The sequence below is a fragment of the Stutzerimonas zhaodongensis genome (genome assembly GCF_003696365.1).
GTDB classification, from domain to species: domain Bacteria; phylum Pseudomonadota; class Gammaproteobacteria; order Pseudomonadales; family Pseudomonadaceae; genus Stutzerimonas; species Stutzerimonas zhaodongensis.
This window is the reverse complement of sequence record NZ_RFFM01000001.1, coordinates 402,236-459,906: the sequence shown is the minus strand read 5'-3', so window position 1 is coordinate 459,906 and position 57,671 is coordinate 402,236. Positions and strand designations below refer to the sequence as shown.

The following is a 57,671-nucleotide window of genomic DNA, read 5'->3' as shown; positions in this document are numbered from 1 at the left end:
ACGATGCAGTGCGCTCGTCCTCGAGAGTCAGGTCAACCCGTCGCGCAAGTACCATGCGGGCAGCCTGGATGAAATTGACTGCATATTCCGTAACCAGTCTTGCATCATTGCTCAGCTCTTCGGCATAAGCGTAACCACGGCTAAGCGCAATGGAATATCCGATCAGGCTCTCTGCGTCGCGATAATGGATGTCACTGTCGCGCCGCTGCACCCAGCGCATGCGATTGACCAGAAAGGGGCGGGAGCTACGCACATAGTCCGCTCGTTTCATTGTCGGCCAACCGTTGAGCATGTCGTATGTGCCGTTACGCAGTCCTAGCAATGCGCGCTCCCAAGGCACCTGAACGTACTCGACACGGTAGCCAGCCCGGCCAAGTGCAGTGCGGATTATGTCAGCAGAGAGTCCGTCCTCGGGTAACTGATGGTCCGTGTATGGAGGCCATACATTACCCGCCAGCCGCAACACCTCGGCCATGGTCGAGTTGCTTGTCAGCAGCATGATCAATATTAGCAGACGTCCGACCCCGTTCACCCTCTCCCCTCTTGTACTTCGATAGCGAAGCGCCATGTCAGTCAGCAAAGCACAAACCGAGCCGATTGGTAGCCGCGGCTCGTCGGATCCCCCAAGCCCGGGCTGCAGCCCGCCGGCGGCAGGAGTACCATCGCGCATTTTCTGGGCGAGGTAGGCTGCAGTGCAGACGGACGTGGTGGTAATCGGCGCAGGAGCTGCGGGCCTGATGTGCGCTTTCACGGCAGCAGCGCGCGGTAGAAAGGTTCTGCTCATCGACCACGCCAACAAGGCCGGTAAGAAGATCCTGATGTCGGGCGGCGGCCGCTGCAACTTCACCAACATGTACACCGAGCCGGCCAACTTCCTCTCCGGCAACCCGCATTTCTGCAAATCGGCGCTGGCGCGCTATACGCAATGGGACTTCATCGAGATGGTCGGCCGCCACGGCGTGCCTTATCACGAGAAAAAACTGGGCCAGCTGTTCTGTGACAACAAGGCCAGCGACATTCTGGGCATGCTCCTCGATGAGTGTGAGCAGGCGGGGGTCGACCTGCGATTGGACACCAGTGTGCAATCGATCGAAAAAGGCGAGCTCGGCTATCTGCTGCAGAGCAGTGCCGGCGAGCTCGCTTGCCAATCCTTGGTGATCGCCACGGGTGGCCTGTCGATCCCCACACTCGGCGCCAGCGGCTTTGGCTATCAGGTAGCGCGACAGTTCGGCCATAGCGTACTGCCGACGCGAGCGGGACTTGTGCCTTTTACCATCACCGAGCCACTGCTCAAGAGTATGTGCGAATCATTGTCTGGCACTTCGGTCGAGGATTGTCTGGTCAGCTGTAACGGGCAGAGTTTTCGGGAAAACATACTCTTCACCCATCGCGGACTATCCGGGCCGGCAATCCTGCAGGTGTCTTCGTACTGGCAACCAGGCGACACTATCGAGATCAACCTGCTCCCACATCTAGATCTCGTCGAGTGGCTCGATGAGCAACGCGGGGAGCGTCCCAATACCGAGCTGAAAACGCTGCTTGGCGAGCTGTTCACTCGCAAGATGGCAACCCTGCTGGCCGAACACTGGTTCGTCTCAAAGCCACTCAAGCAATACAGCGCAGCTGAACTGGCAGAGATAGCAGAAAAACTCAGCAACTGGCGCGTGATGCCTGCCGGCACCGAAGGCTACCGCACTGCGGAGGTCACGATAGGGGGCGTGGATACGCGCGAGGTTTCTTCAAAGACTATGGAGTCGCTGAAGGCACCGGGCCTGTATTTCGTAGGAGAAGTGTTGGATGTCACAGGTCATCTTGGAGGTTTCAACTTCCAGTGGGCCTGGGCATCCGGCTACGCAGCGGCACAATACGTGTAAATATCAGCACCGCGCGCGACGCGCAGGACCCTTGCTATTACTCGTTTGACAGGTTCGACGGCGGGGAAGCCTCGCGAGGCCCTGCAGGATCGGTCGCGGTGTTCTGATATTCCTGTTGGTTCTCGCTGACATTGTCCATCGAGGACGGCTCGTCATCCGGCGAGCAGCCTGCGAGAAACAGCGAAAGTGGCAACGCGGCAGCAATAGTGATGTATTTCGATTTCATAATTATCTCCTCGGCAAGGTGCCTCGCGAAATTGCGCAGGCACCTGCTGGATTCGCTAACGCTTACTGAGAAGTGCCAGTGCCAGTCCCAGTTGGGTTAGGCGCCGTACCGGCACCCGATTCGGTACCCAGTCCGCTGCCGTTATCGGCCGGTGCGGTGTCCATGCTGCCGCTGGTGCCGGTGTCCATGCCAGTGCCGGTTCCGGTGCCAGGGGTAGTTTCTACACCGCCACCCGTACCGGTGCCGGAGGTGCCAGGTGCAGTACCAGTGCCGCTATCTGCCGGTGGCGTGCCTGTCGCTGGTGCGGCTGGCTGTTCGGTGGTTGGCTGTGGTGGCGGCGCCTCGCGGGCCGGCTCTTCGTCCGGACCGCAGCCTACGAGCAACAGGCCAAGTATCGGGGCAGACAAATAAGCTAAACGCATGGATAACCTCCTTGGGAGTTGTGCCGGCGTTTCGCCAGCAAGCCCTTGATTGTCAAAGGCGTTGAGGAATTGACCGTCATGAACACCGAGAGTGCCGCAGCCGGCCCTAGGGTCTGCCTGGTGGCCTTTAAATTGCGCACCGTCGTGAATGCAAACTTTCAGGTATCAGTGAGCGCATGCTCTGAATGGTAGGAATATCCAACGGCCTTAAGCCGAAGCAATTCAGGGGCACATAAGCGCAACGGTCAGAAGCGGCCGGCGGCCATAGCGAGCGTCGGGGCATTCCGCCCCGGCTCGGAAGAATCATGCAGCCTGGCTGGCCATGAACTCTTTCTTCAGACGGTTTCTCAGCTCGCTCATCTGCTGACCCATCTCTTCAAGACGCGCCTTGTCGAACAATTCCCGAGCCTTGGGAAACATCTCTTCCTCTTCTTCCTCGATGTGGTGTTCCAACAGCTCCATGCACACCTTGGCGCGTCCGGCAAATTCGACGCTGGAAGGGTCGGTTGCCTTGAGGTCGGGCAGGACCAGAGAATCGACGGTGCGATGCTCTTCCTTTGCCTCGTAATACATTTCCAACTCTTCCTTGCCACCCGCTTCCTTATAGGCGGGGTAGAGGATCTGCTCTTCGAGCTGAGTGTGGATGGTGACTTCCATTTCCAGCTTCTGCAGCAGCTCGGTGCGGGTTTTGACTGCGCGCTCGGTGCTCTCGGTCAGGCGCGTCAGAATGTCTTTCACTTTCTCGTGGTCTTCGATCAGCAGGTCGATGGCGTTCATGTGGTTTCCTCATTCATCAGGCTTGCGAAGCACCCAGGCTCTATGGCCCGATCTGATCGCCCTGCGCAGGATTGCGCAGTGTGTACAGTCAACCGACCAGCGCGAAGGCTGGCCGGTTGCTCTGCTCAGGCATATTCATAAGTAGGCAATGCAGTGCGGCTCTGGCTCTGCAGTCGTGCGATGGCAGGCGACATACCGGCCTCCAGCGCGAGGTCACGGCGAATCGAGCTCACAACCCATTCCAGCTGAATGTTGGTCTGCGTCTGGCCCTTCGAAAGCGCGCGCTTGACGATGTCTCGTCCGTCATTGCGCAGGGTCAGGAGAAGCCCGCCGTCCGGACGTGGAGTTGTGGTGACTTCGAATTCGGGAAATGCGGCAGTAAGAATTTTTTCAGCGGCGATCATTGTTGTTTACTCCAGTTATGGTCCAGCACCCATAGCAGGAGCAGCGTTCGTGCCAACCGGAGTCAATAAATAAAACGCTAATTTTCAGTGACTTACGTCACATAATAGCGTTTTGTATGCATGCAAAACGCATGAACGTTACGTTTACGGCATGCATTCTGCGCTGCCCAATGAACAATGCGAAGGTGACGATGTCCTCGATTCAACCCCTGCGCCAGACGCTTGCGAGCCATGGTTGCTGCTCGCGAGGCAATCCAGCAGGGCGGTAGTAATGCTCGAGTTCGACAAAACCTACGGACTCCAGCAGGCCGCGCCAGGTAGGCCAGTCATACCAGGTACCGTAACGGGTGCCGCTCCACCCTTCGCGGTTGTCACCTCGTGGATTGGAGCAGAACAGCACACCATCAGGGCGTAGCGCTGCGTGGAGTTTTGACAACACCGAAGCGATTTCGCGACTGGGCAGATGGAATAACACGGCATTGGCGAAAATGCCGTCGAACGCTCCTTCTGGCAGCTCCAGCTGCAGGAAATCCTGATGCAACACTTCGCAGCCGGTATCAGCGCGCGCCATCTGCACGAAGGGTTCGGCACCATCTAGCCCCACGGCAATATGCCCACGCGCGGTGAAGGTTTTCAGGTCTCGGCCTGGGCCGCAGCCGAGGTCGAGTATGCGATGAGGCGGCTCGCCCCGGATGTGGCGCAGCAGCGCATCGATGTTCTGGCTTACATCATGATCTCGGGTCCCCTCGCGGAATGCCTCGGCATTGGCGCGATAGTCATCCAGAGTAAGCGCTGTGATAGCGCGAGCGTTTTCGTCTGTCATGCCAGGCTCCGAAAGGTGAATTCAATGGAGGCTAGCGACTCCAGGCCGGATCGCCTAGAGACGGTTATGCCTTAACGGTTGAAAATGCTTGACGAAAGGCTGGACTTTCATGAACTTGCAGACAGTCCGTGCGCTCCAAACTGCTGCCTTTAAAGCCGGCTTGAGTACCGGACTCACCCCTACGCTATCGAAACTCCGAGATCGCTCCGATGAGCCAAGCACCAACCAAAGTAGTTCTGCTCGTTGAGGACGAACCCCATATTCTGACGCTGTTATCCGACTATCTGGCAGGAGAAGGCTACAAGGTTCTGGAGGCAGTCGACTCGGCCCGAGCCTTCGAAATCCTGGCGACCAAACCCCAGCTGGATCTGCTGGTTACCGATTACAGACTACCCGGCGGCGTGTCTGGCGTAATGATCGCCGAGCCGGCGCTCAAGTTGCGGCCGGAGCTGAAAGTCATCTTCATCAGTGGCTACCCGATCGAGATCCAGGAGTCCGGCAGCCCAATTGCCCGCTCCGCGCCCATTCTTGCCAAGCCCTTCTCCCTCGACACCCTGCGCAGCCAGATTCAGCAACTGCTTACCTGAATAGCCCTGCTCGTTACTGCCCACTTGTTTGCCCGGCTATAACGCAACGAGCCCGCACTAGGCGGGCTCGTTTCAACAGCGATGACTCAGTTGATCTTAGGATCCAACTCACCGCGCGCGTAGCGCTCGAACATCGCGTCCAGGGAGATCGGTTTGATCTTCGACGCGTTGCCGGCGGTGCCGAAGGCCTCGTAACGAGCGATACAGATGTCACGCATCGCAGTCACGGTCTTGGCCAGGTATTTGCGCGGGTCGAATTCGGCTGGGTTCTTCGCCATGAATTCGCGGATCGCACCGGTGGATGCCAGACGCAGGTCGGTGTCGATGTTGACCTTGCGTACGCCGTACTTGATGCCTTCGACGATCTCCTCGACCGGCACGCCGTAGGTTTCCTTGATGTCACCGCCGTACTCGTTGATGATTTTCAGCCACTCCTGCGGGACGGAGGAGGAGCCGTGCATCACCAGGTGGGTATCGGGAATACGCTTGTGGATTTCCTTGATGCGCTGGATCGACAAGGTGTCACCGGTTGGCGGCTTGGTGAACTTGTAGGCGCCGTGGCTGGTGCCGATGGCTATCGCCAGGGCGTCGACCTTGGTCTTGGCGACGAAGTCAGCGGCTTCTTCCGGATCGGTCAGCAGCTGGCTGTGATCCAGGGTGCCTTCTGCACCAACGCCGTCTTCTTCACCGGCCATACCGGTTTCCAGCGAGCCCAGGCAACCCAGCTCGCCCTCTACCGAGACACCACAGGCGTGGGCGAAGGCAACGGTCTGCTGGGTGACGCGGACGTTGTATTCGTAATCGGAAGGCGTCTTGCCGTCTTCACGCAGCGAGCCATCCATCATGACCGAGCTGAAGCCCAGCTGGATGGAGCGCTGGCAGATATCCGGGCTGGTGCCGTGATCCTGGTGCATGACCACCGGGATATGGGGGAATTCTTCCACCGCCGCGAGGATCAGGTGGCGCAGGAACGGTGCACCTGCGTATTTACGAGCACCGGCCGAAGCCTGGACGATCACCGGGGAGTCGGTCTTGTCGGCCGCTTCCATGATGGCTCGCATCTGCTCGAGGTTGTTCACGTTAAAAGCCGGCACGCCGTAGCCGAATTCGGCGGCGTGGTCGAGCATCTGGCGCATGCTGATGAGTGCCATGTTTTCCTTTCTCCCGGTTAGGGTCGATTAATCGTGTAAAGCCTGCCGCAGGGGCCGGCGCTGTTCAAGCACCACGCGGTATGGCGCGGCATTGTAGTGGTGGCTGGGGTAAAAGCCATCAACTGTGGCGAAAACACCTGAATCTCCCTGGCGCAGCACTTCAAATAGTGATCAGGGAAGCGCTGCAACCATGGGCCAGCAACTTGTCATCGGCGATCCGATAGACCAGAGCCTCGTTGCCTTTGTTGTGGAAGCCCACTACGCCATCGCTATAGAAAGCACCTCGCGTGGCTGGTTCCTTGCGCAGGGTATACACCTGCTCGCTATTACCGACTTTCAGGTCCACCGTCTGGTGGCTGTCATCGGCGTAGCGCCACGCAATGTTCTGCTGACTTTGGCATTTCCAGCGCACGAAGGGCGCATCAGGGCCGGATTGCCAGTGACCGCAGCCGCCGAGCAGCAGTGCGGCTAATGGGATGAACAGGCCTTTCATCGCTTCTCCTTGCTTGATGCGCTTCGACTCAGGGGCAATCCTGAACGTCCGCGGCTGTACCGGCTGTGGGATCCCCGGTGCTTTGCATCTGTATGCGCTGGTCGTTCTGTGCGGTGGGGCTTTCAACCGGTGGCGGATCGAACACTTCGCAGGCCGAATCCGGCACGCCCCCGGCGCAACCGGCCAGGCCGAGACAGCAAATCGCTATAGCCGCATATCGCATGGTGAGTCTCCATTCCTTGTCTGGACAGAACAGAGACAGCACCAAGCTCCAGGGGTTGCCTTTGCCGTTGCGCTTGTTGAGCCGAGCGCATTGAAAGCGCTCGGCTCTGCGGCTTATTGCGCGCGTTGTTCCAGAACCTCTACAGCAGGGAGCACCTTGCCCTCGACAAACTCGAGGAAAGCGCCGCCGCCTGTGGAGATGTAGGAGATCTTCTCGCCCACGCCGTACTTATCGATCGCAGCAAGGGTGTCGCCGCCACCGGCGATGGAGAACGCAGGGCTTTCAGCGATGGCCTGGGCAAGAACCTTGGTGCCGTTGCCGAACTGATCGAACTCGAACACGCCCACCGGACCGTTCCAGAGGATGGTCTTCGACGACTTCAGCAACTCGGCGAAATTGGCAGCAGTCTGCGGGCCGATATCCAGGATCATGTCGTCCTCGGCGACATCGGCCACAGCCTTGACCGTCGCTTCGGCGTCCTCGGCGAACGCTTTGGCCACGACCACATCGACCGGCAGGGGCACGCTGACCTTCGCAGCGATGGCCTTGGCGGTATCGACCAGGTCGGCTTCATACAGCGACTTGCCTACCGGGAAACCAGCAGCAGCGAGGAAGGTATTGGCGATGCCGCCGCCGACGATCAGCTGGTTGCAGACCTGGCTCAGGCTGTTGAGAACGTCCAGCTTGGTCGACACCTTGGAACCGGCCACGATGGCAGCCATGGGTTGGGCCGGGCTTTTCAGTGCCTTGCCCAGCGCATCCAGTTCTTCTGCGAGCAGCGGACCGGCACAAGCGACCTTGGCGAACTTGGCAACGCCATGGGTCGAACCCTGAGCTCGATGGGCGGTGCCGAAAGCGTCCATGACGAAGACGTCGCACAGCGCGGCGTACTTCTGCGCCAGCTCGTCAGTGTTCTTCTTTTCGCCCTTGTTGAAGCGAACGTTTTCCAGCAGCACCAGCTCGCCGGGCTGTACCTCGACGCCTTCGAGATAATCCTTGATCAGCGGGACGTCGCGGTTCAGCGCCTTGCTCAGGTAATCGGCGACCGGCTTGAGGCTGTCTTCCTCGCTGTAGATGCCCTCTTCCGGGCGACCCAGGTGCGAGCAGACCAGCACGGCTGCGCCTTTCTCCAGCGCCAGCTTGATGGTCGGCAGAGAAGCCAGGATGCGTGCATCGCTTTTCACCGCGCCATCCTTCACCGGCACGTTGAGATCCTCACGGATCAGCACGCGCTTACCCTGGAGGTCGAGGTCGGTCATCTTCAAAACGGTCATGTGATCTTCCTTAAGTTCAAGAACGGCGATGTTGTCGAGCAGCGGCCCTAAGCCTGTCGGCTAAGCGCGATGGGCCACGCGCAAAAAATGATCAGCCACGTCAAGCATACGGTTGGCGAAACCCCATTCATTGTCGAACCAGGCCAGCAGGTTCACCAGTCGAGGGCCGGACGCTCGCGTCAGGCTGCCATCGACGATCGCCGAATGCGGGTCGTGGTTGAAATCACAACTGGCATGGGGCAACTCGGTGTACGCAAGCAGGCCTTCCAACGGGCCGGATTGCGCAGCTTCGCGCAGGATCCGGTTGATCGTCTGGGCATCGGTATCGCGGGACATCTGCAAGGTAATATCCAGGCAGGACACGTTCACCGTCGGCACCCGCACCGCTTTGGCCTGAATCCGCCCCGAGAGTTCCGGCAGCAGGCGCTCGATGCCTTTCGCAAGCCCGGTGGACACCGGGATCACTGACTGGAACGCCGAGCGCGTGCGGCGCAGATCATCGTGGTGGTAGGCGTCGATGACTGGCTGATCATTCATTGCCGAGTGGATGGTGGTGATCGAGACGTAATCGAGGCCGATCGCGTCGTTGAGCAGTTTGAGCAGCGGCACGCCGCAGTTGGTCGTGCAGGAAGCGTTGGAGACCAACCGCTCGGCACCGCTCAAACGCTCGTGGTTGATACCCATGACCACCGTTGCATCGACATCGGCGGCGCCGCTCATGGGCTGAGATAACAGCACTCGCGGCGCACCGGCATCGATGAATCGCTGAGCTTCACTGCGGGTGTTGTAGGCACCGGAGCATTCCAGCACCAGATCCACACCCAGATCTCGCCAACCGACCGCCTCCGGCGTCGAGTGGCGCAGCACCTTCACGCAGTGACTGTTTATGTGCAGGCAATCGCCCTCCACTTTCACCTCTCCGGGGAAGCGGCCGTGCGTGGAGTCGAAGCGCGTGAGGTATTCGAGACTCGCCATATCGGCAAGATCATTGAGGGCGACAATTTCGAAATCGAATGCAGCGTTGCGCTCGTAGAAGGCACGCAGCACGCAGCGCCCGATACGGCCGTAGCCATTGAGCGCGATGCGGTAGGGACGATTGGGCATATAGCTTCCGCTGTCTCGTAGGCGCGAGGGAGGCACTTGGCTCTTGCTCGCGAATGCGCCGTGAACGCTTCGCGAGCAAGCTCGCCTCTACCGATTGAGGACCAACCGCGGCAGCTGGAATCAGTCTTCCAGCAGCTCTTCGGCAACCGCGAGGATGTTGTCGACGGTGAAGCCGAATTCCTCGAACAGCTGACCAGCCGGGGCCGACTCGCCGTAGGTGGTCATGCCGATGATGCGGCCGTCGAGGCCGACGTACTTGTACCAGTAGTCCGCGTGCGCCGCCTCGATGGCGATACGCGCGCCGACTTCGACCGGCAGCACGTGCTGCTTCCAGGAGGCATCCTGGGCGTCGAAAACACTGGTGCATGGCATCGATACAACGCGGACCTTACGGCCCTGCTCGGTCAGCTTGTCGTACGCCTGAACGGCCAGGCCGACTTCCGAACCGGTGGAGATCAGGATCAGCTCCGGCTCGCCTTCGCAGTTCTTGAGGATGTAACCACCCTTGGAAATGGACGACTCGGTTTCGTTGTCGCGGATGTGATAAGGCAGGTTCTGGCGCGAGAAAATCAGCGCGCTAGGCCCGTCCTTGCGCTCGACCGCGTGCTTCCAGGCCACCGCGGATTCGACGGTGTCGGCCGGACGCCAGGTGTCCAGGTTCGGCGTGGTACGCAGACTGGTCAGCTGCTCGATCGGCTGGTGAGTCGGGCCGTCTTCGCCGAGGCCGATGGAATCATGGGTGAACACGTAGAGCACACGCTGCTTCATCAACGCCGACATCCGCACGGCGTTGCGGGCGTATTCCATGAACATCAGGAAGGTCGCGCCGTAAGGGATCAGGCCGCCGTGCAGGGCAACTCCATTCATGATCGCGGCCATGCCGAACTCGCGCACGCCGTAGTACATGTAGTTGCCTGAAGCATCTTCGGCGACCACCGGCTTGCAGCCCTTCCACAGGGTCAGGTTGGAACCGGCGAGGTCCGCCGAACCACCGAGCAACTCAGGCAGCAGCGGCCCGAAAGCATTCAGGCAGTTCTGGCTAGCCTTGCGGCTGGCGATGGTTTCGCCCTTGGTGGCGACTTCGCGGATGAACTCGCTGGCTTTCTCTGCGAAGTCAGCCGGCAGTTCGCCCGCCATGCGACGCTTGAACTCGGACGCCAGCGCCGGGAACTCGGCCTCATAGGCGGCGAAACGCTTGTTCCACTCGTTTTCGGCGTCAGCACCCTTCTGCTTGGCGTCCCACTCGGCATAGATGTCTGCTGGAATTTCGAACGGGCCGTGACTCCAACCCAGCGCTTCGCGGGTCAGGGCGATCTCAGCATCACCCAGCGCGGCGCCGTGTGACTCTTCCTTGCCCTGCTTATTCGGCGAACCAAAGCCGATGACGGTCTTGCAGCAGATCAGCGTCGGACGGTCACTCTTGCGCGCGGTCTCAAGCGCAATCTGGATTTCCTCGGCGTCGTGGCCGTTGACGTTGCGGATCACCTGCCAGCCGTAGGATTCGAAACGGCGCGGGGTGTCGTCGGTGAACCAGCCATGGACTTCGCCATCGATGGAAATGCCGTTGTCGTCATAGAAGCCGATCAGCTTGTTGAGGCCAAGAGTGCCTGCCAGCGAGCAGACTTCATGGGAAATGCCTTCCATCAGGCAACCGTCGCCCATGAATACATAGGTGTGGTGATCGACGATGTTGTGCCCGTCGCGGTTGAACTGCGCGGCCATTACCTTTTCCGCCAAGGCGAAACCGACCGCATTGGCCAGGCCCTGACCCAGCGGGCCGGTGGTGGTCTCGACACCTGCGGTGTAGCCGAACTCGGGATGACCCGGTGTCTTGCTATGCAGCTGACGGAAGTTCTTCAGGTCCTCGATGGACAGGTCGTAACCGGTCAGGTGCAGCAAGGAATAGATCAGCATCGAGCCATGACCGTTGGACAACACGAACCGATCGCGGTCGGCCCACAGCGGATTGGTCGGGCTGTGCTTCAAATGGTCACGCCAGAGAACCTCGGCGATGTCCGCCATGCCCATGGGGGCACCCGGGTGGCCGCTGTTGGCTTTCTGCACGGCATCCATGCTGAGGGCGCGGATGGCATTGGCTCGCTCACGACGGCTGGGCATCGCTGAATCTCCTGCGGGATAGCTTCTGAAACGAAGGGGGCGGAAAAAGGCGGTCATTTTCCCCTACAGGGACTGGCGGGGCAATGACTGAATAAAGGCCGTTTCGCTAGCGCGCCCTAGTCGAGCAACGCGACACCGCGACTGTCGATGTCAGGCAGATGCTGCAGGAGGTAATCCTTCATGCGCGTGAGCGTCATAGGTGTTTCACCGGTGGCAGGCCAGACCAGGTAATAGCTGTCACCGGAGCGAACTGCCTGGCTGAACGGCAACATCAGCGAACCCTTCTGCAATTCCGCATCCACCAGCGCCAGATCACCGATGGAAATTCCATGCCCCTGCGCCGCCGCCGATATCCCGAGTTCCAGCGTGTCGAAGAGCTTGCCCTGCTGCCAGGCGACGGCATCCACCAGGCCAACCCGCTGCAGCCAGCGGCGCCAGTCACGACAATCGCGCGACGGGTGAATCAGCTCCGCCTCGCAGAGGCGCGCGGCCGTCCAGGGCGGCCCGCCCTGATAGTCGGGCACACACACCGGCACCAGCCATTCATCGAACAGCTTGACCCGATGCCAGTCCGCTGGAAATCCGGCGTTCCCAAGCAGGATGGCGCAGTCGAAGGGCTCGTTGTGGAAATCCACCGCATCCAGATCCATCCAGGCACTGGTGAGCTGGACCCGGTCCTGCGGGTGGCTGAGATGGAAGTCATCCAAAGCGCCGAGTAGCCAACGCATGGTCAGTGTCGACGGCGCTTTCAGCCGCAGGGCGTCGCGCTGGCGGTTTACTGCAATGCAGGCATTTTCGATGGTACGGAAGCCAACCTTGAGCTCCTGCGCGAGCATCCGGCCGGTGTCGGTCAGCGCCAGCCGTGAGCCGCGCCGCTCGAACAGCGGGCAGCCGAGGTGCTCCTCAAGCGTCTTCACGTGCCGGCTGACCGCGCTCTGGGTAATGCACAGGCTTTCGGCGGCCTGGGTAAAAGAACCAAAGCGCGCCGCTACCTCGAAGGCCCTCAGCGCGTAGAGCGGTGGCATCCGCAACGTCATGCGAAGCGGCTCCGGCATGAGTAAAACTCATCGGAGCTGACCATTTTTTCCATTTTGCAACCCTCCAGGCCCCACCAATACTCGCCGGCAATCGGGCCAGTACTGCGATGGCAACGACTCAAGACAAGAGGCATCTGCCTTGTATAACGCTAGGGAAGGATGACATGCCCACTCGCCAATTTGACCAACTTTTATCTGCCAGCATCCGCCACGGGGGCCTTACTCAAGCGCAGATGGCGCAACTTCTCGAGTTCAAGCTGTTCGGCAATCCCAAGGGTTTTCTATTGCTGGAGGAGTTGGCGATCGGTGATGTCCCGCCGACGCCCGCGTCCCGAGCCGATCTGAGCAAGCCGGATGATACCAGCGAGCGCCTGCTGCTCCAGGCCACGGCCCTGCTCGGCGAGCCCATTGGTTACGTGCAGGAATCGGGCGGCTGCATCGTCAACAACTTTTTCCCTCAACAGACCCAATCGCGCGCAGCGACCTCGGACAGCTTCGACACAGAACTGGACCTGCACACCGAAAACGCCTTCCATGCGGTCCAGCCGGACTATCTGCTCTTGCTCTGCCTGCGCCAGGACCCTGCCGCCGAAGCCATCACCTACATCGCCTCGGCCGAACGCATCCTTGAGCGCATGACATATCAGGATCAGCTGTTCTTTCTCAATGAGCCCTACAACTTCCTGTCGGACTACGGCGCCAGCGAGAAGAACCAGCGCATCGACATCAACAAGCACCAGACGGTGCTTTACGGCGACCCGGATGCGCCCTTCATCCGCTTCGACCCACAGTTCATGGTCGCCTACAGCGACCGTGCGCAGCATGCTCTGGAACGGCTTCGTGGCATCGCCTGGGACGTGGTTGAGCCGGTGCGGATGCGAAAGGGCGACCTGCTGGTCATCGACAACCGCCGCACGGCCCATGCGCGCAGCCCCTTCACTGCCAACTTCGACGGCTGTGATCGCTGGATGCAGCGCACCTTCGCCACCAGCAACCTGCGTTTCTACACCGAGCGGCTGGGCAAACAGTCGCGCATCTTCGAACTGGTCACCGAACTATGAACGCCACTTACCTAGCCTTTGCGGCGGCGGTCGCCCTTCTGATCGCATCCCCTGGTCCTGTCGTTGCGCTGGTCATTGCCGATGCCAGGCGCAGCTGGCCCGCCTGGACCATTCTTGGCGGCGTGCTCTCAGCCCAGCTGTTGATGATTGCCGCCCTGGTGGTGATCTACCTCGCCCTGGACCTGCAACCGGTGATTCTGGAATGGGGCCAGGTCATCGGCGGGCTTTACCTGATCTGGCTCGGCGCAGATGGCCTCTGCGGCGGCGATGACGAAGAAAAGGACATATCACGCCCTCAGTCCCACTACTTCTGGCGGGCCATGGCAGTGGGCCTGTCCAATCCCAAGGACATCCTGTTCTTTCTGGCCTTCCTGCCCGGATTCATTCTGCCGGCCCAACCCTTCGCACCCCAGGCGGTGACCCTGATCGCCATCTGGGCATTTGTCGACATATCCATTCTGGTGACCTACAGCCTGGTTTCTCGGCGACTGGCGAGTCATGACACGCTGCAACGCGCGCTGACGTTGCTACCAAGCTTCTTCTTGCTCGGGCTGGGATTGGTCTCATGCGGGATGGGCATCAACAGCCTGATCAAATAACGAGGCGCATGGCAATATCAAAACTTTTTGATATTGCCATTGCTGGACGAAAAACGACCGACTAGACTGCGCGGCCTATGAGCCTGCGTATTCCCCAGATCTCCTTCGATGACAGCGATCAGCTCGCCGCCCTGTGCAAGGCCGGCGGCGACTCGCTGCGCCTAAACGTGCTGCGTGCGCTGGCAAGCGACTCATTCGGCGTGCTCGAACTGGCGCAGATCTTCGCCACCGGGCAATCCGGGATCAGCCATCATCTCAAGGTGCTGACTCAAGCCGGACTGCTGGCGACCCGCCGGGAAGGCAACGCGATCTTCTACCGCCGCGCCCTGCCCCAACTCGATAGCCTTGGAGGCAAGCTGCATGCTGCGCTGCTGGAGGAGGTCGACCAGCTGACGCTGCCTGCCGATGTTCATGCGCGCATCGGTGCCGTGCATGCCCAACGCAGCGCAGCCAGCGAAGATTTCTTCGCAAAAATGGCAGGCAGTTTCCAGGCACGGCAGGACATGATCGCCGGGCTTCCTCAGTACCGCGACAGCGTGGTCGCGCTGCTCGATGCGCTGAACCTTTCAGCGGATTGCACAGCACTCGAAGTCGGCCCGGGGGACGGCAGCTTTCTGCCGGAGTTGGCCCATCGATTCGCTCGCGTAGTCGCGGTGGACAACAGTCCTGCGATGCTCGAGCTGGCTCGCTCACGTTGCGAGCGCGATACGCTGGACAACGTCGAGTTGAAACTTGCCGACGCATTACAGGACGAATGTCCGTCGGCCGATTGCGTCGTGCTGAACATGGTTTTGCATCACTTGGCGGCGCCAGGTGAAGCACTCAAGCAACTGGCACGGCTGGTGAACGTGAGCGGAAGCCTGCTGATCACCGAGCTGTGCAGCCATAACCAGAGTTGGGCCAGGGAGGCCTGCGGCGATCTGTGGTTAGGCTTTGAACAGGACGATCTGGCCCGTTGGGCCGATGCCGCGGGGCTCACGCCCGGCGAGAGCCTCTACATTGGCTTGAAGAACGGTTTTCAGATCCAGGCCCGGTACTTTTCCCGGCCCGCCCCTGACAGCCGACTCACCCACCGGTAATTTAGGAACCGATAGATGAGCGAATACTCGATTTTCACCTCCGAGTCCGTGTCCGAAGGGCACCCGGACAAGATCGCCGACCAGATCTCCGATGCGGTGCTGGACGCCATCATCGCCGAGGACAAGCACGCGCGTGTTGCGTGTGAAACCCTGGTCAAGACCGGCGTCGCGATCGTCGCCGGGGAAGTCACTACAAGCGCCTGGGTCGACCTCGAGCAACTGGTGCGCGACGTCATTATCGACATCGGCTACAACAGCTCGGAAGTCGGCTTCGACGGCGCCACCTGCGGCATCATCAACATCATCGGTAAGCAGTCGGTGGACATCGCCCAGGGCGTGGACCGCAGCAAGCCGGAGGACCAGGGCGCTGGCGACCAAGGCCTGATGTTCGGCTACGCCAGCAACGAAACCGACGTACTGATGCCCGCCCCGATCCGCTTCTCCCACGCGCTGGTCGAGCGCCAGGCCGAAGCGCGCAAGAACGGCTTGCTGCCATGGCTGCGTCCGGATGCCAAGAGCCAGGTCACCTGCCGCTACGAAGGCGGCAAGGTCGTCGGTATCGACGCCATCGTCCTCTCCACCCAGCACAACCCGGAGGTCAAGCATTCCGACCTCAAGGAAGCGGTGATGGAGTTGATCGTCAAGCACGTGATCCCGGCCGAACTGCTGCACAAGGACACCCAGTTCCACATCAACCCGACCGGCCAGTTCATCATTGGCGGGCCGGTGGGCGACTGCGGCCTGACCGGGCGCAAGATCATCGTCGACACCTACGGCGGCATGGCCCGTCACGGCGGCGGCGCCTTCTCCGGCAAGGACCCATCCAAGGTCGACCGTTCAGCTGCCTACGCCGGCCGTTACGTGGCGAAAAACATCGTTGCTGCCGGCCTGGCCGAACGCTGCGAAATCCAGGTCTCCTACGCCATCGGCGTGGCCCAGCCGACCTCGATCTCGATCAACACCTTCGGCACCGGCAAGCTCAGCGACGAGAAGATCGTTGCCCTGGTGCGCGAGCATTTCGATCTGCGCCCCTACGCAATCACCACCATGCTCGACCTGCTGCACCCGATGTACAAAGCCACCGCGGCCTATGGCCACTTCGGCCGCGAACCCTATGAAATGACGGTCGGTGGCGACACCTTCACTGCGTTCACTTGGGAAAAGACCGACAAGGCCAACGCCTTGCGCGCTGCCGCTGGTCTGTAAACCCAGACCGCTGCCAGAAAAAAGCCCCGCCAGCGAGAGCTGCGCGGGGCTTTTTACTGCTCTGGGAAACGTTTCCGACTCCCTTTCGCTAATCAATCGATGCCGTTACGCTTCCGCGCCGACACATCGCCCGTAAAACATCGTACGCATTAAAAGGATTTAGACATGCGCAAGCTCTTAGTTATCGCGGCTCTGGCTTATTTCGGTTACGGCTATGTCACTGGCACATGGAGCCTGCCTTGGGGCTCCAGCTCCAGCCCGGTTGTCAGCAATCAAAACCCAACCAGCCAGTCCACCGCTATCAGATCTGCGCCAGTCCAGACATTCAGTTGCGATGGCCGCCAGCACTGCAGCCAGATGCGCTCTTATGAAGAAGCCAGGTTCTTCATTCGCAACTGCCCCAATACGAAGATGGACGGAGATGGTGACGGCATTCCATGCGAAAAGCAGTTTGGCCGCTAGGCATCAGGCCTCTACTCGTCTCAATTCTTCAACCGATAGCCCGTCTTGAATATCCACCAGATGAGCCCGAGGCACAGGGCGAGGAAGCCCAGCGTCATGGCCAGGCTGATGCCGACATTGACGTCCGACACGCCGTAGAAGCTCCAGCGAAAGCCGCTGATGAGGTACACCACCGGATTGAACAACGTGACCTTTTGCCAGACTGGCGGAAGCATCTCGATGGAATAGAAGCTGCCACCGAGAAAGGCCAAAGGCATGACGATCAGCGACGGCACGATCTGCAGCTTTTCCCAGCCATCGGCCCAGATACCGATGATGAAACCGAACAGGCAGAACGTCACCGCGGTGAGCACAAGGAACAGCGCCATGACCCACGGGTGCGCAATCTCGTAATCAACGAACAACCGAGCGGTGAGCAGGATGACCAGGCCGAGAATGATCGATTTGGTCGCCGCGGCGCCGACATAGCCGATGACGATCTCGAGATACGACACCGGTGCCGAGAGCACCTCGTAGATGGTCCCCGAATAGCGCGGCATGTAGATGCCGAACGAAGCGTTGGAAATGCTCTCGGTAAGCAGTGCCATCATGATCAGACCCGGAATGATGAAGGCGCCGTAGGGAATGCCGTGCATGGCCTCCATGCGCGACCCAATGGCGGAGCCGAACACTACGAAATACAGAGAAGTGGAAATGACTGGCGTGGCGATACTCTGCAGCAGCGTGCGCCAGGTGCGCGCCAGCTCGAACAGGTAGATGGCGCGGATTGCGTGGAAATTCATGTGCGGCTGCCCTTTACCAAGCTGACGAAGATTTCTTCAAGCGAACTCTGGCTCGACTGCAGATCCTTGAAATCGATCTTGTGTACCGCCAGACGCCTGAGCAATTCAGCAATGCCGGTGTCCTCGTGCTGCGCATCGAATGTGAACACCAGCTGGTTGCCGGAATCGACCAGCTCGAGCGGATAACCCGCCAGATCCGCCGGGATTTCGGCCAGTGGACGTTGCAGATGCAGGGTCAGCTGCTTCTTGCCAAGCTTCTGCATCAATGCCTGCTTGTCCTCGACCAGGATGATCTCGCCCTTGCTGATTACACCGATGCGATCGGCCATCTCCTCGGCCTCTTCGATGTAATGGGTGGTGAGGATGATGGTCACGCCGCGCTCGCGCAGGCCACGGACCATTTCCCACATATCGCGGCGCAACTCGACATCGACCCCTGCGGTGGGCTCGTCGAGAAACAAGATGCTCGGCTCGTGAGACAGTGCCTTGGCGATCATCACCCGGCGCTTCATGCCGCCGGATAGCTCGATGATGCGCGCGCCTTTTTTGTCCCAAAGCGAGAGATCACGCAGCAGCTTTTCCAGATAGGCATCGTCCGGCGCCTTGCCGAACAGGCCGCGAGAAAAGCGCACCGTCGCCCAGACACTCTCGAAACCTTCGTTGAACAGTTCCTGCGGCACCAGGCCGATCTTCGAGCGGGCTTCGCGGTAGTCGTTGACGATGTCGTACCCGTCCACCAGCACCCGCCCACCGCCCGGATTGACGATGCCGCAGATAATGCTGATCAGGGTGGTCTTGCCGGCGCCGTTGGGTCCGAGCAGAGCGAAGATTTCGCCCTTGTTGATCTGCAGATCGATCTGGGTGAGCGCTGGATGCCCGGACGCGTAGGTCTTGCTCAGCTGCTCGATGGAAATCACGGGTTGCACTGGTGGAGACTCCGCAAAACATTGGCTGACGATTGTACGACGCAGTTGGTTAGCTCACTAATCAATGCCATTGATAACGATCATGTCTCGGGCCGCATCGCTTGCACATGCCGCGGGCCACGCCATTGAAACTCTCGATTCTGGCCGCTGCGCACGCACATGGTTCACTTGGGCGAGACGCTCGGTGCAATGCATTGCGAGGAGCCGGCTAGGCGGTCCGCTGCTTCCCGATGGCACGCAGAAACATTTGCAGCAGCCGGAACCGCTCAACATGCGCTAGCGCACGGCCGCCAGTGCCATCGCGCGGCAGAATGCAGCGACCCTAACGAGCAAGGATGCTCCCCATGCAACGCACCATCGCGTTATTGCTGTGCCTCGCCCCAGGCTTGTGCCTAGCCGAATGTCCGGACTGGACCCCTGACCGCGCCCGAGCGGAAAGCCACGCACTGCGTCACCAGTTGGACGAATGGAACGATGCCTACCATCGCCGTGGCATCGCCCTTGTAGACGATGAAGTCTATGACCAGGCCAGCCAACAACTGCAGTATTGGCAGCGCTGTTTCCCAGCTAGCAGCGCCGCGACGCCCGATCCCCTGTCAAACGCTGGCGGCCACCTCTCACACCCGATCGTGCAGACGGGCTTGGCAAAACTCGCCAATCGCCAGGCTGTCGACGCATGGATAGCGCCACGCTCGGACCTCTGGATTCAGCCGAAGGTAGATGGCGTCGCTGTCACGCTGCAGTACCGGGGTGGTGATCTGGTAAACGCAGTGAGCCGCGGTGATGGGCTCAGCGGTCAGGACTGGACGCAGCGTGCAACCGAGCTGCCAGCGATCCCGCACCGGATCAGCGAACCCGGCGACGTGGTACTGCAAGGCGAGCTGTACTGGCGGCTCGACAAGCACGTTCAGGCGAGCGCTGGAGGCCTCGGTGCCCGTGGCCGCGTTGCGGGGGCGATGGCTCGGGGTTCGCTTGATCAGCGAGAGGCTACGCAGATCGGCCTGTTCGTATGGGACTGGCCAAACGGCCCAATGCGCATGCAGGACCGACTCGAAGGGCTGACGGCCATGGGATTTGCAGACAGTGTCGAGCTGACTCGACCTGTTACGACAACCAAGCAAGCTGAGCAGTGGCGAGAGCACTGGTATCGCCAACCGCTCCCTTTTGCCACCGACGGAGTGGTGCTGCGTCAAAGCCACCGGCCGCCAGCCTCGCGCTGGCAAGCCGAGCCACCGAGCTGGGCAGCAGCGTGGAAATATCCCCTGCGCACGGCCCTGGCAACGGTGCGTAGCGTCGAATTCAATATCGGTCGCAGCGGCCGGATAACACCGGTGCTGCAGTTGGACCCGGTGCACGTCGATGACCGACGCATCGCCCGCGTCAGCCTTGGCTCCTTGCAACGCTGGCGTGCCGATGATGTACGCCCCGGCGACCAGATCACCATTGCCCTCGCCGGCCTCACCATCCCTCGCTTCGAACGCGTCGTTTGGCGCGCGCAGCAGCGGCCCACCATCGAAGCACCCAACCCAGCCGACTACCATTCGCTAAGTTGCTGGCACCCTGCAACTGCGTGCGAACAGCAGTTTCTGGCACGCCTGACCTGGCTGAGCGGCAAGCAGGGGCTCGACTTACCCCACCTGGGTGCCGGAACCTGGAGGCGCCTCGTCGAGGCCGGCGAGCTGAGCGATCTGCTAGGTTGGCTGGATATGGATGCAGAGCGCCTGCAGCGCATTCCGGGGTTTGGCCCACGCAAAGCGGAAAATCTGATCGCCGCCTTTCAGCTGGCACGTGAGCGTCGTTTCGATGCCTGGCTGCGCGCGATCGGGGTGCCTGCCAGCCGCTCGTTGAACCCTGATGAAGATTGGCGGGCACTGGCGACGCGTAGTACGGAGCAGTGGCTCGCCGAGCCGGGAATAGGGCCCGGCCGGGCGCGGCAGCTACAGGCGTTCTTTGCCGATCCGGATGTGCGTTCACTGAAGCAAAAGCTGCACGCAGAGGGGGTCGCCGGTTTCTGAGGGCACTTAGCGCGCTCTGCTCAGTCTCAGAGGGAGAACAATAAGAATGGAGCGTGCATGACCCTCAGGCGATACACCTTCGCTGCGCTGATTACGGCCGGCTGCATCATGCAGTCGGTAGGCGCGGAGCAGGACCAGAAAAATGTCTGCGCCGATTCACGTCAGGTGATCGGCGAACAGATCAAAGAAGCGCGGCTACAGGGAGACAAGGCCCGCCGAAGCACGCTTGAAGAGCGCTTGCAGCAACTCAACAAGCAATGCCGTGGCGTGGTTCCCGTACAGCCCAATCATCTGGCGATCGAGAAAGCCACTCGGGTCGCCGATGAACGTGAAGCGCAGCTGCGCGAAGCGCTGGGTACTGGCGATCAGGAGAGGATCGAATTGAGCAAAAGGCGCCTGGATCATGCCCGGCAGTTGCTCGACGCCGCCAAGCGCTGACAACCCTCAGTAAGCGCGAAACGCCTTGTGGCAAGTCTCGCAGGCATCCTCGACACGCTGGAATGCTGGCGACACACCCTGCACTGTCGTTGCACTCTCGGCAGTCGCTGTCACCAGCTCCGCCGTGCGCGCTTCAAGCTCCCGTGCCAGCTCGTTGAAACGCGCCTGTTTTTCCCATACATCATTGCGGGCATCACTTTGAGCTTCCTTGACTTCCGGATAGTGCTGCCAGGGTTGGCGCGACAGCTCATCAAGCGTGACCGCGCCCCGGGCGAATTCCTGGGGATTGAACTCCAGGCGCCCACGGAGCATGCCGCCGAGATCCTCCTTGACGTCGAGCATCTGCTGGTAGATGGCCTTGCGTTTACCCAGCGGTGAATTGGGATCGATCCGATCACAGCCCGCCACGGCAATTACGGCAATCAGCGAAACACACAACGACAGCAGCTTCATTGACCAAGCACTCGTGAACACAACGGACAGCGATTATCCCTGCGTCCGCTCAATTCACCTAACGCCGACGGGTCACTGCGACCATTCACCACCCGCGCTTTCGCAATCAATCTTTGCCTGGCCACGATTGGTGGACTCGTAGTTGTACGTCACGATTCTCGCGGTTTCCGGCACGGTGGTCGGTGCAGGTGTGTCATTTGCCTGGCTGCCTGTGGCGCGTTCGTTGGCTAGCGTTTCAGGAGTCATCTCAGCCGTGCAGACGCCGAAGTGGCCGGACGGGCAACTGTCACGGATTTCGCGCCGCGAGTTCTTGATGGCCTCGTTGTCCTGGCACACCCAGTCGATCGAATCGTCTTCGGCACCATGAAATTCAAAGCATTTTTCCGTCACTACGGGTGGCGGGACGGCGCCGGACGTTTCAGCGGTCACATAGCAGGAATTGGCCGCCGCCGGCAGAGACACCACGGCGCAAGCCGCAAGCAGAACAGAACGTAAGGAGAGGTTCATGTTGTCAGCTCCAGAGGGTCATTGGCCCGACGGGGTTCACCGAACCTTAATATTCGACCCCCCTGCCGCCGGCTGAGTTCGTCGGCGCGCGCTCTTTGCGACGACGAGATCAAGGCAGGCACCAATCGTGACATGAGCAGGTCAACTCTGACTCTTATCCAAATCGTCTAGCTGGGGCCTGCATGCTGGAAATATCGGCACTATTCATCACCCTGACCGCGCTGCTTGCTTATGTGAATTACCGGTTCATAGGGCTGCCGCCCACCATCGGCGTGATGGCCACCGCCCTGGTGTTTTCTCTGTTTTTGCACGCGCTGGCAATGCTGGGATTCCCACAGCTCGAACAATTGATCGAGTCTCTGATCGGCCGGATCGATTTCAATCACCTGTTGATGGACGGCATGCTCTCTTTCCTTCTGTTTGCCGGAGCACTGCACATCAATCTCGCCGACCTGCGGGCGAGGCGCTGGGCCATCGGCCTGTTGGCCACCGCAGGGGTGTTGTTTTCCACGGCCGTTATAGGGTTCGGCAGCTGGTGGATCCTCGAACTGTTCGGGCTGCAGCCGCCGCTGATCTACTGTCTGCTATTCGGCGCCCTGATCTCACCCACCGACCCCATTGCGGTGCTGGGCATCATGCGTTCCGCCGGAGCACCGAAAGCCCTGGAAACCACCATTGTCGGCGAATCGCTGTTCAATGACGGGGTCGCGGTGGTCGTGTTCACCGTACTGCTGGGGGTGCTGGCAAGAGGCGAAGTCCCGGGTGCCGGCGAAGCGGTCTGGCTGTTCTTCGAGGAAGCCGGGGGCGGAATTCTGCTCGGCGCGTTGCTCGGTGCACTGACCTTCGCACTGCTCAAGAGCATCGATCAGTACCAGGTGGAGGTGCTGCTGACCCTTGCCCTGGTGCTCGGCGGCTATACCCTGGCGACCCATCTGCACGTATCCGGGCCGATCGCCATGGTGGTGGCCGGGCTGATCATCGGTAACCAGGGGCGCAAGCATGCAATGTCGGCCCATACCCGTGAGAACCTGGACAATTTCTGGGAACTGCTTGATGAAATCCTCAACGCAGTGCTGTTCGTTCTGATCGGGATGGAGCTGGTGCTGCTGCCCTTCAGTGCGAAGTACCTGCTGATCGCCCTGTGCATCACGCTGCTGATCCTGGGCACGCGCCTGGCCGCGGTCGGCCCGCCAGCACTATTGCTGCGCAAGATGGGTCGCGCGCTGCCCAACGGCACCGTTCGCATCCTCACTTGGGGTGGGTTGCGAGGCGGAATCTCGGTGGCGCTGGTACTCGCCCTGCCCGCCAGTGAGGAGCGTAATCTGCTGCTCAACATCACCTATCTGGTGGTTCTGTTCTCGATCCTGGTGCAGGGATTGAGCATTGGTCGTCTGGTCCGCAATATCTGCACGCGTGACAGCGGCAATAGTCGCTGACAGCTGGAAATGCGTCGGGCTTGGGATTGCTCGCGGTCACAGCTATAATCGCCGAGCTTCACACCGCCGACACTGCTCGGCCGTGCCCGCCACCTGTCCGAGGGGCGCTGCAGCAGGTATGGACCTGTTTGGATCTCGTAAGCCACGCGACTTATCCGTCGCGAGATAGCGGATCCGGATCAGACCTCACCTGTCAGGCTCGGATGGGGCGTTAACCATACGCATCAACGGCGCCCATTCGCACAAAACGAATGGAGAACTCTTTAATGAGCGCTGTCATGACGCCTGCCGGTTTCAACGATTTCAAAGTCGCCGATATTTCTCTGGCCGCCTGGGGCCGCCGCGAGATCATCATCGCCGAATCCGAAATGCCTGCCCTGATGGGCCTTCGCCACAAGTACGCCGGCGAGCAGCCGCTCAAGGGCGCGAAAATCCTCGGCTGCATTCACATGACCATCCAGACCGCCGTGCTGATCGAGACGCTGACCGCCCTCGGCGCCGAAGTACGCTGGTCCAGCTGCAACATCTTCTCCACCCAGGATCAGGCCGCCGCTGCCATTGCAGCTGCCGGCATCCCGGTTTTCGCCTGGAAGGGTGAGACCGAGGAAGAATACGAGTGGTGCATCGAGCAGACCATCCTCAAGGATGGCCAGCCGTGGGACGCCAACATGATCCTGGATGATGGCGGCGACCTGACCCAGATCCTGCACGACAAGTACCCGCAGGTGCTCGAGCGCGTGCATGGTGTCACGGAGGAAACTACCACTGGCGTGCATCGCCTGCAGGACATGCTCAAGAAAGGCACCCTGAAGATCCCGGCGATCAACGTCAACGACTCGGTCACCAAGAGCAAGAACGACAACAAGTACGGCTGCCGTCACAGCCTCAACGACGCCATCAAGCGCGCCACCGACCACCTTCTCTCCGGCAAGCAGGCGCTGGTGATTGGCTACGGTGACGTAGGCAAGGGCTCGGCGCAGTCATTGCGTCAGGAAGGCATGATCGTCAAGGTCTCGGAAGTAGACCCGATCTGCGCCATGCAAGCTTGCATGGACGGTTTCGAGCTGGTCTCCCCGTACAAGGACGGCCTCAACGACGGCACCGATGCCAGCATTGACACCGCGCTGCTGGGCAAGATCGACCTGATCGTCACCACCACCGGCAACGCCAATGTCTGTGACGCCGGCATGCTCAAGGCCCTCAAAAAGCGGGCACTGGTGTGCAACATCGGCCACTTCGACAACGAAATCGACACCGCTTTCATGCGCAAGAACTGGGCATGGGAAGAGGTCAAGCCGCAGGTGCACAAGATCCACCGCACCGGTCCAGGCAACTTCGATGCGCACAATGACGACTACCTGATCCTGCTGGCCGAAGGCCGCCTGGTGAATCTGGGTAACGCCACCGGCCACCCGAGCCGGATCATGGACGGCTCTTTCGCCAACCAGGTACTGGCACAGATCCACCTGTTCAATGAGAAATTCGCTGACCTGCCGGTTACCGAAAAGACCAAGAACGTCACCGTCATGGTGCTGCCGAAGAAACTCGACGAAGAAGTCGCAGCCGAGATGGTCAAGGGTTTCGGTGGGGTTATCACTCGCCTGACGCCGACTCAGGCCGAGTACATCGGCGTGGAAGTAGAAGGTCCGTTCAAGCCGGATAGCTACCGCTACTAATCGAGGCCACAGCCGTACCAGGCTTCGGACGAGCCCGCTCGTTGTGGCCCGGTGCGGCTGATCGCTGAAAGGAATTGTCATGTCACAACCACGTAGCCACAGCTTCAGCTTCGAGTTCTTCCCCACCAAGACGGACGCAGGGCACGAAAAACTGATGGCAACGGCCAGACGCCTGGCCGAGTACAACCCGGACTTTTTCTCCTGCACCTATGGCGCAGGCGGCTCAACTCGCGACCGAACGCTGAACACCGTGCTGCAACTCGACGGCGATGTGAAGGTGTCGACCGCGCCGCATCTGTCCTGCGTAGGTGACGGCAAGCAAGAACTGCGCGAATTGCTGAACCTGTACAAGGACGCTGGGATCAAGCGCATCGTCGCACTGCGCGGCGACCTGCCGTCGGGCATGGGCATGGCCAGCGGCGAACTGCGTTACGCCAATGAATTGGTGGAATTCATTCGCAGCGAAACCGGCGACCACTTCCACATTGAAATCGCGGCCTATCCGGAAATGCATCCGCAGGCGCGCAATTTCGAGGATGACCTGGCCAACTTCGTGCGCAAGGCCAAGGCAGGTGCAGACAGCGCCATCACCCAATACTTCTTCAACGCCGACTGCTACTTCTACTTCGTCGAGCGTGTACGCAGGATGGGCGTTGAAACACCGATCGTTCCAGGCATCATGCCGATCACCAACTACAGCAAGCTGGCGCGCTTCTCCGACGCGTGCGGCGCCGAGATCCCGCGTTGGGTTCGCAAGCAGCTGGAGTCCTACGGGGACGACATGGAGAGCATTCAGGCCTTCGGCAATCAAGTCATCACCGAAATGTGCGAGAAATTGCTCGCTGGCGGCGCGCCCGGGCTGCATTTCTATACCCTGAACCAGGCTGAGCCCAGCTTGGCCATCTGGGACAACCTCAAGCTGGTCCGCTGACCATCACCGCTCCCTGCAGAAAACAGGGAGCTGGTCAATGAACCTGCGAACTGCCACACTGTCCTAGCAATGCGGTGTTAACAGGCTCTGTTATACTCCGCGCTTCCGCCAGGCTTACGCCCGGATGCCAGCATTTAAATGCGGCAGGACCGGACGGGATCGCACGCCAGTCGCGATTCGAGCCAGGCATGACCATCCCAGGGCCGCGCCCTAAACAAGACAGGATTACTCATGTCCTTTGCTTCCCTCGGTCTCTCCGAGGCTTTGGCCGGTGCCGTCGAGGCCGCCGGTTACACCCAGCCTACACCAGTGCAACAGCGGGCCATTCCCGCCGTGTTGCAAGGACGCGACCTGATGGTCGCTGCACAGACGGGCACCGGCAAAACCGGTGGTTTCGCACTTCCCGTACTGGAAATTCTGTTCCCCGGCGGTCATCCGGACCGCGAGAACCGCCACGGCCCGCGTCAACCTCGCGTGCTGGTGCTGACGCCAACGCGCGAACTCGCCGCCCAGGTCCATGACAGCTTCAAGCTGTATGCCCGCGACCTGCCGCTGAAAAGCGCAGTCATCTTTGGTGGCGTAGGCATGAACCCTCAGGTCCAGGCCATCGCCAAAGGGCTAGACGTACTTGTCGCCTGCCCCGGCCGGCTGCTCGATTTGGCCAATCAGAAGGCCGTCGATCTGTCTCATGTAGAGATTCTGGTTCTCGACGAAGCCGACCGCATGCTTGACATGGGCTTCATCCACGACGTGAAGAAGGTGCTGGCCAAGCTGCCGAGCAAGCGCCAGAACCTGCTCTTCTCGGCCACTTTCTCCCAGGACATCACCGATCTCGCCAGCAAACTGCTGCACGAGCCGGAAAAAATCCAGGTCACGCCACCGAACACCACGGTAGAGCGAATCGAGCAGCGCGTTTTCCGCCTGCCCGCCTCGCACAAGCGAGCACTGCTTGCGCATCTGATCACCAAAGGTGCCTGGGAACAGGTTCTGGTGTTCACCCGCACCAAGCATGGCGCCAACCGCCTCGCCGAATATCTCGACAAGCACGGGCTACCGGCCGTCGCGATTCACGGCAACAAGAGCCAGAACGCTCGCACCAAGGCGCTGGCTGACTTCAAGGCGAACCAGGTGCGCATCCTGGTCGCTACCGATATCGCCGCCCGCGGGCTAGATATCGATCAGCTGCCACATGTGGTCAACTTCGAGCTGCCAAACGTCGAAGAAGACTACGTTCACCGGATCGGTCGGACCGGCCGAGCCGGCCGCAGCGGCGAAGCGATCTCCCTGGTAGCACCGGACGAGGAGAAGCTGCTCAAGGGCATCGAGCGGATGACCAAGCAAAAGATTCCGGATGGCGATCTGATGGGCTTCGACTCCAGCACCATTGAGGCGGAGAAGCCTGAAGTGCGCGAACCCCGGCAGCCACGCCAACCGCGCCCGCCACGTAACGGCGAGCGTAAGCCGCGCCCCGAGCGCGCAGCGAAAACCACCGAGGCCAGCGGCGAGCCCAAAGAACGTGATCGCAACCGTCGTGGGCGCAACAAGCCACGCGGCTCTAGCGCGAGCCAAAGTTCGCCTGCACAGGGTGCAACTGCCGCTCCGGTGAGTCGCCCCCCGCGCCTGCCTAACGATCGCGACCCGGAAGTGTTCCTCGACGACGAGCTGGACAATTTCGGCAACAAGGTGGACTACGTTAGCCCCTACCAGAACAAGCAGGGCCGTGGGCGTCGTCCAGGCGCACCGGCTCAGCCTGGTGCCCAACCGCGCGCTGCAGCCGGCCCACGTGGCGGTTCAGCGCCGGCTGGCGGCGCAGCTGCAACGGGTAAGGGCAAACGTCAGGGTCCGGCCCGCGGTGGCCAGCCACGGCGCAAGAATGAAGGCCGACGTACCGATAATGACGGCCTTGGCCGTCAGGAAGCGGCCATCAAGCCTAAAGAAAAGCAGCCGCTGATCATTCACAAGGAGTCGAAGCTTGATCGATTACCAAGTGTTGATCAGCTTGAACAGCTGCCAACCCGGCCGCGCGGCGAGAAGCCAGCTTTGCTGACCCGCAACCGCTGAGTTGAGCCAAACAAAAACGCCGCCCTTAGGGCGGCGTTTTTGTTCGAGCAGGATTTAAGCGGCAGTCAAAGGCGTGGTTCCATGCCTGCCGGGGCCGATATCAGCCCCCAGTGGCAACCGGTTCGGACTGGGCATCCCATCCGCCACCCAGAGCCTTGAACAGCTCGACCTCGCTGGTCATCTGCGCCAGCCGGTCGCCGATGAACTGCTGCTGCACTTCGAATAGCTGCCGTTGTGCGTCCAGCAGGGTCAGATAGCTGTCAACGCCCGTGCGGTAGCGCCGCTCGGCAAGCCGATAGTAATCCTCACTGGTTTCCAGCAGGTCACGCTGAGCCTGAACCTGGCGGACGTAGGTGGCCTGAGCGGCCAGCCCATCTGCCACTTCCCGGAAGGCCGTCTGGATAGCCCGCTCGTACTGCGCTACCTGGATATTGCGGCTGATCTCGGCATAGTCGAGGTTGGCGCGCAACTGACCGGCATTGAAGATCGGCACGCTGATGCTTGGCGCGAAGTTCCAGTAGCTGGAGCCCCCATCGAACAGGCCGGACAGTTCGCTGCTTGCCGTACCCACGGCACCCGTCAAGCTGATACGCGGGAAGAACGCCGCACGTGCTGCGCCGATGTTCGCGTTGGCCGCACGCAGCTGATATTCGGCCTGAATGATATCAGGACGCTTGTACAGCAGATCCGATGGCAAGCCGACCGGAACAGTGGCTAACAGATCACGTTCGAGCCGGCCGTCAGCGGGTACTTCGACCGGAACGTTCTGCCCGAGCAGCATCCCTAGGTCGTTTCGATCCTGAGCCACCTGGCGAGTGTATCGCTCGATACCTACCCGGGCGGTATCGACCGCACTTCGGGCCTGGCTCAGCTCGAGTGCCGAGGCCACACCTACATCGAAACTGTGCTGAGTAAGCGAAAGGCTCTCTTCGTAGGTTTTCAGCGTGTCACGACTGACCTGCAGCAGCGCCTGATCGGCCTGCAGGGTTAACCAGGCATTGGCAACGCTGGCGATCAAACTGATCTGCGTGCTTCGCTGCGCCGCCTCGGTGGCGAAGTACTGTTGCAGGGCTTGTTCACGAAGACTGCCCAGACGTCCGAACAGATCCAGCTCCCAGGACACCCCGAGCGTCGCGCTGTACTGGCCGCTGATGGCGCTGCCACCGGTCTGGTTGAGATCGCCGGGAGTTCGGGTGCGATTGCCGGAGCCATCAGCGCTTACCGCAGGAAGAACGTCGGCGCGCTGTACGCGATAGAGGGCCCGATAAGCGTCGACGTTAAGCGCGGCGATGCGCAGGTCGCGGTTGTTGTCCAGCGCGACACTTATCAACTGACGCAGGGTGGGATCACGGAAAAAGGCTTGCCAGTCCAGCGCCATCTGCTGCCCTTGCGCAGCGCTGGCCGAACCCACATAGGCTTCACCCTCTGGCCAGCTGGCGGCTGTAGGCGTCTCGGGCCTCTGATATTGGGGCATCAACGAGCACCCGCTCAGCGCGGCCAGCAGCGCGACGCTCAGCAATGATCTTTTCATTGTGTATCTCCCTTTGGTGCATCGACGGCAGCTTTCTTGCGCTCACCCAGCGAAGACACCAGAACATAGAACAGCGGGACCCAGAAGATAACCAGCAGCGTCGCGGTCATCATCCCGCCGATCACGCCAGTACCGATTGCATGGGAACTGCCCGCACCCGCGCCACTGGCAAGCGCCAGCGGAACAACCCCGAGGGTGAACGCCAGCGAAGTCATGACGATCGGCCGCAAGCGCATACGGCATGCCTGCACCGCTGCATCGAATCGGCTCATGCCCTGCTCGTGAAGCTCCTTGGCGAATTCGACGATGAGGATCGCGTTCTTGGCAGTCAGCCCAATGGTCGTCAGCAGCCCGACCTGGAAGAACACATCATTGGACAAACCGCGGCCCATGGTCGCCAGCAAAGCACCGATGACCCCTAGTGGCACCACCAGCATCACGGCGAACGGAATCGACCAGCTCTCGTAGAGCGCTGCTAGACACAGGAACACCACCAACAGCGACAGGGCATAAAGCGCCGGCGCCTGATCGCCGGACAAGCGCTCCTCGTAGGACAAGCCCGTCCACGAAATTCCAACACCCTGCGGCAGCTTCTGAGCAATCTCCTCCACTGCCGCCATGGCGTCGCCAGAGCTATAGCCTGGCGCGGCCTGACCGAGAATTTCCATCGCCGACACACCGTTGTAGCGCGACAGCTTCGGCGAGCCGTAAACCCACTCACCGCTGGCAAAGGCACTGAATGGCACCATCTCGCCTGCATCGTTGCGCACGAACCATTTGTCGAGGTCTTCCGGATTCATCCGTGAACTGGCCTCGCCCTGCATGTACACGCGCTTGACCCGACCACGATCGATGAAGTCGTTGACGTAGCTGGAGCCCCAGCCGATCGACAGCGTCTGGTTGATCGCGCTCAGCGGAACGCCCAACACCCGCGCTTTCTCGTCGTCGATCTGCAGCTGATACTGCGGCTCGTCGTTTAGCCCGTTAGGACGTACGGCAGTCAATGCAGGATGTTCGGCAGCCATACCCAAGAACTGGTTACGAGCGTCCATCAGCACCTCGTGACCAACACCGGCACGATCCTGCAGATAGAAATTGAAGCCTGTTGCGTTACCGAGCTCCATCACCGCAGGGGGCGCAAACGCAAATACCATGGCATCCCGGAAGGAGCTGAAGTGCTGCTGAGCACGGCCAGCGAGAGACGCGACATCCTGCCCCTCGGCCGTACGCTCGCTCCATGGCTTCAAGCCGATGAATGCCAGCGCCGAATTCTGACCGCGACCAGCGAAGTTGAAGCCGGTGACGGTGAACACCGAATTCACCACGTCCGACTCTTCAGTGAGCAGGTACTCACGCATTGCGTCGACCGTCTGCTGGGTACGTTCGGCAGTGGAGCCGGCGGGAGTCTGTACCTGGGCAAAGAGAACGCCCTGATCTTCGTCGGGAAGAAACGAACTAGGCAGCCGGGTAAACAGCACAGCCATGACCGCGACGATCGCCACGTATAGCAGCAAGAATGGAATCTTGCGTTTGAGCACGCTGCGCACGCCCTTCTCGTAGCCGTCCACTCCGCGCTCGAAAGTGCGATTGAACCACCCGAAGAAGCCACGTTTGGCATGGTGCTGCCCCTGCGGGATCGGCTTGAGCAAGGTCGCACAGAGCGCCGGGGTGAATATCAGTGCGACAAGCACGGACAGCGTCATCGCCGACGCGATGGTGATCGCGAACTGTCGGTAGATGACGCCCGTGGAGCCGCCGAAGAACGCCATCGGCACGAACACCGCGGATAGCACCAGGCCAATGCCGACCAGCGCACCCTGAATCTGGGTCATGGATTTGCGCGTCGCCTCCAAGGGCGACAGCCCTTCCTCGGCCATCACACGCTCGACGTTTTCCACGACGACAATGGCATCGTCCACCAGCAGACCGATCGCCAGCACCATTGCAAACATGGTCAGGGTGTTCACGCTGAACCCGAATGCTGCCAGAACGCCGAACGTACCGAGCAACACCACGGGCACAGCCAGCGTAGGAATCAATGTTGCACGGAAGTTTTGCAGGAACAGATACATCACCAGAAAAACCAGGGCGATGGCTTCGAACAGGGTGTGCACTACGCCGGTAATCGATTCAGAGACAACAGGCGAAGTGTCGTAGGGATAAACGACCTCCATGCCCGCCGGGAAAAACGGTTGAAGTTCGTCGATAGTCGCACGCACCGCTTTAGCGGTATCCAGTGCGTTAGCGCCCGTCGCCAACTTGATCGCCATGGCAGACGCCGGCTTGCCGTTGTAGAGCGCACTGATTGCCGAGCTCTGTTCGGTCAGCTCGACCCTCGCCACATCGCCCAATCGAACCTGGGACCCATCACCGCTGACCTTCAGCAGTATGTCGCGGAACTGCTCAGGTGTTTGCAGACGGGTTTTGCCGATGATCGTCGCGCTCAGCTGTTGTCCGGGAACAGCGGGCAGTCCGCCGAACTGACCAGCCGACACCTGCACGTTCTGCGCCTTGATCGCATCACCGACGTCGGTCGGGGTAAGTGAGAAATTGTTCAGCTTGGCCGGGTCCAGCCATATCCGCATGGCGTACTGGGAACCGAAGACCTGGAAGTCGCCGACACCCGCAGTCCGAGAGATCGGGTCCTGGATGTTGGAGACGATGTAATCCGACAGGTCGCCACGGGTCATGCTGCCATCGGTAGAGACCACGCCGATGACCATCAAGAAGTTGCGCACCGCCTTGGTTACCCTGATGCCCTGCTGTTGCACCTCTTGCGGCAACAGAGGAGTGGCTAGCTGCAGCTTGTTCTGGACCTGCACCTGGGCGATGTCAGGATCAGTACCCTGCTCGAATGTCACCGTGATTTCCATGCTCCCATCGGAGTTGCTCGACGAGGACATGTAGCGCAGGCCATCGATTCCGTTCAGCTGCTGTTCGATTACCTGAACAACGGTGTCTTGGACCGTTTGCGCCGAAGCACCCGGGTAATTGACCTGAATGCCTACTGCCGGCGGCGCGATGCTTGGGTACTGATTGACGGGCAACGACAGAATGGAGAGCCCACCGGCCAACATGATCACCAGGGCGATCACCCAGGCGAAAATGGGCCGGTCGATAAAGAATCTGGACATTACTTGATTATCCTTGGCTCAGCCTTATTGGGCTTGTGGCTGGGCAGTGGCGACATTGGTCGCCGGTACGGGATTGACTTCGACACCCGGGCGGATGAATTGCAGGCCTTCTGTGATCAGACGATCGCCTGCTTCGAGGCCTTCAGTGACCAGCCAGCGGTTACCCACTGCCCGTGCAGCTTTGAGCTTGCGAATTTCGACCTTGTTGTCGGCACCGACGACCATGGCGGTCGCTTCGCCGGTCGGCGTACGGGTGACCCCCTGCTGCGGCGCCAGAATGGCCTCGCTCTTCACGCCGGCTACCAGCTGCGCATGAACGAACATACCGGGCATCAACATTTTGTCCGGATTCGGGAAGACCGCGCGCAGCACCACCGAGCCCGTACCCGCATCTACCGATACTTCAGAAAACTCCAACTTGCCCTCATGGGGGTAAGGCGTGCCGTCCTCAAGCACAAGCGTTGCTTTCGCCGCGTTTTCACCCGCTTTTTCCAGACGTCCCTCGGCCAGATCCCGACGCAAGCTGAGCAGATCGCGCGCAGGTTGTGTTACGTCGACATAGATGGGATCGAGTTGTTGGATCACTGCCAGCGCCTGGGCCTGACCACTGCTGATCAGCGCACCTTCTGTTACAGCAGAACGGCCAATACGGCCGGATATCGGCGCAAGCACTTTGGTGTAGCGTACGTTTATCCGCGCCCGCTCAAGCTCGGCCTCCGCCTGCAAGCTGGCAGCCCGCGCTTCTTCGAACGCCTGCTTGCTCACTGCCTGTTCCTTGACCAGCAACGCATAGCGATCGGCCAGAGACTTGGTGGAGGCAAGACTCGCCTGCGCGCTCTTGTACGTCGCTTGATAGATCGCATCGTCGATCTGGTAGAGCTGCTCGCCAGCCTTGACCTCGCTGCCTTCGGTGAAAAGACGCTTCTGGATGATGCCGTCCACCTGCGGGCGCACTTCAGCAACGCGATAAGCCTGCGCGCGGCCCGGAAGCTCGGTAGTCAGGGCAAATGATTCGGCTTCGAGCGTCACGATGCCCACTTGCGGTGCCTGCTGTGCCGCGGCAGGAGCCGCTGCCTGCTCGTCCTGGCACCCGCTTAGTACAGCCACAGCGGCAAGAAGGGTTAACAGCGCAGCACTGGCTGACTTGCTAGACATCGAAAGCGACCTCATAGAACAGATAGTCCCAAGCAGAACAGCTCGGACAGACTCGAATGGCAGAATGCGACGAATATACTTACATTCACGACTGTTTGTAAACAAACGATTGTGTCACGGATGCCCCTATTACGCCGATTGAGGAGATTCAATGGCCGGGGCTAATGCCTTCCTCAACAGGTGGTGCAGAAACGAGAACGCCGGCTATACGCCGGCGTCCTTTAAACTTCTGCTCGTTACTGACGGATACCTTCAACCGAAATGATCAGGTCGACAGTCTGCGAGGCCGGACCCAGGTCCATCTTGATATCGAAATCTTTCAACTTGAGGGTCGTCATGCCTTCAAAGCCCGCGCGATAGCCGCCCCACGGGTCCTTGCCCTCGCCCAGAAACTTGGCCGCGATTACCACGGGCTTGGTTACACCGTTCAGAGTCAGGTTGCCGGTGATATCGGCAGTACCATCACCGGTCGACTTGACCGAGGTGGACTCGAAAGTAGCGGTCGGGTGCTTGGATACGTTTAGGAAATCATCGCTGCGCAGGTGCTTATCGCGCTCGGCGTGATTAGAGTCGACGCTGGCGGTCTTCAACGTGACGTTGACCTTGCTCGCTTCCGGCTGATCGGCGTCAAAGCTGAAGCTACCGTCGAATTCCTTGAAGGTGCCCCACAGCCAGCTGTAGCCGAGGTGACTAATCTTGAAATTGACGAAAGCGTGCTGGCCTTTGGTGTCGATGGCATAGTCAGCAGCGGCGACTGGGCCGGCGGCAATCATTGAGCCCAGGGCAAGTGCAGCAAGGGTTTTCTTCAACATGGATGACTCCTTGGAGGGTTTATCAGGCATCGGCGCGGCCGAGCATCCGCTTGAGCGTCGGATCGCGATCGATGAAATGGTGCTTGAGAGCAGCCAGGGCATGCAGGCCGGAAAAGATCACCAGCCCCCAGGCCATGAACTCATGAACCAGGCCGGCAATGTCTTCCTGGTTTGGAATGGATGTGACCAGCGCCGGGACCTCGAACCAATCGAATACGCTAATGGACCGACCGTCGGCGGTGGATATCAGATAGCCGGAAATCATCACCCCGAACAAGCCAAGGTAGAGCACACCGTGACCGACCTTGGTTGCCAGACGTGTGAGCTGGCCGTGACTCGCAAGAGGCGCAGGACCGCTGCTGAGAAAGCGCCAGGTAACCCGGAGCACCATCACTGCCAGCAAAAGCAGACCAATGCTCTTGTGTATATCAGGTGCGGTGCGATACCAGCTGCTGTAGTAGGTCAATCCGACCATCCAGTATCCCAGCGCGAACAACACAACCACCGCAATTGCCACCAACCAGTGCATCACGATGCTTATCAGGCCGTAATTGGTGGAGGAATTTCGCCATTGCATGGGTCGTGTCTCTATATAAATGAATAGCGTTAGCCTAACGGCTAATAGATCGAAATGAATCGCATTTTTTCGTTTCAAAATATCGACCAGGCAGATAGATCTGCACGGACGGGACTGATGGTCGGTTTCTGCTAGGCTGCGCCGACGCCCGAGCTAAGGAGCAACAATGAGCCTGAATGACAGCTGGATGCAGCGCGACCTATCCGTACTCTGGCATCCGTGCACCCAGATGAAAGATCACGAGCAGCTTCCATTGATCCCGATACGCCGCGGTGAGGGCGTCTGGCTGGAGGACTTTGACGGCAAGCGCTATCTCGATGCAGTGAGCTCCTGGTGGGTCAACGTGTTCGGGCACGCCAACCCCCGCATCAATCAGCGCATCAAAGACCAGCTCGATCAACTCGAACACGTGATGCTTGCGGGTTTCAGCCACCAGCCGGTGGTCGAGCTGTCCGAGCGACTGGTGCAGATCACCCCTGCAGGCCTCCAGCGGGTGTTCTACACCGACAACGGTTCAACCGGTATCGAAGTCGCCTTGAAGATGAGCTTCCACTACTGGCGCAACATCGGGCGGGCGAACAAACAGCGCTTTGTGACGCTCACCAACAGTTACCACGGCGAAACCGTGGCCGCAATGTCGGTAGGCGACGTCGCCCTGTTCACCGACACCTACAAGCCTTTGTTGCTGGATACGTTCAAGGTGCCGAGTCCGGATTGCTATCTGCGGCCGGATGGTGTGACCTGGGAAGACCACTCACGACACATGTTCCAGCATATGGAGCAGACGCTAGCCGAGCATCATGATCAAATCGCCGCGGTCATCGTCGAACCTTTGATTCAAGGTGCAGGCGGGATGCGCATGTATCACCCGATCTATCTGAAACTTCTGAGAGAGGCCTGTGACCGCTACGATATCCACCTGATACACGACGAAATCGCCGTGGGGTTCGGCCGCACAGGTACCATGTTTGCCTGTGAGCAGGCGGGCATTACGCCTGATTTTTTGTGCCTGTCCAAGGCGCTCACCGGCGGGTACTTGCCGATGGCTGCCGTGCTGACTACCGAGACGCTGTATCAGGCGTTTTACGACGACTATTCCACGTTGCGAGCCTTCCTCCACTCGCACACCTACACCGGTAATCCACTGGCATGCGCTGCGGCCCTGGCCACGCTCGATATCTTTGAACAAGACGCAGTCATCGAAGCCAACAAGGTGCTGGTCGCACGAATGGCGACTGCCACCGCTCACCTTCGCGACCATCCAAACGTCTCTGAGGTGAGACAGACCGGCATGGCAGTCGCCATCGAGATGGTGCAGGACAAGTCAAGCAAGACCGCATACCCCTGGCAGGAGCGACGCGGGCTGAAGGTTTACCAGCACGCCCTGCAGCGTGGGGCGCTGCTCCGGCCTCTGGGTGGAGTGGTGTATTTTCTGCCACCCTACACCATCACCGAAGAACAGATCGACTTTCTCGCCGAGGTAGCTACCGAAGGGATCGATATCGCGACTCGCACTGCGGTCAGTGTGCCGGTGGCTCCGGGTGCGCCGAGTGAGTTCCGTGACCCCGGCTAGCGCATCACTAGCCTTCATGAGACCTCGGTAACCCTATAAACTGCCGACCCACCTTCAGACCGTAGCTTTGCGATGCGAATATCCCGATTTTTCATCGACGCACCGTTGTCCCTTGGCACCTGCGATCTTCCTGAAGCCTCCGCTCACTACATAGGCCGAGTCCTGCGTTTGACGGCCGGCACGGCCGTACAACTGTTCGATGGCAGCGGTCAGGAATATGCAGGCGCTCTGGTCGAAGTAGGAAAAAAGCACGTCACCGTCGAGTTGCGCGAGCGGTTTTCAGGACAGGCGGAATCTTGCTTGAAGATTCATCTGGGACAAGGACTTTCGCGTGGTGAGCGGATGGATTGGGCTATCCAGAAAGCCACTGAACTCGGCGCTGCAGAGATTACCCCAATCATCAGTGAGCGCTGCGAAGTGCGGCTGAAAGACGAACGAGCAGACAAGAGACTGACTCACTGGCGCCAGGTCGCCATAAGCGCCTGCGAGCAATGCGGCCGCTCTATCGTCCCGACGATTCATCCGCCTATGCCGATGTCGGAATGGCTCAAGCTTGAGGCTGAGCTGAAGCTGGTCTTGCATCCCGTCGCAGCACCGCTGGCCTCCCATCCGCGCCCGGCCACGCTCGCCTTTCTGATCGGCCCGGAAGGTGGGTTGAGTGAGGGAGAGGTAGCGCAAGCCCGCAGCGCAGGCTTCCAGCCTGCCCGCCTGGGGCCGCGTGTGCTGCGCACCGAGACTGCGCCAGTGGTAGCGTTGAGCGTGGCGCAGCAGCTATGGGGCGATTTTCAGCCCGACATCTGACAAGGGTAGGGCAGTATCGGGATAGTCCAAAAGGAGGACAGGCCGATCAGATCAACCCTGCATCCGCCAACTTCTGTTCAAGGGCAACCAGGTCAGGAATTCGAGCCTGCACATCGCCAAGGTTGACTGCGTCCAACTCCAGCGGCGCGAGCGTGACATCCGAGCGCGCCAGGCTCGGATCCAACTTGACCGAGCGCGGAATGCCCTGCACCAACAATGCAATGAACTTCACGTGATCACGCCCACCCAGGGCATTGAGCACTGCCACGCGGGCGCGTGCTCCGGTTTCCGGCTGTCCGTTTGACGCCGCCTCGAACGAAAGTAACGGTAATGTCAGGTCTCTCCAGGGTACCTGTCCAAGAAACCAGGAGGGCGTGCCCTGCGCAGACTGCGGTGCGCGGTATGGAATCAACTCGGCGACGGCCACGTTTGGCAGCAGCAGCGTACGATCGGCCAGCGGCACCAAAAGCCCGGTCAGGCTGGCGGAAGTATCTTGGGTGATAGCGGGTTGGCTCATGGGTTATTCCGTTTGCAAGGCGGCAACAGGAGTACTGGCCCGCTGCAGAAAATGATTGACCAGGGCCTGGGCTAGCTCGCGAGGATCGCCGCTGACTGAGCTGTAACCACCCTCCCTCAGGCTGTCTGGCATGCTCGAACAAACGCAGGAGTCAGCACGTTGAGTCCAGACTTTGGCGCCCTGTCGCAATACATAAGCAGCAGCCGCGTTGCCGTCGCTGCCCATGCCGCTGAAAGCAATGACGCCACAACGGTTACCGAACTGCTGAGCAAGGTTGAGCATCATCTGGTCGATGGACGGACTATACGGTTCTGGCCAGCCTCGCCCGTGGAGCAGCATGGAGCCATCCTTGTCGAAGCCCATCTCCTGACTGATGGGTGCGACAACAACCTCCCCACAGCGTATCGAATCATTCGCCCGGGCCGGGTTGACGCTCCACTGACTGTGCCGCCCTACCGCCTGCGACAATGCCGACTCGAAGCTCGCCTCGATGTGCTGCGCGTAAACGAAGCCAACCGGCAACCCGAGCGGTAGCGCATCGAGAAATGCCTTGACGGCCTCAGGCCCGCCCAGCGAAGCCGCCAATAGCCAGACCTCACGAGCCGGTTCGCCATCAACGGAACCAGCGTTGGAAAACGCACCGGGCAGCTCAAGACGCGTCGAGCGCTCAGCATCTGCCTTGAGCACCTCAAGCCGGGGGCCGACCACTTTGGACGGGTCGCCAACCAGACGCTTTAGCTTGCCAAACATGCGCCGCTCCCAGCGCGGATAATGCTCCGAATGCCGCTCGGGAGCATGCCCTTCTCCAAACAGTACCGGGCAGGCGTCACGTTCGAGTAGTGCATTGACCAGCGGCGAATCCTCTGTCTGGGCCAGATCAACCAGCCAGAGATCGGCATCCATCGCTGCCAGATCGGCCTCTTCAAGCCGAGCGGGATCACTGTTGAGCACAACGGTATAGCCGTTTGCCGTCAGAGCTTGTTGCAGCACGTGACGCTGTAACGATGTATCGGCGATCACTCCAATGCGAGCCGCAACGACATCACTCATGGCGTTTGACCAGTTGTTGAATCGTCTCCAGCAGCAGCGACTCCTGGTAGGGTTTTCCGAGGTATTCGTTCACACCGATGGACATCGCCCGATCTCGGTGCTTCTCGCCGGTCCGCGAGGTAATCATGATGATCGGCAGACCCTTCAGATGCTCGTCATGACGAACGAGAGTTGCGACTTCGAAGCCGTCCATGCGGGGCATTTCGATGTCCAGAAGCATGACGTCCGGCTTGCGCTCCTGCAGCTGAGTAATTGCGTCGACACCATCCTTGGCTGTCAGCACGTTCATACCGTTGCGCTCGAGCAAACGGCTGGTCACCTTGCGAACCGTTACCGAGTCATCCACCACCATGACAAGTGTCGGTCGATCGACTTCAACTTCGGCGGGCTCTTCATGACCAAGCAGGCGCAACGGTTGCTGCTGTGTGAGCAGATGTGCGTGCAGCACGCGAATGGTTGCGAGCAGATCGAGAATTACCACCACACGGCCGTCACCAAGAATGGTGGCGCCGGAAATCCCGGGTACTGTGGCAAATTGTGGGCCGAGGCTCTTCACCACGATTTCACGCGAGCCGGCAAGGCTATCGACCTGCACCGCCACGCTGTGCTCGTTGGATCGTACGAGGATCACCGGAAGAGGCAAGCTCTGGCCAACCAGCTTTGGCCGTTGTCCATTGTTCAGCAGCTCGCCAAGATAACGCAGCTCATAGGTCTGGCCCGCATACTCGAAGCGAGAAGCGCCAGGCTGATAGTAGGCCTCCAATTCGTATGGCGAGACCCGGACGATACCCTCAATGGTATTCAAAGGGATCGCGTAAAGATCCTCGCCCGAGTAGACCATCAGAGCACGGTTGACCGACACGGTGAACGGCAAGCGGATCAAGAAACGCGTACCAGCGCCAAGCGTCGACTCGATGCTCATCGAACCGCCAAGCTGCTTGACCTCGGAATGCACCACGTCCATTCCCACCCCGCGGCCGGAAATCTGGGTGACCTTCTCGGCTGTCGAGAATCCGGCCTCGAGGATGAACTGCAGCACCTCATGGTCCGACAGATCACTGCCGGGCAGCATCAACCCGCGCTCGACCGCTTTGCGGCGAACGGCTTGCAGATTGATCCCCGCCCCGTCATCGCTCAATGCCAGAACGATGTCCCCGCCTTCACGGCTCAAGTCCAGGCGGATGTTGCCCTGTTCGGGCTTGCCTGACGCCACTCGTGTAGCCGTCGCTTCGATGCCGTGGTCCACCGCATTGCGCAGCATATGTTCAAGCGGCGCAACGATGCGTTCCAGCACGCTACGGTCCATCTCCCCAGTAGCGTTGCCGACATGAAACTCGACCTGCTTGCCCAGCTCACTAGCGACCTGACGAACGATCCGGCGCAAGCGCGGCACAAGACGATCGAACGGCACCATGCGCGTGCGCATGAGGCCTTCCTGAAGCTCCGTGTTAACCCGAGCCTGCTGTAGCAACAGCGTTTCCGCGTCACGGTTGCGCGCCGCGAGCGTTTCCTTGAGGTCCAGAAGGTCAGACGCCGATTCGAACAAGGCGCGCGAAAGTTGCTGAAGCTGAGAGTGGCGGTCCATCTCCAATGGATCGAAATCGTCGTATCCCGCGCGCTCTGCCTCAGCCTGGTAGCGGCTGAGAATCTGCGCCTGGGTCTCGGTGTCCAGACGCCGCAACTGGTCACGCACCCGCTCGATCGTGGCCTCCATTTCCCCGAGGGTAAAGCCGACATCACTAACTTGCTGCTCGACTCGCCCGCGGAAAATCGACGTTTCCCCTGCCAGGTTGACCAACCCCTCCAGAAGATCAGCAGGCACCTTGACCAACTCTTGCGGCGCCCGTCGAGAGGCCGCATCCAGCGCTGCCTGCTCGGCACGACGGATGAAGGGCAGCACCTTGGCGGGGGTATTTGCCGTTGGGGATTGAACGCTAGCCGCCACGATTGGCGTCTCAAGCTCAATCACGGAGGACACGGCCGGCGCCTCCGAAACAGGCTCGTTCGGCTCCTGATCGATGGATTCGTCTTGCGGCTCGGTTGCCAGCCGCGAGCGCATCGACTCGACTTCCTTGAGCAGTGCGTCGTACCCACCCTGAACATCCAGGAACAGGCTGTCGGTCCATGCCCCACCTTGCATTTGGGCTTCACCCAGACGCTGCTCAAGATCGTGGGCCATGTCTCCAAGACGGCCCTGGGCCGCCAGGCGGGCGCCGCCTTTCAGCGTATGCAATACACGCATCATGTCGACGAGAGGGCCCGCGCCATCACGCGTGGCTTCCCACCGCCCCAAGGCGGCCTCCATATCCTCAAGCAGGTCATCAGCCTCTTCGACGAAGATGTCCAGAATCTCCGCTTCGGCCGAATCCTGTGCGGCGTCCTGCGCGGCCTTCAAGGCAACGCTGCTGGGCATGCTCAGCTGTTCGTCCGGATTCGCTCGAAAGTGCCTGATGGTTGCGATCAGATCCTCACCGCCGGGAAGCTCGCGGTTGTCCCGCACTGCGTCAAGCATTGCTGCCAGCCGGTCGTGGCATGTCTGCAACAGCCCGAACAACATCGGGCTGGCCCGATAGCTACCTGCGCATAGCCCCTCATAGAGGAACTCCAACTCATGGGCAAGATCACCGATTTCGCGAATGTCAGCCATTCGCGCACCGCCCTTGAGCGTATGCAGATCCCGTTGGAGCGCTTCGATCTCGAAACTGTTGTCGACATCATCAACCCAGCGCTGAAGCGAAGCGCTCGCACGCTCCATGATGTCGAAGCCTTCTTCCAGAAAAATCTCTACCAGCTCTGGATCTCGGGTATCAAAACCGCCGGTCTCGTCTGGCGCCGTATCTGCCATCGCTGACTGCACTTGCGCACTGGAGGCATCGGCTTGCTCGAGGTCATCGGTACTATCTGCAAGCTGAGCCGTGTCTTGATCAAGGAACTCGGCCGAGCTAAGTGTTACCTCGCTCGGCACGTCATCTTCAAGCTCGTCCGGATCAAGCTCATCCGCTGTATTTGTTTCGAACTCGGTCTGCACATCTACGTCGAGAGAAACCGACGTCTCATCAATCGAGCTCTGTAACTCATAGGATTCAACAGCGTCTACGGCAGACGGCGTATCGTCATGTGCAAGTATCAGATCATCAGGCACCGCAGCATGGTTCTCGAAGACCGGATTGCCACCTTGACGGTAGGCCTTTATGAGAGCGATCAACTTAGCTGCAGGATCCATTGGCCGGTGAGCCTGTAGCTGCTCGAGCTGGACAGCGAGCTGATCATGGCTGCGCAACAGAAGTGCCGCCAGATCATCGGTATGCGTGTAACGGCCGTCTGACAACCCTTCATAAAGAGTTTCCAGCTCGTGAGACAGATCACCGATCGGCCGGATTTCAGCCATCCGTGCCCCGCCCTTGAGGGTGTGCAAGTCACGCAACAGCGCCGAAAGCGCCAACTGGTTGGACGGATCGTTCAGCCAGCGATCCAGTGCAGCGCCCGCACTTTCGAGAAGATCGACGGCCTCGTCGAGAAAAATCTCGACCATTTCTTCGTCTAGATCATTCAGCTCAACCTGCTCTTGAGTGCTTTCGATCGACCAGGCTTCGGCTTCGGCTTCGGCTTCGGCTTCGGCTTCGGCTTCGGCTTCGGCTTCAACGATAGTATCGAAGGCCTCAGCGGCACCAGCGCTAACCATCTCAGCTTGCGGATCATCGACCGGCAACTCGAAGGACAATGGATCGAGTGCCTCGGCCAGGAGTTCTTCAAGACGCTCTACCAGCTCTGGTTGGCCGGTAACCTGAAGCCCGGCCGCAACCTGATCCATCATCCCGACCAGCGCTTCATGTCCCTGCTCGACGTCATCGAAAAAGCGCCCACTGACTGCAAGGCGACCTTCCTGCACGACCGCATAAAGTTTCAGCAGAACCTGGCACAGCGCGTCGATCTGAGGCAGATCAGCCATCTGAGCGCCGAGACCGAGCGTGGTCAGTTCCTCCAGGAGGGCCGTGAGCTCCTGACGCTCTGCCGGGTGTTCCCGCCAGCTATGCAAGAGGTCTTCGGCGTCCAGCAGGATGTTCATGCCTTCCGACAGAAACAGCGAAATCATCCCGGGGTCGCGCGGCTCGCCAAGCTCGCTTTCGCTACGCTCGCCCGCATGAGCCAGACGGGCATCGTGCAGCGCATGAACTCGTGCAATGAGCTCGTCGGCGCCCTCGATGGGCGCTAGCGGTTGATGGTCCAGGTTCTCCATCCCTCGACGCAGGAGCTGTTCAGCGCCATGCAGAAGCTCTGCCTCGGCTAGATCCATAGGTATCAGATTGGCCTTGAACTCCTTGACCATCTTCTCAAGCGGCGTGGCGATCTCTGCCATCGGCAGTATCCCGGCCATGTGCGCGCTCCCCTTAAGGGTATGCAGAGCACGCTGCAGGGAATCAGTGACGGGCTGCGGAAGACGCTGGGCGCAATCGGCGAGGAAATCTACCAGAGCCGACAGATGTGATTCGGCTTCGTTACGGAAGATCTCAAGCAACTGAGGATCCATGACGTCCTCTGCCGGCTCTTCCTGAACTGGCTTCTCGGGCTCGACACCGCCCCGCGGATCGGGATCTGTCGGCAGCCCCTTGGCCAATGCATGGGCATTGGCAGCCAGACGATCAACATCATCACGTTGACGCTGCGCCTTGGCTGCAAACTCCTCGACCAGCGAGGGCATCAATGCGACTACATCATTGATTAGGCTCTTGACCGGATCACTCGGCTCGATACTCCGATCAAGTACTCGATTGAGCAGATTTTCAACCGACCAGGCGAGTTCGCCGATGACCAGCGCTCGCACCATGCGCCCGCTGCCCTTAAGCGTATGAAAGGCTCGGCGAACCTCGCCAAGAGAACCCTTGTCGGAAGTATCCAGGCACCACCGAGGCAGGAATTCACCAATGGTTTCGAGAACCTCAGCCGCTTCCTCGATGAAAACTTCAAGCAGGTCGTCGTCGACGGGCTCTTCGTCGGCAGGCGGGGGCAGAATGCTAGGTGGAACATCACGCGCTGGTGGGTTGATCGAGACGACAGGCGTGGCCATGACATCTTCCAACGTCAAGGCAGGCTCGCTGGCAGCCGGCTGCTCCATCGGCTCAGGGAGCGATACCTCTGGCATGTCGAGCTCGGCCATTTCAGCTTCGCTCCAGTCCACTGCGTAGCTGAGCGAATCTTCAACTGGCAGCTCTTCGGCGAGAGTTGCTAACTCTTCAGGTTCGCCAGCCGATTCTGGCACAGCCTCCGGCTCTGAAAGCTCAAGCGCTTCGCCAGGCCATTCGGCCGCCTGGAACTCGTCTACCTGATCAACGGGTTCAACGAGCAGGTCGTCGCCCAAATCTACTGTTATTTCAGCATCAGGCAGGTCAGACGGATCTACTGGGGCGACTTCTTCTGGGCCAGAAAACTGCACAGACTCAGTTGCGTTTGCGGAGACCGGTTCGAGCTCCGGCAGCAGCACTTCGATTTCATCAAGCGGATCGCATAGTTGGACATCCGTATCGGCGAGGGATGCTTCACTGTCGGATGTCGGCTGGCCACCTAGGGGGTAACCCAAGGCTTGCAAGCTTTCCTCTGCGACATCGAGGATAAGATCACCTTGCGACCCGCAGTCTTCACTGAGGCGCTCGAGATAGTATTCGACGCTGGTTATCGCGTCGGCCAGGGTATCCAAACTTTGCCAGTCAGGAATTGCCTGCTTATCGAGCAGCTGTTCCTGGATATAGCGGTTGCAGGCATCTAGCAAGCCTGCAGCACGCGCCAGCGGAACCATCGCAAGACCGCCCCGGGATTGGGTCAGGAGTTCCGGTACACGAGCGAGATGCTGGTGATTCCATTGGGAGGCAATGAATTCGATGATTGCGTCCTTGGCCTGTTCGAGACCGGTACGCGCCTCACGGATGACCAGGCGATGGATTTGCGCAACGTCGGTAGTCGGAAGATGACTTTCCTCGCTGCGCTCCTCGGTAGTACCGCCCACCATCCCTGCCAGAGTAGCCTCGACATACAACAATGCACCGGCAACATCCATCAACGCCGCGTCGTCGGGCTGCTGCTGACCGGTCGCCAGAGTTTCGACCAAGCTGATCTGGTCAAGGATAATGCGTCGCGGTTGTCCAAACCCCAGCACAGCAAGCGTGTCGGCAATCTGCTTGAGCGGCGGCTGAAGCGCTGCAAGCTCCGCGAAGCCCATACGGTCGCTACGAACGAAAAGGTCCAGACTGTCTTTTACCCTTACCAATTCTTCGCACAGTGCAGCGACAACCGAGCGCATGGCGCCACGATCAGGCCCGGCTAGCTGGGCGCGCTCCTCATCGACCACGGTGCTGTCAGGCAGCGCTTCATCCAGGCTGTATTCGGCCTTCAACGCCTGGATACGCGGCGACTGGGTGGGCGCCTTCGCCACGTAGAAGAGCAGATTTTTCGTCAGTTCGTCAGGGGCTGCCTGGTTGATTCCCTCGGCCCCCTGGGTGACGAGCCGCTTCAGCTCCTTATCCACCTGGCGCAACAGGTTCTTGACCGTGGTGCTATTGGCCACGGCCCCACTGGCGAGCCCCTCGACTACGCCGGACGCAACCTGCCATAGCGCGCCCAGTGGCGCATCCTTGCAGAGCATCTCAAGACGCGCAAAAACCCGGGCCATGTAACCAAGGTTGGTGGCCATGTCTTGATTACGGATAACGCCAACCAACGCAACCTGAAGCATCTGCCGTAGCTTGCGGAGCAGTCCGGGAAGATCCGCGGTCTGCCGCTGCGCCAGAAACTCCCCCGATAGCGCGGGAGTCCGTGACGACATGTTGGGGGAGAACAGGCTGGTTTCCGACAACAGCTTCTCCCCACGGGCCGCGCGCAGGTCATTTAGCAGCGGCAATACAACCATGGGGAGATCGCGACGGGCGCTCTGGATGCGATCCAGATATACGGGCATCTGCAGAATGGCCTGCATGAGCACTTCAAGCGCTTCAGACTGGCTAGCGACATTATCCTCTAGAAGCGCCCGGGCGAGCTGTTCCATTTCTTCCGCGAGCAACGCAGCGCCGTAGAATTCGACCATCTGCAAGGTGCCGTGCACCTGATGGACGTAAGTCATGCAGAAGCGCATCCGCGTCGAGTCTTGCGGGTTTTCGACGAACGCTTCCAGGGCCTGCCGCGCCTGCTTAAGCGTTTCGGCAATCTCGCCCTTCACCCACTCCAGGGCGACATAATCGTGCCGATCACCCATAGCGACTCCGCTCATAAACATTTCCGGGTAAAGGCCAGAACCTGACTATCAGCAACCGGAGTCAGATCCGGATGCTGCCAGCCGACCACCTCACCTGCACCGATCACCAGCAACCCCCCCGGTGCCAGCCGCTCGGCTAGGCGATTGAGGATTTCGCGGCGACGCCAGCGACGAAAGTAGATCAACAGGTTCTGACAAAAAATGACGTCCATATCGGACATTGGCGCACCGGCCAGCTCCAGCACGTTAAGCCTGGCAAAGCACACCCGTGCAGCCAGACTGGATATCACTTGGAGTCGGTCATCCGGCCCCGGTTGAAAATAACGCTCACGTAACTCGGGGTTCAGCTGCTCGAGCCTTCGGGAACTGTAGTGACCATCACGAGAGCGACTCAACGCACTAAGGCTGATATCGGTGCCAATCACTCCGAACTGCTGCGCTTCGCCACCAAAGCGTTGAAGCACCTCGGCTGCGGAGATCGCCAACGAATATGTTTCTTCGCCACTCGCGCAGCCGACACTCCACAGCGACCAGGGTTTATCGACCTGGCGAGACTCACAACGTTGTTGCATATAGCTGGACAGCAGCGCGAACGAAGGTGGATGACGGAAAAAACGTGTCTCTTGTACGGTCAGCCGATCCATCAGAGTCGACCATTCCACAGCGCCACGAACCCCATCGGTGACCTGACGGTAATAGCTGGAATAATCTGCCGCACCGACCTCGCGCATCCGGCTACTCAGGTTGGCCTGCAAGAACGAACGCCGCTGCTCGGTAACGACCATGCCAGAACGTTCTTCCAGTAAGGCCTGCCACTCGCTAAATTCCGCCGACGACATTTCAGCCAAGGGTCTAAGTGCCCACTCAACGCCTGGCTGCATGTCCTGCCCCTTGCTCATGAACTTCCACGGCAGCCGTTACCAGCCGCCGTGCTCAATCAAGCCTGGTCCTGCGTATCCGGCAAGGTAAAGCCGGACACCGAATGACGCATCTCGTTGGCCATCTTCGCGAGATTACCAATGCTTTTCGCGGTAGCAGTGGTGCCCGAGGAGGTTTGCGAGGTGATCTCCTGAATGACGTTCATCGTGTTAGAGATGTGGCCCGCCGACGATGCCTGCTGACGTGCCGCGTTGGAGATGTTCTGGATGAGCGCTGCGAGGCTCTTCGATACCTTCTCGATCTCTTCCAGTGCTACACCCGCATCCTGCGCCAGACGTGCACCACGCACCACTTCCGAAGTGGTCTGCTCCATCGAGATGACCGCCTCGTTGGTGTCGGTCTGAATGGTCTTAACCAGCGCCTCGATCTGTTTGGTCGCAGCGGATGAGCGTTCTGCGAGGCGCTGAACCTCGTCCGCTACCACTGCGAAGCCACGACCAGCGTCACCGGCCATGGAAGCTTGGATCGCAGCATTCAGTGCAAGGATGTTGGTCTGGTCGGCAATGTCGTTAATGAGGCTGACGATGTCACCGATCTCCTGAGACGATTCACCGAGACGCTTGATTCGCTTGGAGGTGTCCTGGATCTGTTCCCGAATGTTATCCATGCCGGTGATGGTGTTGTGCACCACCTCGTTACCCTTGTTGGCAATCGCAACGGAGCGTTCTGCTACCGCCGACGACTCGGCCGCGTTTGCAGATACCTGGTCGATCGACACGGCCATTTCATTGATCGCCGCGGAGGCTCCTGCAATTTCCTGGGCCTGGTGTTCGGAAGCCTCAGCAAGATGCATAGCGGTGGCCTGGGTTTCCTGGGCAGCTCCCGACACCTGTACTGCAGTCTGGTTGATCGTTTCGACCAGATCGCGCAGTTGGTCGATGGAGTAGTTGATCGAGTCAGCGATGGCGCCGGTGAAATCTTCGGTTACCGTTGCGGCCACTGTAAGGTCACCATCAGCAAGGTCGCCAATTTCGTCCAGCAGACGCAGAATTGCTGTCTGGTTACGCTCGTTCTTTTCCGCTGTCTCACTCAACCGGCGGCGCGTTTCCTGAACCATGACCAAACCGATAAGCAGGATCGAGGCCAGCGCCAAAGCACCCAGAACGTATCCGGCCAGTGCATTGATGTAACGTGCATCAGCTCGGCTCTGCAGCCCCTGGGTCAACGCCGACGTCTTGTCGAGCAGCGTCTGTGAAACCTCGAAGATGCTGTTCGACGACTCGCGTACCTGGAACAGCTCTGGCGAAGTCTCGAGAATCTCGTCCACGGAGCCGGAAACGAACTGGAACAGTTCGGAAATGGCGGCCAGACGATCGAGCGCTTCGGCATCGTTTACACGGCTGATGCCCATGGCTTCGTTGCCTTCGAGCATTGCGCTGAGGACGCGACCGAACAAGCTGGCATCACGGCCGAACATGTCAGCGGCCTGTACCGAATCCTGGTCTCCGGACAGCACCTTGTTAACCGAACCCAAAATACGCTCGGCCAGCAAGGATTGGCGCTGAGCGACGGAAACCTGGGCGGCAGGCGCACCACTCTCCAGCAGAATATCGACAACTTCCTCGTACTCCACCTGAAGCTGCGGAATAGTTTCGGCAAGGGTGGCGGCAACCTGGTGCAACGACAATACTGTCTGCTCGCTCGCGAGGATGGCGTCGGTGTTCTGCCTCAGCGTATCCCAGTCCTGCTGAACGGCAGCCACTTCAGCCTGCAGCGACTCAGGCACCGCTGGCAAGCCGATGCGCTCGTCTCCACCGGAAAGATATCCCCAGCGCTCACTGAAGTCGTTACGAGCATCTTTCAGCGAGTCGAATGCCTCTGGCGTACCAGCAGCCGCTTCCACGGCGTTCTTCGCGATCCGCTGAGATAGAACTCGCAGCTCCCCCGCGTGTCCAATGTATTCGTTGTCATAGTCGGCCTGGGTATTGATGTACGCAAAGTTCACGAACAACAGCACCATGGACACGATCAGAAGGATAAAGAGCCCGGCGATCAACGTATTGCTACGTACCCCTGCCAGTAGTGCATTCGCGTTAAGTCTTTTCATTTTTCCCGGCCCCCGCCTGGACCACCCGTACATTTCCTTCCAAGAACCAAAAGGCCGGCATCAGCCGACCTCACCTAAATCAGTACGCCACATCCAGAAAAGTCTGGTGAGCGGCAAGCGCGTGCGGGCTGAAAACCAGCCAAGGCTGCTCACGCTGAAATACACCATGAATGAAAGGCTGAATCGAAGCCTCGACCGGAGGCACCTGCTCGGAAAAGGCATCGACCGGGAAATGCTGCATGCCGAACACCTCGTCGACCGTCAACCCTGCAAACACGTCCTGATGGTCAACCACCAGCACCCTGCGCTGCTTGCGCAATGGTGAAAGCTCCAACCCCAAATAACCGCACAAATCCATGACTGGTAATAATCTGCCACGGACGTTTGCAACGCCTTTCACCCATGACTTCACTCCGGGTAACAAGGTATAGCGCGGCTCGTGCAATATCTCGCCGACCTCACCCATTGGGGCGACAAACAATCTGCCCCCCATCCGGAAACCTATCCCAGCCCAGGTTTGAATGGCCTCTTGCTGCGAAGGCAGCCCAGCGGCCAATGCCCGGCAGCGAGCGTCAATCTGTAAAAGTCGCTGAAAAGGCGTAGGCGTATCCGACATGCTGGCAACTTCCCTAGTCCGAATATCGAAATTGCCGATTAGCCGGCGAGCACAGCGCTCAGGGTCTTTAGCAACGTCGCTTCGTCCACCGGCTTGGTCAGGTAATCTTTAGCACCTTGACGCTTGCCCCAGACCTTATCGGTTTCCTGGTCCTTGGTGGTCACAATGATCACCGGAATGTGACTGGTTTCAGCATCTTTAGTCAGCTGGCGAGTGGCCTGAAACCCGTTCAGGCCCGGCATGACGATATCCATCAAAACCGCATCGGGTTTTTCCTGGCGGGCGAGGGCAACACCGTCGGCACCGTTTTCAGCCTTGAGAACGACATGACCATGCTTTTCAAGCATGGCCGTCAGCTTGTACATCTCGGTAGGCGAGTCATCAACTATCAGAACGCGAGCCATGGTTACTCCGTGGGAAAGACTTCAGCGGCACTCAGGGGCCGAACTTCAGGATACTTGCTCTACTGGCGTGAAATCAGGCACATGGGCCTTGATCGCGCCGAGCAACTCTTCTTTGCTGAAAGGCTTGGTCAGGTATTGATCAGACCCCACGATCCTCCCCTTGGCCTTGTCGAACAGTCCGTCCTTAGAGGACAGCATGATCACCGGGGTGGATTTGAAAGAACTGTTGTTCTTGATCAATGCGCAGGTCTGATAGCCATCCAGCCTGGGCATCATGATATCGACGAAAATGATGCGCGGGTGACTATCCGCGATCTTGGCGAGCGCATCGAAGCCATCTACTGCCGTGATCACATCACAACCTACTTTCTTCAGCAGCGTTTCAGCAGTGCGACGAATCGTTTTCGAATCGTCGATCACCATGACCTTCAAGCCCTCGGAGTGCTGTTCCATTTCGCCCTACCATCGCCTCGGTGAGTCGTAGTTTATCGTTATGTCAGTGTGCCTGGAGGCCCTGCCATCGATGGGCTGCACCCAATCGCCGGACCTTTTTAGCACACTACTCAAGTGCAAGCTATCTGCTGCCGGAGCAGGGGAATTTTCCTTGACCCAGCGCACAACCGCGGCCAATCTGCATCGACATTTCACGTCCTCGGCAGCTCCGTTCTGCCCCATCGCTGGAGAACACAACATGACTGTTCGCGTCGGGATCATCATGGATCCAATCGCGCAGATCGCCTTCAAGAAGGACAGCTCCCTGGCCATGCTTCTAGCAGCCCAGGCCCGCGGCTGGACGCTGCTCTACATGGAGCAGCGAGACCTTTACCAGCTCGGCGGCCAAGCGCGCGCGCGCATGCGCCCACTCAAGGTCTATAACGACACCCAGCGCTGGTACGAAACCGGCGAAGAGACGGATAGCGCACTGGCTGATCTCGACGTGATCCTGATGCGCAAGGATCCACCATTCAACAGCGAGTATGTCTACGCCACCTATCTATTGGAGCTTGCCGAACAGGCCGGCACGCTCGTTGTGAATCGGCCGCAGAGCCTTCGCGACTGCAACGAGAAATTTTTCGCCACTCGATTCCCGCAATTCACGCCACCAACGCTGGTCAGTCGGCGGTCCGACATTCTGCGGGAGTTTGCTCGCGAGCATCGTGACATCATTCTCAAACCGCTGGACGAAATGGGCGGCGCTTCGATTTTTCGCCACCGTGAAGGCGATCCCAACCTTTCCGTGATTCTCGAAGTGCTGACCGAACACGGCAGTCGCCAGATCATGGCGCAACGGTATGTCCCCGCCATCAAGGATGGCGATAAACGAATCCTGATGATCGACGGCGAGGCGGTACCCTATTGCCTGGCGCGCATACCGGCGGCAGGCGAAACGCGCGGAAATCTTGCAGCCGGAGGCCGCGGGGTTGCGCAACCGCTTTCCGAGCATGACAGGGCAATCGCTGCCGCCGTTGGCCCGGAACTGCGCGAGCGAGGCCTGCTATTCGTCGGACTGGACGTGATCGGGGATTTCCTTACTGAAATCAACATTACCAGTCCAACTTGCATCCGAGAGATCGACAATGCCTTCGACACGCGTATCGGCGAGCGCCTCATGGATGCCATCGCCGCGAAGCTGACGAACCGCCCTGAGGCTTGACGAGACGCCGGCTGGAATTCTTTTCAGCCGCTTCGCCTGGCTCACCACGCTTCACCATCAGCTGCGCACGCTCAAGATGTATCGTCATACCGAAGCACCAAAGCTGTCGCCTGGTTCATAGACTTTTACAGTCACGCTGGGCAGACTGCGCGCACTTCGAGCCGACTGAAATGCGATGAACGCCGCTACTCGCCAACCCACTCCTGCCCATACCGGCGTTCGTCCGGCGGATCGTCTCGGCTTTACGATATTTCTCGCAGCCGCAATCCATGGCGCCCTCATTCTCGGCCTCGGCTTCACGCTTTCAGAGCCGAAGCAAACCAGCAAGTCGCTGGAGATAACCCTTTCTACATTCAAAAGCGAAGACAAGCCCAAGGACGCTGACTTCCTGGCGCAGGACAATCAGCAAGGCAGCGGTACGCTGGAACACAAAGCCTCACCCAAGACAACAGAGCAAGCGCCATTTCAGGACACTCAGGTTCGCAAGGTAACTCCGGCATCATCTCCGCCCCCTAGCAGCCCTAGCGAAGCGCCGAAGACAGCTGTGTCGACCAGGGCGCCACAACCGGACAAGACCCCGGTGAAATCCCAGAAGGACAAGCTTCAGCCGCAAGCGCAGCCGGCTCCGGTCTACGACAGCTCACAGCTCAGTTCGGAGATCGCCAGCCTGGAGGCCGAACTCGCGCAGCAAGTCGAGCAATACGCGAAACGTCCTCGTGTCAGTCGCCAGAACAGCGCAGCGACCATGCGCGACATCAGTGCCTGGTACCGTGACGAATGGCGCAAGAAGGTCGAGCGCATAGGCAACCTCAACTACCCGGACGAAGCCCGCAGACAACGCATCTACGGCAGCCTCCGGATGCTGGTGGTCATCGACCGCAACGGCACGGTTCAAGAGCTTCGCGTGCTGGAGTCTTCTGGGCATACGGTGCTCGACGAAGCGGCAATGCGCATCGTCCGGCTTGCGGCGCCCTTTGCACCATTCTCCGGAGAACTCGCTCAGAACTTCGATCAGGTTGAGATCATCAGAACCTGGCGGTTCGAGCGCGGCGATCGATTGTCCAGCCGCTGACTCGAACACATCTGGCCGCCTCCGCTGGATAACAAGGCGGTGCAGGCGGCTTCACGCACCGGCCTGCAGCGCTTAAGCTAGCAGCCATGAACGCACCCTCGCCCAGCTACCTCAAGCATCATTTCCTGATCGCCATGCCGCACATGGCGGACCCCAATTTTGCGCAGACGCTGATTTATCTGGTCGAGCATAACCGGGACGGTGCAATGGGCCTCATCGTCAATCGCCCGAGTGGACTTAACCTGGCCGACGTTCTCGACCAGCTACGGCCGGATGAACCGGTAGCACTGGACCGTCAGCACCTCCCGATCTTCTCCGGAGGGCCGGTCCACACCGACAGAGGTTTCGTTTTGCATCCGTCTGACGCACAGTTTCAGGCGACGGTCGATCTTGGCCCGCTAGGGGTAACCACCTCACAGGACATACTTTTTGCCATAGCCGACGGTTATGGTCCGCACCAGCACTTCATTGCACTCGGCTATGCAGGCTGGGAGGCTGGGCAACTCGAGACCGAATTGATTGAGAACGCCTGGCTGAGCTGCCCTGCGCAGCCGCACATCCTTTTCGATATGCCTGCAGATCAACGTCTCACTGCAGCCGCTGCATCGCTCGGTGTCGATCTCAGACTACTCAGCAGCCAGGTCGGCCACGCATGAGCGGTCTTCGCCTACTCCTCGGCTTTGACTACGGGACCAAGCAGATCGGGGTCGCCGTTGGCCAGGCCGTCACAGGCCAGGCTCGTGAGCTTTGCGTTCTCAAAGCTCAAAATGGCGTGCCGGACTGGTCTCAAATCGAAAAGCTGCTAAGCGAATGGCAGCCAGATGCGCTAGTTGTCGGCCTGCCATTGAACATGGACGGCACCCCTAGCGAAATGAGCGCGCGCGCAGAAAAATTCGCCCGCCGCCTGAACGGTCGATTCAACCTTCCTGTTCACACCCACGACGAACGGCTGACCACCTATGAAGCAAAGGGCGAACGCATGCGCGGCGGCCAGCATGGAGGCTATCGAGAGCGCCCCGTCGATGCCCTCGCTGCAGCTCTGTTACTGGAAGGTTGGCTGACCGCTCAATCGATCACCTGATGTCACCCAAAGGAGAAATGATGACCCTGCCTAACCCCGAACTGCTGCTGCCCGAGATGGCCGCGGCATTGGAACAGCATCTGAGCAGTCACAGTATCTCCGACCCACGTTTCATTGGCATCCACACAGGTGGCGTCTGGGTTGCTCAGACGCTAATGGAACTGCGCGGAAAGCACGAGCCTCTCGGGATACTGGACGTATCCTTCTATCGAGACGATTTCACACAGAATGGCCTGCACCCCCAGGTTCGCCCATCAGCTCTACCTTTCGAAATCGAGGGCCAGCACCTGGTGCTGATCGACGATGTACTGATGAGTGGGCGTACCATTCGTGCCGCACTCAATGAGCTGTTCGACTACGGTCGCCCTGCCACCGTCAGCCTGGTTTGCCTGCTGGATCTGAACGCCCGTGAACTGCCGATCCGGCCAGACGTGGTCGGCGCGACACTCTCCCTGGCTCCGGACCAACGGGTGAAGCTGCTCGGCCCGGCACCGCTGGCACTCGAACTCCAGTCCCTCGCCTCCGCCAATTGAGATCCTTGCGATGACGCCAACAGACGCCAAGCGCCCACTGCAGCTCAACGATAACGGTCAGCTGCGCCACTTCCTGTCGCTGGACGGGCTGCCACGTGCGCTGCTTACCGAAATACTGGACACCGCCGACTCGTTTCTTGAAGTTGGTGCCAGAGCAGTAAAGAAGGTCCCTTTACTGCGCGGCAAAACGGTTTGCAACGTCTTCTTCGAGAACTCCACCCGAACCCGCACTACATTCGAGCTGGCAGCCAAACGGCTGTCGGCTGACGTGATCACGCTGAATGTATCGACCTCCTCCACAAGTAAAGGGGAAACCCTTACCGACACTTTGCGCAATCTCGAGGCGATGGCTGCGGACATGTTTGTGGTTCGCCACGCCGACTCCGGCGCAGCGCACTTCATAGCCGAACATGTCTGCCCCGAGGTGGCGGTCATCAACGGCGGCGATGGACGACATGCCCACCCGACACAGGGCATGCTCGACATGCTCACGATCCGTCGCCATAAAGGCGATTTTGAAAAGCTCTCGGTGGCCATCGTCGGCGACATCCTGCATTCGCGTGTGGCGCGTTCCAACATGCTCGCGCTGAAAACACTCGGGTGTCCGGATATTCGCGTTATCGGCCCAAAAACCTTGCTGCCGGTCGGCCTGAAGCAATACGGGGTCAGCGTTCACAACGACATGGACGAGGGCCTGCGCGGCGTGGATGTCGTGATCATGCTGCGCCTGCAGCGCGAGCGCATGCAAGGCGGCCTCCTTCCCAGCGAGAGTGAGTTCTATCGCCTGTACGGCCTGACTACACAGCGCATGACGCTTACCAAGCCGGACGCCATCGTGATGCACCCGGGGCCGATCAATCGCGGAGTGGAAATTGAATCTGCCGTCGCGGACGGCCCTCATTCAGTCATCCTGAATCAAGTGACCTATGGCATCGCGATACGTATGGCGGTGCTCTCCATGGCCATGAGCGGACAGACCGCACAGCGTCAGCTCGAACAGGAATATGCTGCCGAGGAGCAGAATTGATGCCTACACGAATCCTCGGCGCCCGCCTGATCGACCCTGCCAGCGGACGAGACGATGTAACCGACCTTTACTGCCAGGACGGCAAAATCGTAGGGATCGGCGACGCCCCAGCAGGTTTCACCGCGGCCCATAGCATCAATGCCGTAGGGCTTGTTGCAGCCCCGGGGCTGGTCGATCTTTCGGTTGCCCTTCGCGAGCCTGGTTACAGCCGCAAAGGCACCATCGCCAGCGAGACGCTCGCTGCAGCGGCCGGCGGAATCACCAGCCTTTGCTGTTCACCCGACACCAAGCCGGTGCTGGATACCGCAGCAGTCGCAGAGCTGATCCTCGACCGAGCCCGTGAATCAGGTCATGCCAAGGTCTTCCCGATCGGAGCGTTGAGCCGAGGCCTGAAGGGTGAACAGCTCGCCGAGCTAGTTGCCCTGCGCGATGCTGGCTGCGTCGCCTTCGGCAATGGGCTGACCAATTTCGCCAGCAACCGCAACCTGGGCCGGGCGTTGGAATACGCAGCGACCTTCGACCTTACGGTCGTGATCCACTCTCAGGACGCCGATCTGGCAGCGGGCGGGCTGGCCCACGAAGGCCCTGCAGCAGCGTTTCTGGGACTTGCCGGGATCCCCGAAACAGCCGAAACCATAGCGCTGGCGCGCAACCTTCTGCTCGTCGAGCAGAGCGGCGTCCGCGCTCATTTCAGCCAGCTCACCACGGCGCGTGGCGCCCAGATGATTGCCGATGCCCAGGCGCGCGGCCTGCCCGTCACAGCTGACGTCGCGATGTATCAGCTGATTCTCACCGACGAAGCCCTGCATGGCTTTTCCAGCCTCTACCACGTGCAACCGCCGCTGCGCAGCCCGGCTGATCGCGACGGGTTGCGTGAAGCCGTGCGGTCGGGGGTCATCTCGGTCATTACCAGCCATCATCAGCCCCACGAGGCCGATGCCAAACTGGCGCCGTTCGGCGAAACAGAGCCGGGGATCAGCAGCGCCGAGATCCTGCTGCCTCTGGCACTGACGCTGGTGGAAGACGGCCTGCTTGACCTGCCAACCTTGCTTGCTCGCTTGACGACCGGGCCTGCCGCAGCACTCAAGCTTCCGGCTGGCCGCCTAGGAGTGGGCGATTCGGCAGACCTCGTCCTATTCGATCCGCAAAGCTCCACACTTGCTGGAGAACAGTGGCATTCGAAGGGTAGAAACTGCCCCTTCATCGGGCATTGCCTGCCAGGCGCGGTACGCTACACGCTGGTCGACGGACGAATAGCCTTCCAAGCCTAAATCTGGAGCAGACCGCTCGCAGTCATTCCTGCGAGCGGCTGCCTGGCCCGACTCAGTAGGTTTTTTCCATGTTGCGCATCGAGACCTGACTGTTGAGCGTCCAGAAATCGTAAAGGACGCCCACAAAGAACAGCCCGCCAGTGCATAGATAGATCAGTCCTGTAATCCATTTGCCCTGATACATCCGGTGTATGCCAAACACCCCTAGGAATGTCAGCAGGATCCAGGCGACCGTGTAATCGATCGGTCCTGGTTGGAATCGCATATCGGCCTGACGATCCATGGAGGGGATCAGAAACAGATCAATGATCCAACCGATGAAGAACAAGCCAAGCGTGAAGAACCAGATGGTGCCGGTTATAGGCTTGCCGTAGTAAAAGCGGTGGGACCCGAGAAATCCAAAGATCCACAAAAGGTAGCCGATAAGGGTGCTATGGGTGTTCTGCTGCATCTGAGCCTCGCTGACAGGTTTAGGTGACGCGTTCGAATATC

At 59.8% G+C, this 57,671-nt stretch carries 53 protein-coding genes and 1 riboswitch (1 of these 54 cut by a window edge); of the genes, 22 read left to right on the top strand and 31 right to left on the bottom strand.

Annotated features, from left to right (window positions below):
* On the bottom strand, positions 1-532 hold the 5' portion of the coding sequence (locus EA797_RS02055) for a substrate-binding periplasmic protein (protein WP_279635031.1). 227 nt of this gene lie to the left of the window's left edge; the window shows 532 of its 759 coding nt (coding positions 1-532); the start codon lies at positions 530-532; its stop codon lies beyond the left edge, outside the window.
* 160 nt (positions 533-692) lie between these two features.
* On the opposite strand from EA797_RS02055, the gene EA797_RS02050 reads away from it, so the two are divergent.
* Positions 693-1,874, top strand: coding sequence for a BaiN/RdsA family NAD(P)/FAD-dependent oxidoreductase (locus EA797_RS02050; protein WP_122163528.1), 1,182 nt, complete (start codon positions 693-695; stop codon positions 1,872-1,874).
* A gap of 37 nt (positions 1,875-1,911) precedes the next feature.
* Here EA797_RS02050 and EA797_RS02045 read toward each other — a convergent pair whose 3' ends face one another.
* The 5 genes from EA797_RS02045 to EA797_RS02025 form a co-directional block, all read right to left on the bottom strand.
* A complete protein-coding gene (locus EA797_RS02045) occupies positions 1,912-2,100 on the bottom strand; it encodes a hypothetical protein (protein WP_122163527.1) in 189 nt (62 codons plus the stop codon).
* 62 nt (positions 2,101-2,162) lie between these two features.
* On the bottom strand, positions 2,163-2,522 hold the full coding sequence (locus tag EA797_RS02040) for a hypothetical protein (protein ID WP_122163526.1): 360 nt from the start codon (positions 2,520-2,522) through the stop codon (positions 2,163-2,165).
* Between the two features lie 303 nt (positions 2,523-2,825).
* Positions 2,826-3,299, bottom strand: coding sequence for a hemerythrin domain-containing protein (locus EA797_RS02035; protein WP_122163525.1), 474 nt, complete (start codon positions 3,297-3,299; stop codon positions 2,826-2,828).
* A 125-nt stretch (positions 3,300-3,424) separates the two neighbouring features.
* Positions 3,425-3,703 carry a DUF3509 domain-containing protein gene (locus EA797_RS02030; protein ID WP_122163524.1) on the bottom strand — a complete coding sequence of 93 codons (279 nt, stop codon included), beginning with the start codon at positions 3,701-3,703 and terminating at the stop codon, positions 3,425-3,427.
* Between the two features lie 202 nt (positions 3,704-3,905).
* The gene (locus tag EA797_RS02025) at positions 3,906-4,526 is read right to left on the bottom strand and encodes a class I SAM-dependent methyltransferase (RefSeq protein ID WP_122163523.1); all 621 of its coding nucleotides are present in this window, start codon (positions 4,524-4,526) and stop codon (positions 3,906-3,908) included.
* Between the two features lie 209 nt (positions 4,527-4,735).
* On the opposite strand from EA797_RS02025, the gene EA797_RS02020 reads away from it, so the two are divergent.
* Complete coding sequence (locus tag EA797_RS02020) at positions 4,736-5,113, top strand: response regulator (protein ID WP_122163522.1); 378 nt, start codon at positions 4,736-4,738, stop codon at positions 5,111-5,113.
* Between the two features lie 86 nt (positions 5,114-5,199).
* On the opposite strand, the gene fba is transcribed toward EA797_RS02020, so the two are convergent.
* The 7 genes from fba to EA797_RS01985 all read right to left on the bottom strand — a co-directional run bounded on the left by fba (position 5,200) and on the right by EA797_RS01985 (position 12,513).
* On the bottom strand, positions 5,200-6,264 hold the full coding sequence (gene fba, locus EA797_RS02015) for a class II fructose-bisphosphate aldolase (RefSeq protein ID WP_122163521.1): 1,065 nt from the start codon (positions 6,262-6,264) through the stop codon (positions 5,200-5,202).
* A 160-nt stretch (positions 6,265-6,424) separates the two neighbouring features.
* Positions 6,425-6,757: an MliC family protein gene (locus EA797_RS02010; protein WP_122163520.1), complete on the bottom strand. Its 333-nt coding sequence runs from the start codon at positions 6,755-6,757 to the stop codon at positions 6,425-6,427.
* A gap of 28 nt (positions 6,758-6,785) precedes the next feature.
* Entirely contained in the window at positions 6,786-6,980 is a 195-nt protein-coding gene (locus EA797_RS02005) for a hypothetical protein (protein WP_122163519.1), read from the bottom strand.
* Between the two features lie 113 nt (positions 6,981-7,093).
* The gene (locus EA797_RS02000) at positions 7,094-8,254 is read right to left on the bottom strand and encodes a phosphoglycerate kinase (protein WP_122163518.1); all 1,161 of its coding nucleotides are present in this window, start codon (positions 8,252-8,254) and stop codon (positions 7,094-7,096) included.
* 60 nt (positions 8,255-8,314) lie between these two features.
* Complete coding sequence (gene epd / locus EA797_RS01995; protein ID WP_122163517.1) at positions 8,315-9,358, bottom strand: erythrose-4-phosphate dehydrogenase; 1,044 nt, start codon at positions 9,356-9,358, stop codon at positions 8,315-8,317.
* Between the two features lie 120 nt (positions 9,359-9,478).
* Entirely contained in the window at positions 9,479-11,476 is a 1,998-nt protein-coding gene (gene tkt, locus EA797_RS01990) for a transketolase (RefSeq protein WP_122163516.1), read from the bottom strand.
* 116 nt (positions 11,477-11,592) lie between these two features.
* Entirely contained in the window at positions 11,593-12,513 is a 921-nt protein-coding gene (locus tag EA797_RS01985) for a LysR substrate-binding domain-containing protein (protein WP_122164649.1), read from the bottom strand.
* A gap of 164 nt (positions 12,514-12,677) precedes the next feature.
* On the opposite strand from EA797_RS01985, the gene EA797_RS01980 reads away from it, so the two are divergent.
* The 5 genes from EA797_RS01980 to EA797_RS21935 all read left to right on the top strand — a co-directional run bounded on the left by EA797_RS01980 (position 12,678) and on the right by EA797_RS21935 (position 16,920).
* Positions 12,678-13,574: a TauD/TfdA family dioxygenase gene (locus EA797_RS01980; RefSeq protein WP_122163515.1), complete on the top strand. Its 897-nt coding sequence runs from the start codon at positions 12,678-12,680 to the stop codon at positions 13,572-13,574.
* Entirely contained in the window at positions 13,571-14,173 is a 603-nt protein-coding gene (locus tag EA797_RS01975; RefSeq protein WP_122163514.1) for a LysE family translocator, read from the top strand. Before EA797_RS01980 ends, EA797_RS01975 begins: the two co-directional genes overlap by 4 nt.
* 77 nt (positions 14,174-14,250) lie before the next feature.
* Positions 14,251-15,252, top strand: coding sequence for an ArsR/SmtB family transcription factor (locus EA797_RS01970; RefSeq protein WP_122163513.1), 1,002 nt, complete (start codon positions 14,251-14,253; stop codon positions 15,250-15,252).
* A 15-nt stretch (positions 15,253-15,267) separates the two neighbouring features.
* The gene (gene metK / locus EA797_RS01965; protein WP_122163512.1) at positions 15,268-16,458 is read left to right on the top strand and encodes a methionine adenosyltransferase; all 1,191 of its coding nucleotides are present in this window, start codon (positions 15,268-15,270) and stop codon (positions 16,456-16,458) included.
* 165 nt (positions 16,459-16,623) lie between these two features.
* The gene (locus EA797_RS21935; RefSeq protein ID WP_122163511.1) at positions 16,624-16,920 is read left to right on the top strand and encodes an excalibur calcium-binding domain-containing protein; all 297 of its coding nucleotides are present in this window, start codon (positions 16,624-16,626) and stop codon (positions 16,918-16,920) included.
* A gap of 20 nt (positions 16,921-16,940) precedes the next feature.
* Here the strand turns inward: EA797_RS21935 and EA797_RS01955 are convergent, their stop codons facing one another.
* Positions 16,941-17,702, bottom strand: a complete 762-nt coding sequence (locus tag EA797_RS01955; RefSeq protein ID WP_073299140.1) for an ABC transporter permease — start codon at positions 17,700-17,702, stop codon at positions 16,941-16,943.
* Entirely contained in the window at positions 17,699-18,628 is a 930-nt protein-coding gene (locus tag EA797_RS01950; protein WP_122163510.1) for an ABC transporter ATP-binding protein, read from the bottom strand. Before EA797_RS01950 ends, EA797_RS01955 begins: the two co-directional genes overlap by 4 nt.
* A gap of 344 nt (positions 18,629-18,972) precedes the next feature.
* Between EA797_RS01950 and ligB the strand changes: the two genes are divergently transcribed.
* Positions 18,973-20,643 carry an NAD-dependent DNA ligase LigB gene (ligB, locus tag EA797_RS01945; RefSeq protein ID WP_122163509.1) on the top strand — a complete coding sequence of 557 codons (1,671 nt, stop codon included), beginning with the start codon at positions 18,973-18,975 and terminating at the stop codon, positions 20,641-20,643.
* A gap of 57 nt (positions 20,644-20,700) precedes the next feature.
* A complete protein-coding gene (locus EA797_RS01940; RefSeq protein ID WP_122163508.1) occupies positions 20,701-21,081 on the top strand; it encodes a DUF1090 family protein in 381 nt (126 codons plus the stop codon).
* A 6-nt stretch (positions 21,082-21,087) separates the two neighbouring features.
* Here EA797_RS01940 and EA797_RS01935 read toward each other — a convergent pair whose 3' ends face one another.
* Together EA797_RS01935 and EA797_RS01930 are read right to left on the bottom strand one after the other, a co-directional pair.
* Positions 21,088-21,534 carry a c-type cytochrome gene (locus EA797_RS01935; protein WP_122163507.1) on the bottom strand — a complete coding sequence of 149 codons (447 nt, stop codon included), beginning with the start codon at positions 21,532-21,534 and terminating at the stop codon, positions 21,088-21,090.
* Positions 21,535-21,606: 72 nt separating this feature from the next.
* Positions 21,607-22,041 carry a hypothetical protein gene (locus tag EA797_RS01930; protein WP_122163506.1) on the bottom strand — a complete coding sequence of 145 codons (435 nt, stop codon included), beginning with the start codon at positions 22,039-22,041 and terminating at the stop codon, positions 21,607-21,609.
* A gap of 182 nt (positions 22,042-22,223) precedes the next feature.
* On the opposite strand from EA797_RS01930, the gene EA797_RS01925 reads away from it, so the two are divergent.
* The 4 genes from EA797_RS01925 to rhlE2 all read left to right on the top strand — a co-directional run bounded on the left by EA797_RS01925 (position 22,224) and on the right by rhlE2 (position 28,145).
* A complete protein-coding gene (locus EA797_RS01925) occupies positions 22,224-23,477 on the top strand; it encodes a cation:proton antiporter (RefSeq protein WP_122163505.1) in 1,254 nt (417 codons plus the stop codon).
* Between the two features lie 93 nt (positions 23,478-23,570).
* Positions 23,571-23,720: riboswitch (S-adenosyl-L-homocysteine riboswitch) on the top strand.
* A gap of 23 nt (positions 23,721-23,743) precedes the next feature.
* Entirely contained in the window at positions 23,744-25,153 is a 1,410-nt protein-coding gene (gene ahcY, locus EA797_RS01920; protein ID WP_122163504.1) for an adenosylhomocysteinase, read from the top strand.
* A gap of 79 nt (positions 25,154-25,232) precedes the next feature.
* Positions 25,233-26,084: a methylenetetrahydrofolate reductase [NAD(P)H] gene (gene metF / locus EA797_RS01915; protein WP_122163503.1), complete on the top strand. Its 852-nt coding sequence runs from the start codon at positions 25,233-25,235 to the stop codon at positions 26,082-26,084.
* Between the two features lie 231 nt (positions 26,085-26,315).
* Positions 26,316-28,145, top strand: coding sequence for an RNA helicase RhlE2 (gene rhlE2, locus EA797_RS01910; RefSeq protein WP_122163502.1), 1,830 nt, complete (start codon positions 26,316-26,318; stop codon positions 28,143-28,145).
* A gap of 100 nt (positions 28,146-28,245) precedes the next feature.
* Here the strand turns inward: rhlE2 and adeC are convergent, their stop codons facing one another.
* The 5 genes from adeC to EA797_RS01885 form a co-directional block, all read right to left on the bottom strand.
* Positions 28,246-29,676: an AdeC/AdeK/OprM family multidrug efflux complex outer membrane factor gene (gene adeC / locus EA797_RS01905; protein ID WP_122163501.1), complete on the bottom strand. Its 1,431-nt coding sequence runs from the start codon at positions 29,674-29,676 to the stop codon at positions 28,246-28,248.
* Positions 29,673-32,810 carry an efflux RND transporter permease subunit gene (locus EA797_RS01900; protein ID WP_122163500.1) on the bottom strand — a complete coding sequence of 1,046 codons (3,138 nt, stop codon included), beginning with the start codon at positions 32,808-32,810 and terminating at the stop codon, positions 29,673-29,675. Before EA797_RS01900 ends, adeC begins: the two co-directional genes overlap by 4 nt.
* A gap of 24 nt (positions 32,811-32,834) precedes the next feature.
* Positions 32,835-33,965: an efflux RND transporter periplasmic adaptor subunit gene (locus EA797_RS01895; RefSeq protein ID WP_122163499.1), complete on the bottom strand. Its 1,131-nt coding sequence runs from the start codon at positions 33,963-33,965 to the stop codon at positions 32,835-32,837.
* Between the two features lie 236 nt (positions 33,966-34,201).
* Entirely contained in the window at positions 34,202-34,777 is a 576-nt protein-coding gene (locus EA797_RS01890; protein ID WP_122163498.1) for a YceI family protein, read from the bottom strand.
* A 22-nt stretch (positions 34,778-34,799) separates the two neighbouring features.
* A complete protein-coding gene (locus EA797_RS01885) occupies positions 34,800-35,354 on the bottom strand; it encodes a cytochrome b (RefSeq protein ID WP_122163497.1) in 555 nt (184 codons plus the stop codon).
* 166 nt (positions 35,355-35,520) lie between these two features.
* On the opposite strand from EA797_RS01885, the gene EA797_RS01880 reads away from it, so the two are divergent.
* Positions 35,521-36,927 (top strand): adenosylmethionine--8-amino-7-oxononanoate transaminase, encoded by a 1,407-nt coding sequence (locus EA797_RS01880; RefSeq protein WP_122163496.1) that lies wholly within the window; start codon positions 35,521-35,523, stop codon positions 36,925-36,927.
* A 72-nt stretch (positions 36,928-36,999) separates the two neighbouring features.
* The gene (locus EA797_RS01875; protein ID WP_122163495.1) at positions 37,000-37,728 is read left to right on the top strand and encodes a 16S rRNA (uracil(1498)-N(3))-methyltransferase; all 729 of its coding nucleotides are present in this window, start codon (positions 37,000-37,002) and stop codon (positions 37,726-37,728) included.
* Between the two features lie 46 nt (positions 37,729-37,774).
* On the opposite strand, the gene EA797_RS01870 is transcribed toward EA797_RS01875, so the two are convergent.
* The 8 genes from EA797_RS01870 to pilG form a co-directional block, all read right to left on the bottom strand.
* Positions 37,775-38,245 (bottom strand): chemotaxis protein CheW, encoded by a 471-nt coding sequence (locus tag EA797_RS01870; protein WP_122163494.1) that lies wholly within the window; start codon positions 38,243-38,245, stop codon positions 37,775-37,777.
* Positions 38,246-38,248: 3 nt separating this feature from the next.
* Positions 38,249-39,295, bottom strand: coding sequence for a chemotaxis protein CheB (locus tag EA797_RS01865; protein ID WP_122163493.1), 1,047 nt, complete (start codon positions 39,293-39,295; stop codon positions 38,249-38,251).
* Complete coding sequence (locus tag EA797_RS01860; protein ID WP_122164648.1) at positions 39,288-46,535, bottom strand: Hpt domain-containing protein; 7,248 nt, start codon at positions 46,533-46,535, stop codon at positions 39,288-39,290. The genes EA797_RS01865 and EA797_RS01860 overlap by 8 nt, the downstream gene beginning before the upstream one ends.
* A gap of 11 nt (positions 46,536-46,546) precedes the next feature.
* On the bottom strand, positions 46,547-47,416 hold the full coding sequence (locus EA797_RS01855) for a CheR family methyltransferase (protein ID WP_122164647.1): 870 nt from the start codon (positions 47,414-47,416) through the stop codon (positions 46,547-46,549).
* Between the two features lie 56 nt (positions 47,417-47,472).
* The gene (locus tag EA797_RS01850) at positions 47,473-49,521 is read right to left on the bottom strand and encodes a methyl-accepting chemotaxis protein (protein ID WP_122163492.1); all 2,049 of its coding nucleotides are present in this window, start codon (positions 49,519-49,521) and stop codon (positions 47,473-47,475) included.
* Between the two features lie 79 nt (positions 49,522-49,600).
* Positions 49,601-50,137 (bottom strand): chemotaxis protein CheW, encoded by a 537-nt coding sequence (locus tag EA797_RS01845; protein WP_122163491.1) that lies wholly within the window; start codon positions 50,135-50,137, stop codon positions 49,601-49,603.
* Between the two features lie 38 nt (positions 50,138-50,175).
* Positions 50,176-50,541 carry a twitching motility response regulator PilH gene (gene pilH / locus EA797_RS01840; RefSeq protein WP_045163991.1) on the bottom strand — a complete coding sequence of 122 codons (366 nt, stop codon included), beginning with the start codon at positions 50,539-50,541 and terminating at the stop codon, positions 50,176-50,178.
* Between the two features lie 45 nt (positions 50,542-50,586).
* Positions 50,587-50,994: a twitching motility response regulator PilG gene (gene pilG / locus EA797_RS01835; protein ID WP_122163490.1), complete on the bottom strand. Its 408-nt coding sequence runs from the start codon at positions 50,992-50,994 to the stop codon at positions 50,587-50,589.
* Positions 50,995-51,232: 238 nt separating this feature from the next.
* Here pilG and gshB point away from each other — a divergent pair, with 238 nt between their 5' ends.
* From gshB to EA797_RS01800, 7 genes are all read left to right on the top strand, one after another.
* Complete coding sequence (gene gshB / locus EA797_RS01830) at positions 51,233-52,195, top strand: glutathione synthase (protein WP_122163489.1); 963 nt, start codon at positions 51,233-51,235, stop codon at positions 52,193-52,195.
* A gap of 175 nt (positions 52,196-52,370) precedes the next feature.
* Positions 52,371-53,267, top strand: coding sequence for an energy transducer TonB (locus EA797_RS01825; RefSeq protein ID WP_122163488.1), 897 nt, complete (start codon positions 52,371-52,373; stop codon positions 53,265-53,267).
* A gap of 86 nt (positions 53,268-53,353) precedes the next feature.
* Entirely contained in the window at positions 53,354-53,923 is a 570-nt protein-coding gene (locus EA797_RS01820) for a YqgE/AlgH family protein (protein WP_122163487.1), read from the top strand.
* Positions 53,920-54,348: a Holliday junction resolvase RuvX gene (gene ruvX, locus EA797_RS01815; RefSeq protein ID WP_122163486.1), complete on the top strand. Its 429-nt coding sequence runs from the start codon at positions 53,920-53,922 to the stop codon at positions 54,346-54,348. Before EA797_RS01820 ends, ruvX begins: the two co-directional genes overlap by 4 nt.
* A gap of 20 nt (positions 54,349-54,368) precedes the next feature.
* Positions 54,369-54,881, top strand: coding sequence for a bifunctional pyr operon transcriptional regulator/uracil phosphoribosyltransferase PyrR (pyrR, locus tag EA797_RS01810; protein ID WP_122163485.1), 513 nt, complete (start codon positions 54,369-54,371; stop codon positions 54,879-54,881).
* 10 nt (positions 54,882-54,891) lie between these two features.
* Positions 54,892-55,908, top strand: coding sequence for an aspartate carbamoyltransferase catalytic subunit (locus tag EA797_RS01805; protein ID WP_122163484.1), 1,017 nt, complete (start codon positions 54,892-54,894; stop codon positions 55,906-55,908).
* On the top strand, positions 55,908-57,179 hold the full coding sequence (locus EA797_RS01800; protein ID WP_122163483.1) for a dihydroorotase: 1,272 nt from the start codon (positions 55,908-55,910) through the stop codon (positions 57,177-57,179). The genes EA797_RS01805 and EA797_RS01800 overlap by 1 nt, the downstream gene beginning before the upstream one ends.
* A gap of 52 nt (positions 57,180-57,231) precedes the next feature.
* Here EA797_RS01800 and EA797_RS01795 read toward each other — a convergent pair whose 3' ends face one another.
* Positions 57,232-57,630 carry an NINE protein gene (locus tag EA797_RS01795; RefSeq protein ID WP_122163482.1) on the bottom strand — a complete coding sequence of 133 codons (399 nt, stop codon included), beginning with the start codon at positions 57,628-57,630 and terminating at the stop codon, positions 57,232-57,234.
* Between the last annotated feature and the right edge of the window lie 41 nt (positions 57,631-57,671).

Coding starts and splice junctions, on each gene's coding strand:
- EA797_RS01875 (WP_122163495.1), top strand. CDS start 37,000: ATGCGAATATCCCGATTTTTCATCGACGCACCGTTGTCCCTTGGCACC.
- tkt (WP_122163516.1), bottom strand. CDS start 11,476: ATGCCCAGCCGTCGTGAGCGAGCCAATGCCATCCGCGCCCTCAGCATG.
- EA797_RS01940 (WP_122163508.1), top strand. CDS start 20,701: ATGACCCTCAGGCGATACACCTTCGCTGCGCTGATTACGGCCGGCTGC.
- metK (WP_122163512.1), top strand. CDS start 15,268: ATGAGCGAATACTCGATTTTCACCTCCGAGTCCGTGTCCGAAGGGCAC.
- EA797_RS02000 (WP_122163518.1), bottom strand. CDS start 8,254: ATGACCGTTTTGAAGATGACCGACCTCGACCTCCAGGGTAAGCGCGTG.
- EA797_RS01890 (WP_122163498.1), bottom strand. CDS start 34,777: ATGTTGAAGAAAACCCTTGCTGCACTTGCCCTGGGCTCAATGATTGCC.
- rhlE2 (WP_122163502.1), top strand. CDS start 26,316: ATGTCCTTTGCTTCCCTCGGTCTCTCCGAGGCTTTGGCCGGTGCCGTC.
- pilG (WP_122163490.1), bottom strand. CDS start 50,994: ATGGAACAGCACTCCGAGGGCTTGAAGGTCATGGTGATCGACGATTCG.
- ruvX (WP_122163486.1), top strand. CDS start 53,920: ATGAGCGGTCTTCGCCTACTCCTCGGCTTTGACTACGGGACCAAGCAG.
- EA797_RS01930 (WP_122163506.1), bottom strand. CDS start 22,041: ATGAACCTCTCCTTACGTTCTGTTCTGCTTGCGGCTTGCGCCGTGGTG.
- fba (WP_122163521.1), bottom strand. CDS start 6,264: ATGGCACTCATCAGCATGCGCCAGATGCTCGACCACGCCGCCGAATTC.
- EA797_RS01880 (WP_122163496.1), top strand. CDS start 35,521: ATGAGCCTGAATGACAGCTGGATGCAGCGCGACCTATCCGTACTCTGG.
- EA797_RS02025 (WP_122163523.1), bottom strand. CDS start 4,526: ATGACAGACGAAAACGCTCGCGCTATCACAGCGCTTACTCTGGATGAC.
- gshB (WP_122163489.1), top strand. CDS start 51,233: ATGACTGTTCGCGTCGGGATCATCATGGATCCAATCGCGCAGATCGCC.
- EA797_RS01935 (WP_122163507.1), bottom strand. CDS start 21,534: ATGAAGCTGCTGTCGTTGTGTGTTTCGCTGATTGCCGTAATTGCCGTG.
- pilH (WP_045163991.1), bottom strand. CDS start 50,541: ATGGCTCGCGTTCTGATAGTTGATGACTCGCCTACCGAGATGTACAAG.
- EA797_RS01970 (WP_122163513.1), top strand. CDS start 14,251: ATGAGCCTGCGTATTCCCCAGATCTCCTTCGATGACAGCGATCAGCTC.
- EA797_RS01885 (WP_122163497.1), bottom strand. CDS start 35,354: ATGCAATGGCGAAATTCCTCCACCAATTACGGCCTGATAAGCATCGTG.
- EA797_RS01805 (WP_122163484.1), top strand. CDS start 54,892: ATGACGCCAACAGACGCCAAGCGCCCACTGCAGCTCAACGATAACGGT.
- EA797_RS01980 (WP_122163515.1), top strand. CDS start 12,678: ATGCCCACTCGCCAATTTGACCAACTTTTATCTGCCAGCATCCGCCAC.
- EA797_RS21935 (WP_122163511.1), top strand. CDS start 16,624: ATGCGCAAGCTCTTAGTTATCGCGGCTCTGGCTTATTTCGGTTACGGC.
- EA797_RS01825 (WP_122163488.1), top strand. CDS start 52,371: ATGAACGCCGCTACTCGCCAACCCACTCCTGCCCATACCGGCGTTCGT.
- EA797_RS01870 (WP_122163494.1), bottom strand. CDS start 38,245: ATGAGCCAACCCGCTATCACCCAAGATACTTCCGCCAGCCTGACCGGG.
- pyrR (WP_122163485.1), top strand. CDS start 54,369: ATGACCCTGCCTAACCCCGAACTGCTGCTGCCCGAGATGGCCGCGGCA.
- EA797_RS02030 (WP_122163524.1), bottom strand. CDS start 3,703: ATGATCGCCGCTGAAAAAATTCTTACTGCCGCATTTCCCGAATTCGAA.
- EA797_RS01975 (WP_122163514.1), top strand. CDS start 13,571: ATGAACGCCACTTACCTAGCCTTTGCGGCGGCGGTCGCCCTTCTGATC.
- ahcY (WP_122163504.1), top strand. CDS start 23,744: ATGAGCGCTGTCATGACGCCTGCCGGTTTCAACGATTTCAAAGTCGCC.
- EA797_RS01955 (WP_073299140.1), bottom strand. CDS start 17,702: ATGAATTTCCACGCAATCCGCGCCATCTACCTGTTCGAGCTGGCGCGC.
- EA797_RS01800 (WP_122163483.1), top strand. CDS start 55,908: ATGCCTACACGAATCCTCGGCGCCCGCCTGATCGACCCTGCCAGCGGA.
- EA797_RS01820 (WP_122163487.1), top strand. CDS start 53,354: ATGAACGCACCCTCGCCCAGCTACCTCAAGCATCATTTCCTGATCGCC.
- metF (WP_122163503.1), top strand. CDS start 25,233: ATGTCACAACCACGTAGCCACAGCTTCAGCTTCGAGTTCTTCCCCACC.
- EA797_RS01925 (WP_122163505.1), top strand. CDS start 22,224: ATGCTGGAAATATCGGCACTATTCATCACCCTGACCGCGCTGCTTGCT.
- EA797_RS02045 (WP_122163527.1), bottom strand. CDS start 2,100: ATGAAATCGAAATACATCACTATTGCTGCCGCGTTGCCACTTTCGCTG.
- adeC (WP_122163501.1), bottom strand. CDS start 29,676: ATGAAAAGATCATTGCTGAGCGTCGCGCTGCTGGCCGCGCTGAGCGGG.
- epd (WP_122163517.1), bottom strand. CDS start 9,358: ATGCCCAATCGTCCCTACCGCATCGCGCTCAATGGCTACGGCCGTATC.
- EA797_RS01985 (WP_122164649.1), bottom strand. CDS start 12,513: ATGACGTTGCGGATGCCACCGCTCTACGCGCTGAGGGCCTTCGAGGTA.
- EA797_RS01850 (WP_122163492.1), bottom strand. CDS start 49,521: ATGAAAAGACTTAACGCGAATGCACTACTGGCAGGGGTACGTAGCAAT.
- EA797_RS01845 (WP_122163491.1), bottom strand. CDS start 50,137: ATGTCGGATACGCCTACGCCTTTTCAGCGACTTTTACAGATTGACGCT.
- EA797_RS02040 (WP_122163526.1), bottom strand. CDS start 2,522: ATGCGTTTAGCTTATTTGTCTGCCCCGATACTTGGCCTGTTGCTCGTA.
- EA797_RS01795 (WP_122163482.1), bottom strand. CDS start 57,630: ATGCAGCAGAACACCCATAGCACCCTTATCGGCTACCTTTTGTGGATC.
- EA797_RS01860 (WP_122164648.1), bottom strand. CDS start 46,535: ATGGGTGATCGGCACGATTATGTCGCCCTGGAGTGGGTGAAGGGCGAG.
- EA797_RS01855 (WP_122164647.1), bottom strand. CDS start 47,416: ATGCAGCCAGGCGTTGAGTGGGCACTTAGACCCTTGGCTGAAATGTCG.
- EA797_RS02005 (WP_122163519.1), bottom strand. CDS start 6,980: ATGCGATATGCGGCTATAGCGATTTGCTGTCTCGGCCTGGCCGGTTGC.
- EA797_RS01900 (WP_122163500.1), bottom strand. CDS start 32,810: ATGTCCAGATTCTTTATCGACCGGCCCATTTTCGCCTGGGTGATCGCC.
- EA797_RS01865 (WP_122163493.1), bottom strand. CDS start 39,295: ATGAGTGATGTCGTTGCGGCTCGCATTGGAGTGATCGCCGATACATCG.
- ligB (WP_122163509.1), top strand. CDS start 18,973: ATGCAACGCACCATCGCGTTATTGCTGTGCCTCGCCCCAGGCTTGTGC.
- EA797_RS02010 (WP_122163520.1), bottom strand. CDS start 6,757: ATGAAAGGCCTGTTCATCCCATTAGCCGCACTGCTGCTCGGCGGCTGC.
- EA797_RS02020 (WP_122163522.1), top strand. CDS start 4,736: ATGAGCCAAGCACCAACCAAAGTAGTTCTGCTCGTTGAGGACGAACCC.
- EA797_RS02035 (WP_122163525.1), bottom strand. CDS start 3,299: ATGAACGCCATCGACCTGCTGATCGAAGACCACGAGAAAGTGAAAGAC.
- EA797_RS01895 (WP_122163499.1), bottom strand. CDS start 33,965: ATGTCTAGCAAGTCAGCCAGTGCTGCGCTGTTAACCCTTCTTGCCGCT.